The organism is Flagellimonas alvinocaridis (genome assembly GCF_004916895.1).
In the GTDB taxonomy this organism is placed as follows: domain Bacteria; phylum Bacteroidota; class Bacteroidia; order Flavobacteriales; family Flavobacteriaceae; genus Flagellimonas; species Flagellimonas alvinocaridis.
In genome coordinates, this window is record NZ_SNTZ01000001.1 from 575,622 (window position 1) to 633,292 (window position 57,671).

Here is a 57,671-nt window from a genome sequence, read left to right on the forward strand (position 1 = left end):
TACCGCCTTCTGGGTCATTGTTGGATTGTAGGAGCCTTGAAAGGCCCGTACCGTAGAAAATATTATCGCCAAGAATCAAAGCAACTTTATCGTTCCCAATAAACTCCTCTCCAATGATAAATGCCTCTGCAAGTCCGTTTGGGGCTTCCTGTACGGCATAAGAAAACGAGCAGCCATATTTATTGCCATCTCCCAACAGTTCCTGAAAAAGCGGAAGGTCCTTTGGGGTGGAAATGATCAGTATCTCCCTGATGCCAGAATACATTAGGGTAGACAAAGGATAATAAATCATGGGCTTATCGTAAATGGGCATCAGTTGCTTGCTCACCGAAAGGGTCAGAGGGAGCAATCTGCTCCCGGTTCCGCCTGCCAAAACAATTCCTTTCATGCCCATTTATTGCTGATATTGTTTGTCATAATAGGTTTTATAATCGCCTGAAGTTACATGATCTAGCCATTCCTGGTTGTTTAAATACCAATCTATGGTCAAAGCAAGGCCTTCTTCAAAGGTTACAGACGGCTTCCAGCCCAACTCTTTGTTGATCTTGGTGGCATCAATGGCATACCTTAGATCATGTCCTGGGCGATCTTTTACAAAGGTGATGAGTTTTTCAGAACTCCCTTGCGGTCGCTTAAGCTTTTCATCCATCAACCGGCAAAGTAATTTTACCAAATCAATGTTCTTCCACTCATTAAACCCTCCAATGTTGTAGGTTTCACCATTTTGCCCATCATGAAAAACCAAATCAATGGCCACTGCATGGTCTTTAACGTATAACCAATCCCGGGTGTAGTTTCCGTCGCCATAAACCGGCAGTGCCCTGTTGTCTATAATATTGTTGATGAAAAGTGGAATGAGCTTTTCAGGAAAATGGTTTGGGCCATAATTGTTGGAGCAGTTGGAAATCACAAAAGGCAATCCATAGGTTTCCCCATAGGCCCTTACAAAATGGTCGGAACTTGCTTTTGATGCAGAATATGGAGAATTGGGGCTATATGGTGTGTGCTCCGTAAAAAGTCCTGATTCTCCCAAAGCGCCATATACTTCATCTGTGCTGATATGATAAAACCTAAAATCAGGATTCTTTGTAGCCAAACCCAATGAAGCATTCAAAAGATTGACAGTACCCAGCACATTGGTTTTTACGAATGATAATGGCTCAGTGATGGAACGGTCCACGTGCGACTCTGCCGCCAGATGTATTACCCCATCAAACCTGTTTTCCTGAAAGAGTTGATTGATAAACCCTGCGTCTGAAATGTCTCCTTTTACAAAAGAATAGTTTTCGGAAGTTTCAATATCCCTTAGGTTTTCCAGATTGCCCGCATAAGTAAGGGCGTCAAGATTATGAATGTGGTATTCTTTATAGGTTTGAACAAACCTTCTAACCACATGAGAGCCAATGAACCCGGCTCCTCCCGTAATTAATATGTCCTTTTGGGCATACTTTTTCATCAAAGCAATTTACGAATGTTTATCTGTGGCCTTACTACATCTAAACCATTTGAATCTTAACCTAGAACACTGTTCTTGGGTCTTTTTGCGAAAGTACGATAATTCCTATCCAATTCAAGTCTGACTTTGCCACTCAAACCATTCTCTTTGAGGATTTTTTGTGCAAAAGAGTACCATGTCATCGGAACCTTATCGGTACAATGATAGGTTCCAAATGGCAAGTTCCCTTCAATCATTTGATTAAGGATGAACTTCCCCAATGTTTCGGTATTGGTAGGGCATCCTCTCTGATCATCCGTAATGTACAAATCAATCCCTTCATTAGCCCTTTGCACTATTGTACGATAGAAATTATGCCCGTACTTTTTACTGTACAGCCACGATGTTCTAATAATGTGATGATCGGATAAGATATCTCGAATATATTCTTCTCCCTTTAGTTTGGACAAGCCATAAACATTGATGGGATTGGGTTCATCCTTCACTGTGTAAGAACCTTCCTTTTCTCCGTCAAAAACATAGTCCGTTGAAATGTGGATCAATGTGGTTTTACCTTTGGCACAAGCCATAGCTAAATTTTTGGCGCCTTCAGTATTAACTTGATATGCGGCTTCCGGAGTCTTCTCAGCTTGCTCAACATTGGTATAGGCGGCACAATTAATGCAATAGTCGTATGTATTGCTTTCGAATAACTCAAACACTGCCATGCCATCGGTAATATCCAAATCAGTAGCTGTCTTGAACTCGAACTGAGCATTTTTAAGGTTAGGGGAAAACTCTTGTAGTGTCTGTCCCAATTGTCCTCCTGCTCCTGTTACAATTACCCTGACCATTTAAGTTATATAGATTCCAGTTGTTGCAGAAATTGGGGCGCTACCCCTAAATGGCTAATTCTTTTTGTACGTTCTTAGGAACTTGTTCAAGTTTATAATTCCCAAGACCGCCAACATTGCAACAAGCATAATAATGGGTAATTTAAATTTATAACTGTTCCAAATGCCTTTCATTTCTACTCCCCTGGTTGGAAAGTCGCTGATTACATTTATTATGGTAGACTTGTTCGCCCTTTCTTCATTGAGTTCTACTAGTTTCTCTTTGAGAACATCTTTCTCTTGTACCAAAGCCAATTCCCTGTTTTTGGACTCGCCTCCTTCCGCTAGACTAATGTTTGTTCCCTGCATAGGTTTATCCGCTTCTTTAACCAAAACAGTTCTGTAGAGGCTTTGTAAAGAATCAATTTCAACAAGTTGTTGTTTGTATATTTCTTCTTGCAGCTTTAAGTTTTCGTCATTTATCTTCTTTTGAAGCTTAAAGTAATCGTTGACAGAAATGGAATTTATAATTGCCGGTTGCATCTTTTTGGCCACTCTATTATCCGTACTTATTACTGATATCTGGTGGAACCTTGCATCTAACGAATTAAAGTTTTTAAGATAGTTCTCAAAATCGATGGTCTTAATGGTTGTACTGTCCAGTTCCTTAATAAATTCATCAAAAAGCTTGATTTTTTGGTTTTCATCTGAATAAGAGTCAGCGAAAATCTCTTTAATACTTGCTGCCTCCCGTTCTGTTATGTTCAATGCCGTGGCAAGAGCTGACGAATCTTGGGCCATGGCCAGATCATTATAAAAATCCAAGTTATTGTATAGTTGTTGAACACTGTTAAAATTAGGCTCAACCACCATTTTGGAAACATACTTTTCGGGAGTGATGGCGTCCAAAAAATATCCGGCAACACCTCCAATGACCAAAGTAGCTCCAAGAATAATAAAATGCTTCTGCAAGAACAGAAGAAACAATATCAACAAATGAAAAAGTCCCTTAAAAATGTTTCCTATAAAATTGAAGAATTTTTGGAATCCTCTTCCGATTACCTGAAACAACTGTCCCAAGTCTATTTCATCTGAAGTGTTCTGATTTGCTGGTTGGTCCGCCATGTTATGAATTGAATATTTGTTTTAAAATCCTGTCTGTTATCAAATAGGTGGGCTTTACCCCTGTTGTTCCCAAACCACCTGAAGCCAATGTGCTTCCTGTTTCCAGTGGGTTGTCCGAAGCATAATAGGCATATCTTACCTTCACATCTTTTTTTATACTCTTCCGAATCTTTGAGGCAGATTGCACCGCTTTCTGATAGTGCACTCCTTCCATTTCCAATCCTATTACGTTCCATGTGGATTCATAAAAGAATCGAAGGATATCCTTGTTTTGTAGCGATGTGCCCAGAACCGTTACCATGGCACCTTCCAAAACCTTTAGTCCATTCCCTTCAAAATCCGAAGCGCACAGTTCATTATGAAACGGATAATTGTCCGCTGTTCCTTCAAAAATATGTGCCGATGGAATCATTAAATCTCCCTTGCCCCCTTCCAAAATACCAGCTTTACCCATAATGGAAACCGAGTCTACGTTTAAGAAATACTTCTGATCTCCTTCCTCCAAAGGTTTCAAAAGTTCATCAATGGTTTCATAGGCCTGTTCGCCAAAGGCATAGTCCATAACAAATATAACGGGTTTTTGCTCTTCAGAAATACCCTCGGACAAATCATAGCAGCACTTATCTTTCCCGAACTTGGCCGTATCAAAAATTTGTACGTCTATATTGGCGCCAGACTCATCGTCCAAAAAAATCATCCCATTCTTCTCGGCAACGGTCTTTACTCTTTTATTCAGATTCTTGTTCTTGGCAGCACTCAAAGCTTCAAAAACTTCCAAAGAGTTTGCATTGGGAAATTCCTTTGCCAAGGTTTTTTTTGCAAAAAGTGAATTCATGACACTGTGCATATTGGCACTGATAATATGAATGGGACGTGACAATAAATTCTTCTCTTTTAGTGTACGCTTTATTTTATAGGCCCAACGTTCTCCGTGTATGTGATGGCCCAATCGCTCCCTAAGCAATGGACTAAACGTAATGGTCCTTTTGTTTCCTGTGGTCTCTTCCTCAATGGCCAGTTTGCCCAACCAATAGATAACGTTCAGGAACTGGTCTGGATTCTTTTGGGTGCATAATTTGTTGTGAATGGCGACAACCTCATCAAAAGTCCTTCCCAAAATATTGGCAGCATGGATCATTGCCACTTCTCTTTCATCATCTCCTTTTTCCTCGCTCAACACAAAATCGGTAAGCTTGTCCCAGTCCCTAATGGTAGCATTCCCTTCATCTACCAATACCCTTTTACTTATTTTACCAGACTCAATGAACAAAAAGGTAAGGTGCGTCAAAATATCATAGATGTCACTGCGACCTCGGGTAATTTCAATGTTCATCTGCTCATTGTCTATCCGAAAACAGTTTCTTCTACGCTTGGGGGGAACAATTGGTTTTAAGTGTGATTTTGAATATCCCTCTTCTGAGGTTAGGTTAATAAAGCGACACTCTTCAATCCCTTGGGGTAATCGCTCCAATACATAAATAAGTCCATTCAATTCGGCTTTTTCCTCTGCGATCGTACCATATATTTCAGGCCTAAGTAGTAAAAGAGCGCTTCGGAGGGCGTTGCCAGAAACACCCGAAGGTTTATAAAAACCCCTATTGAGCAAATGACGCATGGTAATGTACAAGCGTTCAATTGCGTTGGTTGACTCTTGAGCCCTAGTGGTTTGTTTTATTTCGGTTGCCATAATGCGTTCTGGCAAAAATACATGAATTCCTACGAAAGTTACATGATTACCAAAATCTATATTTTGAAGGGTTCCAACCCATTGGCCACTTTTCTATCGTTGGAGAGTCGCTGTACTTTGTTTTGGCCTCCCAATTTACCCAAGGTCTTCATGTACTCTTGAAAACCTCCTTGTTGAATTGGGCTAATTTTTAGTGGTTGAAGAATATTCCCGGCAATAAGGTCGTAGTAATAACTGTTTTGCACTTTCATGCTTTCTTCAATTATTGCGGAGAATTTTGTGCTGTCCGAAGGTTCCTTTTCAAACTCTATGAACCACTCATGATAGGGTAGTTCCCCCTTTTTTGGGTCTGTTTGTGGTGCCACGGTAAACTCATTGACCAAAGCATCGGTCTGTTCGACGGCCAAACGTAATGCTTCTTCAACCTCCTTTGCAATAACGTGCTCGCCAAAAGCCGAAATAAAGTGTTTTATACGTCCTGAAACAATAATCCTATATGGGTTTTTAGAAACAAACCGAACGGTATCCCCAAGATTGTACGCCCATAATCCTGCATTGGTAGAAATGACCATGGCATAGTCCACATCCAGCTCAACATCAGCTATGGTCAATCGCTTGGGGTTATCTGAGAAAAACTCATCGGCTTTAATAAATTCATAGAAAATCCCGGAATCCAAAAGCAATAACATGCCTTTTTCTTTTTGTGAGTCTTGGTACGCAAAAAAGCCCTCACTGGCCGGGAACAATTCAATACTGTCTACTTTTCTACCAATCAAGTTTTCAAATTTGGCTCTGTAAGGTTCATAGTTTACCCCGCCATAAATGAACAATTGAAATTCCTTGAACAAGTCCCCGACTTTTTTCCCCGCCTTTGCGTTCAACTTTTCAAAATACATCTGTACCCAAGATGGGATTCCAGCAATAACGCTCATGTTCTCCTTCTCCGTCTCCTCTACAATTTTATCTACCTTGGCTTCCCAATCTTCCATACAATTGGTTTCCCAACTGGGCAATCGGTTCTTCTGAAGATAATTGGGCACATAATGGGCAGAAATTCCCGAGAGCCTACCCAGTTTGATGCCATTCTTTTCCTCTAAAACAGGGCTTCCTTGGAGAAAAATCATTTTTCCGTCCACAAAATCTGCATTCCCCGTTTCGTGGATATAGCTTAAAATTGCATTTCGGGACGCTTCTACCTGATGTTTTATGGAAGCCTTGGTAATGGGGATGTATTTTGCTCCCGAAGTGGTTCCAGAGGTCTTCGCAAAATAAATGGGCTTTCCTGGCCATAAAATACTTTCTTGGCCTGCTAGAATTTCTTGGACATACCCCTTGAGTTCTTCATAATCCCTTACAGGAACTTTATCTACAAAGTCCTTGTGTGATTCTATACGTCTAAAATCATGATCTTTTCCAAATTGGGTCTGTGTGGCTTCGGAAATCAATTGTTTGAATACCCTTTTCTGGGTTTCAACAGGGTGTTTAACCCATTTGGCCGTTTTTCGGGCAACATTTTTAGCGAAGATTTTGGCGGCGAAGGCTTTTAAGGACATTTAATCAAAGTCGATATAGTTTAAGGGGTCTACCGGTTTTCCCTTTCTCCAAAGTTCAAAGTGCAAATGTGGCCCAGTAGTCAACTCTCCCGTATTTCCAATAGATGCTATTACCTCTCCAACTTTTACCAAATCGCCCTGCGATTTGCTCAATGACCCATTGTGTTTGTATACCGAGGTTAGGCCGTCTTGGTGTTCAATAATGATCACATAACCGGTTTCTGAAGTCCATTCCGCAAAGAGTACCGTACCATCCGCAATAGATTTAACAGGAGAATCCTTTGGCGCAACAACATCCACGGCATAGTGTTTTGTCTTAGGGTCAAATCTTTGGGATAGGGTTCCGCTCAATGGCGAAAAGAGTAACGTTCCAACGTTTTCTATATTCCTCTCAAAAAGATTGTATTTGTCTTCTAATTCTACTTCTTCCCTTAGCAATAAATCTTGTCGTATGGGTGTTAAATCCACGGTAGAGGGGTCAAGTTTGTACTGCTCAAAAAGGGAATCCCGATTGGCTTCGTTGTTTTCAATATCCCCGCGGAGCACCTTTCTAACATTGTCTAAATACCCATTGGTATAATTTAGCACGTTCACCAAAGAGTCTGTCTTATAAGTGAGTTCCGTGGCCTGGCGTTTCAATCTAGTAGAGGAATATCCGGGTATATACTCCCGAAGTGGAGTAAATGCTATAAGTAAAGTGGTAAAGCCTATCAGAACGATGATGAAAAGCATCCCAGTCACAAAAACGTTCAACCTACTGAGCTTGAACGAAATCTTTTCCTCGAAAGTACTCTCATTGAGAATCACTAAGCGATACTTGTGCAGCAGCTTTCGTTTGATCTCCTTTCTTTTCTTCTTGTCCTTTGCCATGATCAACAAAGATAATCTTAGATTTTAATATTGATGTTAAGCTTTTTAAAATACTGGGGCCGCAACTCTTTAACAATAGTGTCCTCTTTTGCTAATTTTCGTTAATACGATGGCGCTTACAGTTCTTTTTAGTAATTTTACCTTTCACTTTTAAAGGTTTTGACATTATGATTGCTCAAACTATTTTACTTGGTATGCTTGGTCCATGGCAAATTGTACTTATTGTAGTCGTGGTTCTTTTGCTTTTTGGAGGCAAAAAGATACCCGAATTAATGAGGGGCTTGGGCAGCGGCATCAAAGAATTCAAAGATGCATCCAAAGAGGAGGAAAAATTAGAAGGTGGTAACGAGACAAAGTAATCCCCTCCCATTCTCTATGTTTTTTGGCCGTGCAAACCCTCATGTTTACTGGGGGTTTTCGATAAAGAACCACATTTTTGTCGTGTACATGCCATAAATTCCATCTTTCACAACAAAAAGTTAGCCCAACTTTTTCCTTATCCTATTTTAGCGTTTGAAAACGACGTTAAGCTCTCTTTGCTTAGCCTCCAGTTAATCAAATAATTGATTAGCTGCGCAGACAGAGTGCAATGAAAAAACTGATTTTACCTTTTCTTTTTATAATTACCCTTGGGGTAAAATCCCAAGAGATATCTCTTTTGCAATTTGATGGGGATAGTGTCTCTACATTCGAAAATGGGGACGACTGGAGTTCCCCTGATAAAACCAACGGGATAAACCATTTGGAGAACCTTGACCGAAAGCAATTGGCCAGGTTTATCCGAAAAAAGGGCACTACGGCCAAACTCATAAAAAAAGGCGACGAGTACTTTGAAAAAATGTGGTATGCCGAAGCAGCTCGCTTATACGACATAGTACTTGAAAAGAGTGAGGAAGAACATACATATAAGCTACTTTCACGAGCAGGTGACTCCCATTATTACAGCGGAAATTTAGAAAAATCCTATACATGGTACAATGAATTATATGAACGGTATCCTGATGAAATTACCGAGGACCGTTTCTTTAAATATACCCATAGTTTAAAGGGATTGGGAAAATATAGAAGAGCTGCCAAACTCACTAAGTTGTTCCGACAAAAAAGGGAAGAGCCCCTGAACGAACTGGAAAAAACAGTTCCAAATACATGGAAAGGTGCCGCTTCAGTCGAAATCAAAAACCTGTCTATCAACTCAAAATATTCAGATTTTGCCCCAATGTTCCACAAAGACGCTGATGTGGTATTTGCTTCGGCAAGAGACACCTCGTTCCTTACTACAAGAAGGTATCGTTGGAACAACCAACCCTTTCTAGACCTTTATGTTGCTAAAGGAAATTCTGAAGGAACTGATTTTATGGGTCCGAAGAAATTTTCAAAGACCATCAATACAAAATATCACGAAGCGTCCATTGCTTTTTCTCCCGATCAAAAAACCGTGTACTACACCAGAAACAATTACGGAAAAAAACTAAAACGCGGGAAAAACGGCATAAATCATCTAAAAATTTATGTGTCCAAACTCATAAATGGCGAATGGACCGAGGGTCGAGAGGTTTCTTTCAACAGTGAAAATTATTCCACAGGACACCCTGCCATAAGTTCCGATGGAAAGAAAATCTACTTTGTTTCCGATCGTCCGGGAGGTTATGGGCAAACGGATATCTATGTTGCGGATATTTTGGAAAATAACACTTTCTCTCAGCCTACAAATCTCGGGAGGGGAATTAACACCCAAGGAAAGGAAATGTTTCCTTATGTGACGGAAGGAACCCTATATTTTTCATCTGACAGGGCCATGGGATTTGGTGGATTGGATATTTACAAGGCCGATTTTGTCGATAATTTATTTAGTCCTGCCTACAACCTTGGTCAACCTGTGAACAGCAATAGAGATGATTTTTCATATATCATTGATGCTACTGGTGAAAAAGGATATTTTGCTTCAAACCGAAAGGGAGGCAAGGGTGACGACGATATTTACTCATTCGCTTATGTGCTAAATAAAAATACCATTGTGGGCACGGTGAAGGATGCCTTAACCGGCAAAGCAATTTCCGAGGCTTCAGTGGCCTTATTGAACAATGAAGGCGGGCTTGTTGCCGAAACGATGACCAATGCGGATGGAAACTATAATTTTAAAGACCTGAACACAAATACCGAATACACGATCAAAACATCCAGAAAAGGATATTTTGAGGATACAACAAAAGCCGCGACCAAGAAAAATGAACGTATTGAAGTATCCCAATCCCTAAAACAACTTAAGGAGATCATTGATGAGGAAAAGAGTATTGTTGTGTTGGAGCCAGATGCCATTCATTTTAATTTTGATCAATATTCCATTCGGCCAAGAGCCGCCAAAGAACTTGACAAGCTTGTGGCCGTATTGAACGAGTACAAAAGCATGGTCATTAAAATTGAGGCGCACACCGATGCCATAGGTAGTAGTTCCTATAACAAATACCTCTCGGACAAACGAGCACAATCTACACGGGATTACATTATATCCCAAGGCATTGATCCTTCCAGAATTGAAAGTGCCATAGGCTACGGAGAAGAGCGGTTGCTGAACAACTGTTCCGATGGAGTGCCGTGCTCCAGGGAAAGACATCAACAAAACCGTCGTTCAGAATTCATTATAGTTCGTCAATAAAACATAGCGCCCCGATAATATCGGGGCTTTTTTATTTGGTAAATGCCGTACATCGACTATTTCTCTCGCCAAACAACACCTCCCTACAAAGTCATTCACCGATGAATGCAGGTGTTTTGTGGATTCCGAAGGGCTACACTCCACTTTAATCTTTCTTTTTAGGTATTTCATCCTTTAGTTTTTTAACGGTGTTTGGAAATCCAAATCTTTGCTAAGTCTTAAATCTTTAAATCTTACTTATGAAAAAACTATTACTCGTTAAAGAAATTTACTTGGAAGCTTTTCGAAACCTAGGACACTTCCTTATAGAAAAGTACTTTAGAATATTCGCATGGTTCAGTTTTGTGATGTTCTTTATTGTTCTATATGCGTTTGTATACAGAATAGCCACTGGCTTTGCTTTCGATTGAGAACTCTCTTGAAAAACATACAAAAAACAGGAAGGCCCGAACCAATGGTTCGGGCCTTCCTGTTTTAAAAAGTTATAGGTCTTCTACGGAGTTGGATTGAAGTTGACCGTTTTTAAAATAGCTTCCAGTTCAAACATATAATCCCGTTTTTCTGCCGAGGGGGCAAATGTAAAGCCTTCCAATACCATTTTTCTTTTGTTCTCTTCATCGTTGATGATATACGTTAAAAAAGGACCCGCCATTGGGTATCCGTTAATTTCCCATATCCCCCGTACCTCAACACCTTTTTTTCCTCCTATTTCCGCAGGAAATATATAGGGAGCGAACGCTTTTTCCGTCATCATGAATGTATTCTCATACGGTCCAGGAACATATTTTTCCCCTATGGAATCGCGCATCTTTACGATATCTTCCACAAAAGTGGAATCATTGGAAAAGCTGTTCCAAGGCATTTCATAAGCTATAACATTCATTGTACCTTTTGGGATTTGGATATCCATCCACACAAAGTTTTTTTCACGCTTTCCTACTTTATACAAAGAGGGCACTTCAAGGCTTATGCCAAATTCTTCTTGCAGCGCTTTATCCTTGCTCAGAGAGCGTTTAAATCGTCTTTGGGCCTCTTCTATTTCCAATTGTTTAAATGTAGAAACGGCCTTTGGAGCCAATGAATCCAAATTTTGCACTAATTCTTCATGGCTCCTTCCTGTTACCACCGCAATTTTTTGGGGAGTGGCATATACGTTTGATTTTATATGTGCCAAAGAGGTGGAATCTTGCTCCACAATAAGAATAGATCTGGAGTAGGTGGTTGCTCCTTTGAACACTCTTGGCGGTAACTGTGTTATGGTAAAGATTGGTTCTCTTTGGGGGACTCCCAAAACTTGGGCAGCAAAATGCTCCCTTATCTTATCCCCTACACCTCCCTGCCAAAGTTCGGTGTCCATAACGACCATCAATGAATTTATGCCACCCGTTGATGGTGGAAGAAATCGTTCTTTAGATCCTGTATCCTTACAAGACCATAGCACCAAAAGAAGTATGGTGCAGTATAGTGTTCCAAAGTTTTTCATATCAAGCTAAATTTACGAAGAACAATCGCACAATTTAAGTTTTGTGCCCGGTTTTAGGTTATTGCTACTAAGACCGTTCCATTCTCGTAAATTTTCAACAGAAACTCCAGGATATTTTCTTGATATGGTCCAAAGGGAATCCCCAGGTTGTACCGTATGTACCTTTGAGTTGCTCGCCACACTTCCGGAAGATTGCTTTGAAGTGTTTGTTTTAACTGTTGCCGTTTTGGTTGGGATATACGGTTTTCTTGGGAAAATTGTCAGCCGTTGACCCACACGCAGGTTATTGCTCCGTAACCCGTTCCATGACTTGATCTGGCTTACCCCTACACCATATCGCTCAGCAATCTTACCCAAATAATCCCCACTTTTTACCTTGTAACGAATTTGGTCGTTGGCCGTAATCATTTGGGGCAATGGTTTCTCTTGGGATTCCATTTCTTGTTTCACATAGGCATAAATCTGTTCTTCGTTGGCAACAAACTTTCCTATCTTGGATTTTGGTAAACGTAGTGCATAGTTTTTACCTTTAACCTTGGGTATGATATTAAGTTTGTACGCGGGGTTAAGCATTTCCAATTCTTCGGTGCTGATGTCCACCAGCTTTGAAATTTGATCAAAGGAAATCAAGTTCTTTACATGGATGGTATCCGTTTCAAAATAGGGCCTGTCCGCCTTTTTGTATTGCAGTCCATGCTCCTCCGCATACTCAAAAATATACATGGTCGCCAAAAATGCAGGTAGGTATCCCGCTGTTTCACGTGGAAGGAACGGACGTATGTTCCAATAGTTTTCATATCCTCCCGATCGGCGAATGGCTTTGTTCACATTCCCTGGGCCAGAGTTATACGCCGCAAGGGCCAAATCCCAATCATCAAAAATATCATAGAGCTTGGAAAGGTATTTACTCGCAGCCTTGGTTGCCATAATGGGATCATGGCGCTCATCCACATAACTGCTTACATCCAACCCATACATTTTTCCGGTTCCATACATAAACTGCCACAATCCTTTGGCGCCTACCCTAGATCTAGCCCTTGGGTTCAAGGCGGATTCTATAATGGCAAGGTATTTGATCTCCAAGGGGATGTCATGGTTGTCCAATTCCTGTTCGAACAAAGGAAAATAAAATTGGCTTGCCGTAATCATGCGTTGCATCAAATCCCTTCTACGCGTCAAAAAAGATTTGATCACACTTTCCAATGATGGATTGTACGAAATATTGAATGGCGTTTTTTCATTCATCAATGCCAAACGGGCCTTCAAGGTGTCCGTGGGCAGATCCACAACAACGATGGAATCGCTTCCCGGTCCATTTTCAACTTCCAAAAGCATATCGCTGAACAACTGTGCGCTTCCGTGAAGTTCTTTCAGCCATAGGCTGTCGTACCTGCGAGCTGCCTCCAAATCCTGCAATTGGATTTTTTCCTTGGAACCGACTTCCAACGCCACCAAATTCCCATCGAGTTTCTTTTCCGAAATCGAAATGTTCTGGAGTTCCCCTGTTTTCAACTTGGTAGTATCCAAGGTAGAGGATGGGATGGAATCAACTTGTTGAGCATACCCCAAGGGAGCCGCAAAAATCAGCGCTGCGCATACCGCTGTTTTCAAAATTTGGTTCATTTGGACAGGATTTGAGTTGTAGGGACCAACGAAAATGGCGTTTTTTTCTGAAATACTAAAGTTTTTCAGCCCAAAACACAATTATTTGGGATAAGTCCCATTAATCCATAACGTATGGACTAGTCCAATATTGCAGCGATTCCTGGTAGGGTTCGCCCTTCAAGGCTCTCCAACATGGCGCCTCCTCCTGTGGATACGTAGCTCACTTTGTCCTCAAAACCGAATTGTTTCACCGCTGCTACGGAATCTCCACCCCCAACTAGGGAAAAGGCCCCTTTTTGAGTGGCCTCGTCTATGAAGTTTCCAATAGCGATAGTTCCTTCGGCAAAAGTCTCCATTTCAAACACACCAACAGGTCCGTTCCAAAGTATGGTCTTTGAGTTTAAGATTACCTCCTTAAAGTTTTCCAAAGTCTTTGGCCCAGCATCCAGACCTTGCCATCCATCAGGGATTTTATCCACGTCCACAAACTGAGTGTTGGCGTTGTTGTCAAAGGCATCCGCAGCCAAAACATCCACAGGGATATGTACTTTGACCCCCTTGGCCTCTGCTTGTTTTAAAATATCCAAGGCCAAATCCATTTTGTCGTCCTCACAAATGGAATCGCCTACGCTACCTCCTTTTGCTTTGACAAACGTATAGGTCATACCACCGCCAATAATAAGGTTGTCCACCTTGTCCAATATATTTTCAATGATGGTGATCTTGGACGATACTTTTGCCCCACCCAAGATGGCAGTTACCGGTTTTTCACCGGTCTGCATCACTTTTTCGATAGCTTTGATTTCTTTGGCCAATAAATATCCGAAACATTTATTCCCAGGGAAGAATTGGGCCACAATGGTGGTAGAGGCGTGTGCTCGGTGGGCCGTTCCGAAGGCATCGTTTATATAAATGTCCCCGTGCTTGGCCAAGGCTTCAGCAAAAGAGGTATCGCCTGCTTCTTCCTCTGCATGGAACCGAAGGTTTTCCAACAAAAGAACCTCCCCGCTTTTTAGCTCGGCTACGGCATCATCCGCCACTTTGCCCACACAGTTCCCTGCAAACTTTACTTGTACACCAATAATTTCCGATACCGTTTCACAAATATGGGAAAGGGACATGTCCAGATTCACTTTTCCTTTTGGCCGTCCCAAATGGCTCATTAAAATGGCAGAACCCCCATCTTCCAAAACCTTAAGGATGGTAGGCTTTGCCGCCTCTATCCTACTGGTGTCCGTTACGTTAAAGTCGCCATCCAAAGGCACATTGAAATCAACCCTTATCAATGCTTTCTTTCCATCAAAATTGTAATCGTCTATCGTCTTCATGTAGTGTGTCTTTATGAGAAGTCCAAAAGTAAAGATTTCCTGCCTTTTGCCTTGGTCCGTATTGTTATTTTTTGGTTGCTAATCCAAAAAAACGTGAAAAGACCAAGCCCCTAAAAACCTTATCTTTGGAGCATGCTGTTTAAAAATGTCCTGGGTCTGGAGCACCTTAAAAACCATTTGGTGACCACTGCCGATTCTGGTAGGGTGGCCCACGCTCAACTATTTGTTGGCCCGGAAGGTTCTGGGGTACTTCCCATGGCATTGGCCTATGCCCAATATCTGCTCTGTAAAAACACTGGAGGTGAAAATGAAGGTGGCGATGCTGTTTGCAACACCAAATGTGCCTCTTTATCCCACCCTGACCTCCATTTTGCATTTCCCGTAGCCAGTTCGGACAAGGTGAAATCACATGCGGTAAGTGACCATTATCTGCAAGAATGGAGGCAATTTGTAAAAGAACAGCCCTATGGCAATCTTTTTGATTGGTACAGACATATTGGCATTGAGAAGAAGCAGGGGCAAATTGGTGTGGACGAAGCCCAGGATATGGTCAAAAAGCTTTCATTGAAATCGTATGAGGGAGGGTACAAAGTCTTAATGGTTTGGATGGCTGAAAAAATGAACATTTCCGCCGCCAACAAACTGCTTAAACTCATAGAAGAGCCCCCAGAAAAAACGGTTTTGCTCTTGTTGGCCGAAGAGGAAGAACAAATCATTAATACCATTAGATCCCGGTGTCAGATTTTGCATTTCCCTCCGTTGGCGGAACAAAATATTTTGGACGAGCTCACCAACCGTGGAGTAAGTCAGACCGAAGCACATGCCATAGCTCAAGAGGCCCATGGCAATTTCAACAAGGCTTTGGATCTGTTGAACAAAGATTCCGAGGACCTCGTTTTTGAGCGATGGTTTGTACAATGGGTGAGAAGCGCCTTTAAAGCAAGGGGTAATAAAGCTGCTATCCAGGAACTCATCTTGTGGAGCGATGAAGTGGCCAAAACAGGGAGGGAAGTACAAAAACAGTTCCTGAACTATTGCTTGTCTCTTATGCGCCAAGCCTTGTTGCTCAACTATAATGCCCATGAACTTGTGTATACCAAAATCCATATGGAGGACTTTGACCTGAAGCGCTTTGCGCCCTTTGTCCATGAAAACAATATTTTGGATATTGTGGAGGAACTGGAAAAGGCGATTTTTCACGTGGAACGTAATGGAAATTCCAAGTTGATCTTTACCGACCTATCCATAAAATTAACACGGCTGTTACACACCAAAGCCGCCTAAATTTACCTGACCATGGAAAATTTTACTGCATACACCACCGAAATTCTTTTACTCATTTTTCTGACCATTACCTTCTTACAAAGTGGTTTAGATAAGATTGTTGATTGGAGGGGAAACCTAAGTTGGCTTAGTGGCCATTTTGCCAAAACAGCTTTTAAGGGCATTGTTCCATTTCTATTGGGCACTGTTCTTTTTTTGGAGATGGTTTCCGGCATTTTGGCTGCAGTTGCCATTTTTCAGTTTCTTTTTGAAGGTGAAAGTTCAATTGCTTTTTACAGTGCTGTGGTATCTGCCATTACATTGTTGCTCTTACTTTTTGGACAGCGAATGGCCAAAGATTACGAAGGCGCAAAAACCATTGTGGTGTATTTGATTCCTACCGTGTTTTTGGTGTACTTGCTCCAATAATTTTTATGTAATCCAACCTTATTTAAATGAAGTTAAGAAAATTACTTTGCTTGATTGCCCTATTGATTTGTTCAATAATGATTGGACAAACCAATGCGGCACATAACCCTGTAGTACGTGTGCTTACTTTTAATATTCTGCATGGTGCCACAACCAAAGGAGATTTTAACCTAGATGTTCTGGCCAAAGTTATTCAAGATGCCAAACCCGATTTTGTTGCCCTTCAAGAAGTGGACTTTATGACCAATAGGGCCAAAAAATATGATTTGGTGACGGAACTGGGTTGGCGCACCAAATTGGTTCCTCTCTTTGGAAAGGCCATGTCATACGATGATGGGGAATATGGAGAAGGAATTTTGTCCAAACACACTTTTATAAATACCCGAAATGTAGCTTTGCCACATAGCCCACAAAACGAACCCAGAGCGGCTCTAGAAGTGATTACAATGCTTCCTTCTGGTGACACCATTGCATTTGTTGGCACACATTTGGACCATTTAAAAGATGCAACCGATCGCATTGCCCAGACTAAACATGTGAACACCACCTTTTCCCAAAACCGTTATCCCACCATTTTGGCCGGGGATTTAAACGATGTCCCGGGAAGCATTCCTATTTCCATACTTGAAGAAGTTTGGAACGCTAGTTATGACGAAAACAATATTGCGCCAACATATCCTTCTGACCATCCTGCCAAAAAAATCGATTATGTAATGTTCCTTCCCAAAGATAGGTGGAAGATTCTTGAAACAAAGGTCATACAGGATACCGTGGCGTCCGATCACTGTGCCTATTTAGTTACCCTGGAGTTACTTGATAAAAAATAAGGCCCAATAAATTGGGCCTTATGAAATTCTTTTGGACAAGTTCCTATTTTTCGTACTTATCATTTAAAATCTTCAAGATGGTTTCTGTAAGGTCCTTTGTGTCTTCTCCATAGAGCACCGCTCCACCGTCACCACCTCCTAAAATATAGGTATAGCCGTTGGCCTTTCCATAATCCTTGATTTCCTTTTTTACCTTCTTCACCAAAGTATCCATTTCTGCTTGGCTGGTCTGTTGAAGTTGTTGTTCCTCTTGTTGTAATTGCTGTCCAACAAACTGACCGCGTTGTTGCAATTGGCCATATTCTTCTTGGGCATTTTTTTGAGACATGCTTTGTGCCTTTGTCTGGAAAGCCTGTAATTCCATTTGGAAGGATTGGGAAATGCTGTCGCGTTTTTTTGTCATGGCATCAGCTTTCGTCTTGAATCTCGCTTCAACATCAATTTTTTCTTGATATCCGTCCATGAGCTTCACACTGTCTACATAACCAATCTTGTTTTGTTGGCATGCCATTGTTGTCAAAACCACGGCTAGCATTATAATTTTTTTCATGTTTCACTTTTTAATGATGCGCAAAAATAGAAAAGCTTTTGGAATGCTCGTCATTATCTTTTTGTGAAGTAAAGTCGTGACCTTCATCGCTATAAGAAATATCTATTCGTTCGAATAGAAATCATTGTTAATGACTATTGAATCAAGCCCCCATAAACAAGCCCTAAATCGCTTTTCGTTTCTTCTGAAGGCATTCGTCCAAACCAACCAGAATGGACGCAGGAATCGCGCCCTAAAGGCTTATTCTGCTCTTTTTAGTTCATAAATGATGGAGGAATGCTCTTTGGTGAACCACGCACTGAAGTTAGACCACAATCCCACAAAAAAAGCACTAATTAAATAGAATGGGTTTCCTTTGTATTTCTCCGAGAGCATGGAAACATAAAATGCATCGAACAGCATGGGCCTTGTTCGAACAACTTTCATATGGTGCTTTTCAAAAAGTTTGGATATGGCGGTTCTTGAAAAGTGCCATAAATGTCTTGGTACATCATAGCCCGCCCAAAAGTTTTTGTAATACTTGGCATCCATCGATTTAAAATTAGGAACAGCCACAAACAAAGATCCATCTTCTTTAAGTAGTGAAACTATTTGTTCTATTTGTTGGTCTAGATTGGGTAAATGCTCCAGCACATGCCATAAGGTAATTACATCAAACTGCATCCCATTTAACTCACCCAAATCCTTGTGCAGTTCTATTCCTTTGGAAGCAGCATTCGTCCGCGCCTTCTCATTGGGCTCTACCCCGGACACTGAAAAACCATTAGATTTGGCCGAAACCAAAAAATCTCCTGTTCCTGCCCCAATATCGAGCAAGTTTTTATGCTCAACATTTTGATTATCAGCTATTTGAGTCTTGTTTTTGAGGTTTCTTCTCTTTATGGTCTGATATAATCTGTCTGTAAAAGATGTTTTCGCATCTGTATGTGAAATATAGTTCTCGCTATCGTAGTAGAGTGCCAAGTCATTTGGTTGGGGGGTAGTGATTAGCATGTCCAAATCCTCATCTTTTAACAATTCAAAAGATTCTCCTGAAACAGAAAAATCCTTAGTCTTTAAAAATAACTTCATGCCTTTACAAGAAACTTTTATGTGTTTGAAAACATACCTAAATGGAGAGAACTAAAAAGGTATTTGTTCCACGTGGAACAAAACTTTTATCGTCCCAAAAATACCAGTAGAACACTTATGTCTGATGGAGATACCCCGCTAATTCTTGAAGCCTGAGATATGGTTACAGGTTGAATCGCCTGTAGTTTCTCGCGAGCTTCAAAGGACAATGACTTCAGCTTTGAATAATCAAAATTATCTGGAATTCTTACATTCTCCAATCGATGCAATTTATCCGCATTGCTTTTTTCCTTTTTAATATATCCCGAATATTTGACCTCGATTTCTGCTTGCTCAAGGACTTCAGAACTCAATTCATTTTCTGTCACAAAAGCCGAAACAGATTCCAACTGAAGCATGTGGTCCATAGTTACCTTTGGCCTGGAAAAAACCTTAAAAAGCTTATCAGACTGTTTTACGGTGGCAGAATCCAAAGATTCTAAAATGGGATTTATTTCATCAGGGTCAAAGCTTGTCTTTTTAAAAAATCCTATGAATTCCCTTGATTTTTCTTGCTTACTTTCCATTCTGCGTAAACGCTCTTCCTTGGCCAACCCAATGGAAAAACCTTTAGGGGTAAGCCTAAGATCGGCATTGTCTTGACGAAGCAGTGTCCTGTATTCTGCCCTGGAGGTAAACATTCTATAAGGTTCTTCTGTTCCCTTGGTAATTAGATCATCTACCAAAACCCCAATATATGCCTCATCTCTTTTTAATATGAAGGGCTCTTTTTCATTAATCTTTAAATGGGCATTTATCCCAGCAATCAAACCTTGGGAAGCAGCTTCCTCATATCCAGTGGTCCCATTAATCTGACCTGCAAAATACAAGTTCTCAACTAACTTAGTTTCTAGTGTATGCTTTAACTGTGTTGGCGGAAAATAATCATACTCTATAGCGTATCCTGGCCTAAAGAATTTAACCTTTTCAAATCCTTTTACAGATTTAAGCGCTTTGTACTGCACATCTTCTGGCAAAGAAGTAGAAAACCCATTGACGTAAATTTCAACTGTATCCCAACCTTCTGGCTCAACAAAAATTTGATGCGCGTCCTTCTCTGAAAACCTATTAATCTTATCCTCAATAGAGGGGCAATATCTAGGACCTAAACTTTTAATTCGTCCATTGAACATAGGTGAGCGATCAAAGCCTTCGCGCAACAATTCGTGCACAACAGCACTCGTATGAGTCATGTAACAATCCCGTTGTTCTTTAAGTACCGGAGTGTCTAAATAGGAGAATTTTTCTGGATTTACATCTCCAGGTTGAGGAATCATTTTTGAATAATCCAAAGATCGGCCATCTACTCTTGGGGGTGTTCCGGTCTTCATGCGACCACTATCAAATCCTAAACCAACCAGTTGCTCAGTAATACCCGTAGCCGCTTTTTCACCCGCTCTTCCCCCGCCAAACTGTTTCTCCCCAATGTGGATAAGTCCATTTAAGAAAGTGCCATTTGTCAGCACAACTGCCTTGGCCCTGATGTCTATTCCAAGCGACGTCCTAACACCGACCACCTTTCCATTTTCAATTACCAAACCAGAAACCATCTCTTGGTAAAAATCAGCATTGGGTGTGTTTTCCAAGGCAAGCCTCCACTCCTCTGCAAAACGCATACGGTCATTCTGTGCCCTTGGGCTCCACATAGCTGGACCCTTGGATTTATTCAGCATTTTAAACTGAATAGCGGACTTGTCGGTAATAACCCCGCTGTACCCGCCGAGCGCATCAATCTCCCGGACAATTTGCCCCTTAGCTATGCCGCCCATAGCAGGATTGCAGGACATTTGCCCTATAGTTTGAAGGTTCATGGTGACCAAAAGAGTCTTTGACCCCATGTTTGCAGCAGCAGCCGTTGCTTCTGCACCAGCATGACCCCCTCCAACTACTATAACATCATATTCACTCTCAAACATATCCTATTGTTCCACGTGGAACATTTTTATTTTTTCTTCTTCTTTCTTCCTCATCAGCGAGGCCTCTTTTTCGGACTTATCCCCGTATCCCATAAGGTGTAAAACGCCATGGCTCATTACCCTTAAAAGCTCTTCGCCAAAATCAACATTAAAAGTAACGGCATTCTCCATGACCCTATCCGTGGAAATAAAAACATCCCCTGAAATAGTAGTCCCATCTGAATAATCAAAAGTGATAATGTCCGTTAAGGTGTCGTGATTTAAATACTCTACATTTATCTTCAAAAGGTCTTCGTCTGAGCAAAAAATATAATCAACCTGGCCCACAACAAAATCTTCAGAATTGATTATTCTACTAACCCAATCGGAATGCTGCGCTATATTTTCTAATTGAAACTCAGACTTAAAATGAAACTCAATCATTTTTAAAATACACCTTTACCTTCTTATTGTAATTTTGTCGCAAAGGTAGTGCTTGCCTGTTTAATATTTCGGTGTCGTTTTGATAATCTTTAAGAAGGTCTGGTCTGGTAGTTATGGGGTTAGAGAAATCATTCTTGTTCACAGTGCTTTCACGCTCCTTCTTCTCCCCTTGAGTAAGTGTAGCATTTTCCAACTTCATTAGCTCGTGCTGAATCCTGTTGGATTTACTCCTAGTACGCTCGGTAATGCCATTCTCCAACAAATCGTTCTCAAAATCTTCCATCTGTTGGATAAGCTTTTTGGCTAGATTTTGGTCACCCTTATTCAACATATCGTTAAGTTGCTCCTCTAATTGTTGTCTTAAAAACTGTTGTTCTTTGTATATTTCATAAACCTCATCCAACCCTAGCTCATCATCCCCTAAACCCTGTCCTCCTTGCTTGTTTTCTTCTCCATCACCATTACTAGTGTTACCTTGATTCTTGTCTCCTGATGAATTTCCCTTTTCGGTTCCTTCTTGTCCTTGCCCTTCTTGTTGTGATGGCTTACTGCTGTTTCCATTACCCTGCATTTTGTCCTGTATGCTCTGTTGCCCCTGAATAATATCCGGTAATTGAAAATCTGAGCCTTGCCCACTCCCTTGACCAGGTTTCATATTTTGCTGCATGTTATCCAAGATATTGGCCAAAAAATCAGCCAAGGAATTAGTGGCATTGATTACGTACTGTTGATAAGAGGCTCCCTGATAAATTTGATTTTCAGCTATACTCTCCAATGACTTATCAATGTTATAATACACTTCCGTAATCTGCTCGTTCACAAATTCTGAAAGTTCAGTTCTCCGCAAAGAGAGTGCAAACAAACTATCATCCACATGCTCAAACAACCTTCTAAGTTCCTTTTGATCACGCACAGTTTTAGAGAACTGGGAAATATCTGCATCACTATTTTCTACCTTATCAAACAAATTTTCTTGCTTAAAAGAAAATGTCACCAAATTGTCCAGAATCTGCCTTAGCATCTCTGCGTCCTCAGAATCCGATGACCCTCCAGATGATGCAGCTTGCTGCATTGCATTACTCATCTCTTCCATTTTTTGGGCGGCAGATTTTTGTTTCTTTGATGCATTTTGTTGGCTCCCCCCTTGTTCATCAGTTTTTTTCATCTTCTCCAACTCTTCAAGAGCGTCCTCTTGGTCCTCTTTTACTTCTTCTTGCTCCTTCTTGGAAACCTCCAACGGCATGGGCTTTGCCAAATCATCATTGTCCTTCCTTAATTCATCCAATTGTTTTGACAACTCCTTAAACTCATCGTTAACCTTCTTTTGATCTTCCAGAGATTGATTGTCCTTACCTTTATCACTCAACTCTTCCTGCCTTTTGGCCAATTCCTCTAAATCGCTCGCGAGCTGGGACATTTTCTCAGTGACATAATATCGCTTTGTTAACTCTAGGATTTGCTCTAGGTTTCTTGCGTTCTTACTTTGATTTTTACCCAATTCTTCCAATCGCTTTTGCAGCTCTTCCTTTTCAATCTGTTCCGCAATTTTATTGAGTTCCTCTAAAAGTCTCTCATTCTTTCTGGCCTCAATTTCCTGCCTTTCCAGCCTTTCCTTAAGCATCTTTTGCCGCTCACTATCCTGGGCACTTTTATCGATACTCTTGTTCAGCTCACGACTAAACTTTTCCATTAACTGTTCTTGTCGTTGTTGCCTTTCCAAATAATCCTTAATCTGATTACGGTCTTCAAAGGTGAGACCCCTTTCCTCCTTTTGCGCATCATTCAATTTAGACAACTCTTCTTTTTGCTCCTTATACGATTTAATGGAGTGGTCCAACTTATTAATCGTGTTGCTTTGAAATTCTAACTCCTTGTTTTTCAGCTCTTTATCATTGAAAAGTGTAGCGTTGAACACCTGACTCCTACTAATCTTACCATCCCTAATACCGTCATTATCAACTACTTCAAAAAATAACTTGTAATTTACTCCAGCCTGCAACTGAAGCCCTGAAGGAAACGTGTAATAAAATTGGTGTACGCTAGATTTTGGAGATTCCAAAACAATTCTTTGTTCTGCTTGAACATCAGCAGCAGGAAAACAAACCAACTGTATCTTGGTAATCCCATAGTCATCCGCTGCTTGTCCACTATAAAAAGATTGGTTAGGGTTTAGCGTATCCAAAACTTGTTCTACCTGTATGGTGGGCTTTTCATCCCTGACAACGTCTATTCGGTAATTTAGTCGTTCAAAATCGGACACGAATGAATTTGATGTACTTAACTCATACTGATAATCTTTATATAATCTATGTTGATACGTAAAAAATTCTCCATCCTTTGAAAATAGATATGTGGAATCTGGAGCATGCATTTCAATACCATCAACATAATCACCAGTAATCCTCCATGACACTCTAGTGCCTTCTGGGACCAACGCATTACCAGTCCCTGTGACCTCTTCTGGTGTTCGCTTCAAATAATTAGGGAAATCAAAAACCATTGCAAAATCCGTCAAGGTAGGGGTCCTGCGACTAACTATATTATAGCTTCGGGAGTTCCATCCGTTTGCTGTCAAAAAAAAAGTAGATTCCATAACAGGTGCATCAAACGTATAGCTATAGAATTCACCTTCATCCCTTAGCATCATTTGTTCCCCATTCATAACCATAAAGATGTTCTCCGGCTTTACACTTCCCTCTGTAGTAACCTTAATCACCAATGGTTCCTTATCCAACACCGTCAACGATTCATTAAGCACTTTGAACTTAAACGGCGCAGGGCGCTCATAGACCAGATCATAGTTCATGACCCTCTCATTGGAATTGAAAAAAGATACTATGTTTCCAGACACCCAGATAAAGGCAAGAAGCCCTAGAGGAATGAAAATATACTTGGCATAGGTATAACTTTCCCTAAAATTAATGGCCTCCGCAAAAGGAACAGGTCTCAACCGCTTTGCACGCTGTTCAATACTTGCCAATAGCAAATCAGACTTACTAGGGTTCTCGGATAATTCCAATAGGTTCAACAATTTATCATCAACCTCATGAAAATGCCTTCCAATTAAGCGTGAAGCCTCTTTGTTATTCATTCCCTTTCTTAATCTAAAAAGAAAAAAAAGTGGTATGGCAATAAACTTATACAGCAGAAAGAATTCAACCAACAAGAAAATAACAAATAGCGTTAAGCGCCAACTCTGATTCATCCATAATAGCTGCTCCAAAAAAGTAATCGCTATCCAAAACAGCAAACCAAAGGTTAAAAAAAGAAAAATACCCTTAATAAGCTGTTTGATGTAAAACTTTTTGGAGAAACCATTAAGCTTATCCAATATGTATGAATAGCTACTCAAGACGAACAATTTTATTACCAAGATACCCGATACTAGCTAAACCAACTGAAAATTTTTGTTAAAGCTTATCATATCAGGCAGTTTAAATCCATATAAAGGCATGCTAATATCCCTTTTCAAATCTTAATATGCTATGTATCTTTGTGCCTTAAGCTGTATACTATGAGCGAAAAAGTGAGGGTAAGATTTGCCCCTAGCCCAACCGGGCCATTACATATTGGAGGTCTTCGTACTGCTCTATTCAATTATTTATTTGCCAAAAAACATGGCGGAGACTTTCTCCTGCGAATAGAAGATACCGACCAAAATAGGTATGTAGATGGTGCCGAAGCTTATATAGTGGAGGCTCTTAATTGGTGTGGCATCCCCTTTGACGAAGGCCCGGACAAAGAAGGAGCATGTGGTCCCTACAGACAAAGCGAGCGCAAAGACATTTATAAGTCGTATGCACTACAGTTAGTTGAAAGTGGAAATGCTTACTATGCTTTTGACACGCAAGAAAATCTCGATTTCCATAGAAAAGACCACGAAGCAAAAGGAAAGACTTTTATTTACAATTGGCATAATCGCACAAAATTGTCAAACTCCCTGTCGCTATCACAAGAACAGGTAAAAGCAAAATTAAATTCTGGCGAAGATTACGTTATCCGTTTTAAATCTCCTCAGGACAAAGAACTTATTCTAAAGGACATTATTCGTGGTGAAATAAGAATAGACACCAATGTTTTAGATGACAAGATACTTTTTAAAAGTGATGGCATGCCTACCTATCATTTAGCGAATATTGTGGATGATCATTTAATGAAAATCTCCCATGTTATCCGCGGTGAAGAATGGTTGCCTTCATTAGCCCTCCATACGCTATTATATGATGCTTTTGACTGGAAAGCGCCACAATTTGCACATTTACCCCTTATTATGAAACCCGTTGGAAAAGGCAAACTGAGCAAGCGGGATGGTGAAAAAGGAGGATTCCCTGTTTTTCCTCTCACATGGAACGAATCGGAAGGTTACCGCGAAGCCGGTTTCTTTCCAGAGGCCGTGGTGAATTTTTTGGCCCTTTTAGGGTGGAACCCAGGAACAGAACAAGAGATATTTACCCTCCAAGAGCTTATAAAAACCTTTAGTCTAGAACGGGTAAACAAATCTGGGGCCCGCTTTGACCCAGAAAAAAACAGTTGGTATAATCAGCAGTGGCTACAACGCAAAAGTGATGAAGAGCTGGCAGATTTGTTTCTACGAGAACTTTCAAAAAGATCAGAGACCTTAGAAATGTCCAAATCATACGTGCAAAAAGTAGTTGGTCTGATCAAAGAACGGGCAAGTTTTGTTTCTGAGTTTTGGGATTTGGGAAGTTACTTTTTTGAAGCCCCCTCTGAATACAATGAAAAGGCAACAAAAAAACAATGGAAGGAAGATACGCCTCAAATCATGGGCAATGTTGTTTCAGTCTTGGAAACTATCAATGACTTTTCTTCGGCCACCATTGAAGAAACAGTCAAGGCCTGGATTACAGACCAAGAACTTTCCTTTGGAAAGGTAATGCCCCCTCTGCGATTGGTTATTGTTGGGGATATGAAAGGTCCTCACCTATTTGACATTATGGAACTTATTGGCAAGGAAGACAGTATAGAGCGAATTAAAAAGGCCATTTCTGTATTATCCCAGTAAAGATTCTGTAACAAAACTTGTTAGTTGCCTACTGATATGTTAGAGAGTTTTGTAAATTCCATTTCTAACATAAAATCCGATCAACATGGGCAATTACTTATTATTACCAATTGTATTTCTTGGGCTTATTGTTCTATTTAAGTTCTTCTTTATTGTAAAGCAACAGACCGCAGTTGTCATAGAGCGGTTTGGTAGATTCCAAAGTATTCGCAATTCCGGACTACAAATGAAAATTCCGTTAGTGGATCGTATTGCAGGAAGGCTTAGCTTAAAAATTCAACAGCTGGATGTTATCGTTGAGACTAAAACTTTGGATGACGTGTTCGTAAAACTCAAGGTCTCGGTTCAGTATGTAGTCATCAAGGACAAGGTATATGATGCCTTTTACAAATTGGAATACCCCCATGACCAGATAACCTCCTATGTTTTTGATGTGGTCCGTGCCGAAGTTCCCAAAATGAAATTGGACGATGTCTTTGTGAAAAAAGATGATATTGCCATTGCAGTTAAATCTGAACTACAGGACGCCATGTTGGAATACGGTTATGATATCATCAAGACCCTAGTGACCGATATTGACCCCGATGCCCAGGTAAAAGCTGCCATGAACCGCATCAATGCATCGGAGAGAGAAAAAATTGCCGCTCAATTTGAAGGAGATGCCGCCCGAATCCTTATTGTTGAAAAAGCAAAGGCCGAAGCAGAAAGCAAGCGACTCCAAGGACAAGGTATTGCTGATCAACGTCGTGAAATTGCAAGAGGTCTTGAAGAATCCGTTGAAGTTCTTAACAAGGTTGGCATTAACTCCCAAGAAGCTTCTGCTTTGATTGTGGTTACACAACACTATGACACACTACAGGCCATTGGTGAGGAAACCAACACCAATCTTATTCTGTTGCCCAACTCTCCACAAGCTGGGAGTGACATGCTCAACAATATGGTAGCCTCCTTTACGGCGAGCAACCAAATTGGTGAAGCCATGAAAAAACAAAACAAGAAGAAGGAAGAATAAACTCTTCTTACCTTGCTAAAAAAGGGAGCAAAATTGCTCCCTTTTTATTTTTAGATAAATTTCTACCTCTTTTACAAAACAATTGAATAGGCGCTCTTTCCTGAAAGATCTCCATTCTTCAAAGGCATTTGTATTGCCCTGTTTCAAAAGCGACAGAAATCGCTTCTAAAGAGGCTTGGTTTGATAGATAAACCAAATGGTATTTTGCTGAGGAATAAGAAAAAACAATACTAGTCCTTTTGCTCCAATTTGGCCCAAGTATCCCTCAAGGTTACCGTTCTGTTAAAAACAAGATGGCCCTCTACAGAATCCTTATCAACATTAAAATATCCCAATCGCTGAAACTGAAATTGGTCTCCGGGTTTTGCCTCTTTTAAACTTGGTTCTACATATCCGGTAATCTTTTGCAAAGAATCCGGGTTTATAAAATCCATAAAGTCTTTATTCTTGTGTCCATCCGGAGTAGCATCATTAAATAGACGATCATACAGACGAACTTCTGCCGTTACGGCATGCGGAATGGAAACCCAATGCAAAGTTCCCTTAACTTTTCGCAAACTTTCATCAGTACCAGAACCACTCCTACTTTTGGGATCAAATGTACATTGAACCTCAATGACATTGCCATCTTCATCTTTGGTACAGCTTTCAGCTTTTATGATATATCCGTTCTTCAATCTTACTTCTCCACCCAACTTTAACCTAAAAAATTTACGGTTGGCTTCTTCCTTAAAATCTTCCTGTTCTATGTAAAGTTCCCTTGAAAAAGGCACCTTTCTGTTCCCTGCCGACTCATCCTCAGGATTATTCTCGGCATCCAACCACTCCTCTTTGCCCTTTTCATAATTGGTAATCACCAATTTCAATGGATTGAGAACAGCCATGACACGGGGAGCAATCTTATTCAAATGTTCCCGAACATGAAATTCCAATAAGGAAACATCAACCACGTTTTCACGTTTGGCAATACCAATGGTGTCTGCAAAGTTTCGAATAGATTCTGGGGTATACCCTCTCCTACGCAATCCTGAAATGGTAGGCATTCTGGGATCATCCCATCCATTTACAACACCACTTTCCACAAGTTGAAGTAATTTACGTTTGCTCACGACCGTATGGCTTAGGTTTCTTCGTGCAAACTCTCGCTGTTTAGGGCGTAGTTTTTTAGAATCTACCAATTGGTCCAAAAACCAGTCGTAAAGCTCCCTGTGTGGCAAAAACTCTAGTGTACAAAGGGAATGCGATACTTGTTCAATGTAATCGCTCTCCCCATGGGTCCAGTCGTACATGGGATAAATACACCAATCGGTATTGGTTCTGTGGTGTGGTTTGTGAAGAATGCGGTACATAACTGGGTCCCGCATCAACATATTGGTTGAGGCCATATTTATCTTTGCCCGAAGTACGTGTGCTCCTTCGGCAAATTCGCCATTCTTCATGCCTTCAAAAAGTTCTAAATTCTCCTCAACCGAACGGTTACGAAAAGGGCTTTCCGTGCCAGCCTCGGTGGGTGTCCCTTTCTGACTTGCTATCGCTTCCGAAGATTGACTGTCTACATAGGCCTTTCCTTGTTTGATAAGCTCCACTGCCCAGTTATACAATTGCTGAAAATAGTCAGATGCGTAGCATTCCGTATCCCACTCATAGCCCAACCAAGAAACATCGTCCTTAATAGCGTCCACATACTCCTTTTCTTCCTTGGCAGGATTGGTGTCATCAAAACGAAGATTCACTGGGGCGTTATATCGTTGCCCCAATCCAAAATTTAGACAAATGGAGCTTGCGTGCCCAATGTGCAAATACCCATTAGGTTCAGGAGGAAACCGAAAACGTAGGCTTTCCCGACTATACCCATTCCTTAGGTCTTCCTCAACAATATGCTCAATAAAATTCAGCGATCTAACTTCTTCGGCCATATACAAAATTTGAAGCGCAAAGGTAGTAAAAACGTGTCTTGGTAGCTAAAAATCACGGTTTAGTGTATACAAAGTATGCTGTTTCACAACACTTTTGAAGCTACCTACAACAATATCTTTCCGTTGGCCGAAAATAAAATCATATTTGTTATTAGAATACTATGCGAAAATAGGGCGTTGTGAAACGCTCAAAAGAACGAAAACATTAAGGGGCACAAACTAACGGGCATTTATTGCCCTCAACCTCTTAAAACTAACGGTGATGAAAAAAAGTAGTTCAACGTATGGCATTCTAGTACTGGTCATTGCAATTTTGCTGGCCGTACCTTCTATGCAAGCACAGGTATTAAACAAGCCTACAGCCGCTGACAATCCAAACCTTGCAGGTAATTCAGCATGGACAGCAGCATGCGCTTCGTCCGGATTCAATGAGTATTTTGTGAACTTTACTTGGAATATTCCTTTGGTAAACTCCAACAACGAGTTCGTACTGGAGCTTTCAGATGCCAATGGGAATTTTGGGTCTCCTACGGAATTGGCCCGTGTTGCCGACAAAAATACCGTATTCGATTTTGAATTTCAGTTTGCCGTCCCCAACACCATACGTGGAGAAAACTACAAATTTAGGGTCCGAAGCACCAGTCCGGCTAAGACCAGCCCTGCATCTGATGCTTATCCCATGTACTATATCGACTATAACTCTCCCTTACTCATTAGCGAAAATGGTAGTGGGAGTATTCCTTCTGGAGGGGCCATACAAATTTGTGATGGCGGAAATGTAACCTTAAAACCACACAATATCCCTAACGCCGATACTTATATATATAATTGGTACAGAAGCGGAACCCTGCTTCCCCAGAAGACAGCTAGCATCACCGTTTCTACTCCTGGAATGTACTACGTAGAGCTGGACTATGGTTCCGTTTGCTCTGGTTCTGCCAACACACTCTCCAATACCATTGAAATTAATAACGGCTCCAGTCTGGGCATCGCCATAAATGGTGCCAATAATGTTGAGTTATGTCCTGGAGATCCCTACACGCTTCAAGCAAGTATCACGGGAATGGGGCTTACCTATACTTGGTACAAAGATGGAAGCATTATCAGCGGCCCCACTTTGGAGGGTGACTCCCTTGCTTTAAACACCAACTTGGATGGTTTTGACGGCAGTTATGAGGTTGAAATTGAAGGTGCAAGCGCATGTAAGGAGCGTTCGGCGGCAACTACCATAACAAGCGCAGGGACTTTTGAGGTGACCCTAATAAACGAGGAAAATATTGTGTTGCTGCCTTCACAATCCAAAAACTTATCGGTAACCACCAGCGCGGCATCCCCAAGCTACCAATGGTACAAAGACGGCGCTCCAATCACTGATGCCACCAGTAACTCACTAACCATTGATCAAGTGGGTGAGTATCATGTAGCTGTTACCGAAAATGGCGGTGCGTGCTCCGTTACACCAATTAATTCTGCCGTAACAACGGTCGTATCACCAGATTCCTTTGAATTTGAGATTGCTTATGTTGGCTCATATTCCTCATGTGAAAGCCTTGATGCTACATTGAGTTTATCCGCTATTAATGCGGTTGGTGATGGTGGGGCTAAAACCAATGTTACTTCCGACCTTCAATCCTCATTCTCATACGAATGGAGACTAAATGGTGCTGCAGTAAGTGGTGAAACCTCCAAAACGATTACTTTATCCGACCATGAAAAGAATGGAACTTATACCTTATTTGGTTCTTTGGATGGCTTTAATGCCACATCCAACAGTTTAAATGTAAAACTAGCAGTAAACCAAGCCTTGGAAATTTCTGCCAATGGCACTGTACTATGCGAAGGCTCTGATCCGATTGTCCTTAGCAGCACACAGAATCTTGATGGTGAAACCTTTGAATGGCACAAGGACGGTAACGTTGTGGACACATCATCCATCACCTATACCGCCACAGAAATAGGTGTCTATAAATTAATCATTACCACCAATGATTGCCCTGTGGTTTCAAACGAAATTACTGTCCGCGCATTTAATGAATCACTACTAGTTTTAGATAAGCCACAAGACCTTATCATCATAATGGGCGAGACCGTTACAATGACCGCCTCAGGAGCCGATTCTTACGAGTGGTTCGATTATAACAACAATCTAATATCAACCCAAGACTCATATGGTTTCCAAGAAGAGGGACAATACCTTTTGGTGGCCCACTTTGGCAACTGTACCGTTAGCCGGGTTGTAACCGTCATCTTTAGGGACATGTTCGCCATTCCGAATGTTATCACCGCCAATGGCGATGGTATCAACGACTTGTGGATACTGCCCAACACATATTCCAGAGACCAAGAGGTTCTTGTAACCATATACAATGAGAGAGGTAAGGAGGTATTTAGCCAGACCAATTACGAAAACAATTGGCCACAGTCCACCTCAACGTTCAACAAATCCAGCATGATCTTTTATTACAAGATCACGAAAGGAGGGAAAAGCCTGAAACAGGGCACCATAACTGTTATCAAATAAACAGCATGCGCACCAAAAAACCTTTACTACTACTACTTTATATCTTGCTACTTGCTTCAACCGGATTACACGGACAGGAAGAGGACCCTTTTGTTCCCTATAATATTCCTTCCCAAAACTTGTTGAAATTCAACAGGTTCATGATCAATCCAACGTTTTCCACGGTGCGAGAAGATAAGTCATACATCAACTTATTTCATAGAAACCAGTCGGTATCTTTTGACGACAACAACCAAGTTTACTTCTTGAGCTACAGTGGTAGGGTAAGCGATAGAAGTGGGGTAGGACTAAGTCTCTTTACCAACAGGGAAGGGGTTTTTAACAATTTTGGTGTACACGCAAATTACGCATATGGTGTTCGATTGAGCCCAAAAAGCAACTTTACTTTTGGGGCCAACTTTTCGTACTACCAAAGTGCCTTAAACCAAGACAGGATCAACGCCATTGAGGATGATCCATTTTTGAACACTTTGGAGAGTAGTTCCTTGATCAGTTTTCAACCTGGTTTCAATCTTTCCATAGGTAGTTTTGATATTGGTGGTTTTGCTGAAAATTTATTCGATTACAACCTTAAGAACAGTGAATCTGTCACTGAATTCAATGAGAAAACCTATTCCGGGCACCTGCAATATACCCATCAGTTTAAAAATGGAGCGGGACTTTTGGAACATGGTAGATTAATGCCTTTGGCACGTGTTAGGAAAGTAGGGGAAGAAAATATAGTACTTGGCGGAAATTTAATTCTTGACCTTCCAAAGCTGGGTTGGGTACAAGCTGGTTATGATGATTTTTATGGTGCATCTGCCGGTCTTGGCTTTAACCTTACCAAGAACATTTCTCTAGGATATACCGTAGAAAAAGGACTTAGCAACAATTTTGAAAACTTTGGGGTAAGCCATGAAATTTCATTGGCCTATTCCTTTACGCCCAACTTGACCGAGGACCGGGTAATGTTGGAAAAAGAAAACGATGCTTTGGTCGAAAACGAAAATGTTCCGCAAGATAGTCTGAGCATTACGGAAAAAGACCTTGAAATTGCCCAGTTGAAAGACAAGCTTGCAGAAAACGATGCCATATTGGATGAGTTGTTGTACCGTCAAGACTCCATTGAAAGCACCCGAAAAAAGGATTTGGAAAAGCGGTTTGAAACCGTCATGAAAATGGTTCGTCGCGAAACCAACGGTCAAAATCCTGCGTTGGAAGAAAAAGCAAAACAAGTGTATTTTGCCGATATGGACAGCGCCGACCTTGTTGCGCAAACCAAGTCGCAACCATTATCCAACCATGGTCTTTCCAATACTTCCTCGGCCAAAAAAATCATCAGATTAAATGATGCAAAAGCGAAAAACAATGTAGCCAACACGTCTACAGTGAAAAAGGACAAGATTTATGGCACCAATGTTAAGACCAACAAAAGTGTTCGTTTTAAGTCAAATAATATCCCAAATGTTCAAAGTGGGCACTATTTGATTGCCAACGTTTTCAAAAACCCTGAAAACGTAGATGCCTTTGTTGCCCAACTGCGTGAACAAGGTATCGACGCCGGATATTTTGAAAACCCGAAAAACGGTCTCAACTACGTATACCTTGACGGGTACAAGAACAAAAACGATGCCCTAAAAGCTTATCATTCCAAGCTTAACGGAGCATACCAAGGAGATGCTTGGGTCATGAACGTCAATGACGGCACCGCAACCATTCATGGCTTTGTGAACAATGCCAAAGAAAATGCCCCGGGTTCATCCAAATACGGTAACAACAACTTACACAAAAATGTAAGCAAGGGTAGTGGAGCAACCACCCAGGTTACCTACAAAACTATCAAAGCGGACGGATTACCATCTGGCTTCTACATCATTGCCAGTGTTTTTGACAATTCATCCAGTGCCAATCGTTTTGTAAAAGAATTGAACGCAAGAGGCCTAAATGCCAGTTATTTCATAAATCCAGAGGACAACTACCGTTATGTATACCTCAAAAAACATGAAACCTGGAACAACGCCTTGACCTCATACTATTCCAAACTAAACGCCTCGTATGATGACCAAATGTGGATCATGCGTGTAAAACCCAACTACAATAGCTAACCATGGCCAAACCTTTACATAAAATATTGCTGTTCTTAGGGATGGCACTCATCTCTTGGGTGGGTACCTCCCAGGTTAAGAACACCTTTGACGTTCGTTATGCAAACGAACTCAGGGGTGATTTGACCTTTATCGCCAACAATATTGTGAACCGGGATTCAAGTACCTCAGACCCTGAAGACCCATACAACGCAACTGGTTCAAGCTCATCTTATAATGATGATTTGAACATGCAATACATAGATATAGATGGTGACCCTTCCACCTTTAGCTCAAGTAGTGCCACACTATCTATTCCAGACCCCTCATGTTCTTTAATCCGATATGCAGGTTTATATTGGTCGGCGGTGTACCGGGACAATAATAGAAGCACAGATTTTAACCAAGTAAAGTTTAGGGTTCCAGGAGGGGCGTACCAAGACTTGACTGCCGATGAAATCCTGTTTGATGGTGAAGGGGATGCAGATTTTGGAAACTATGCACCGTACGCTTGCTATAAAGACGTAACTTCTATAGTTACTGCATTGGCCACCCCAAGTGGGGAGTACTTTGTTGGTAATGTGCGAGCCAGTTCTGGAGATAGTGTGCAAGGTGGTGTTTCTGGAGGTTGGACTTTGGTTATCGTATATGAAAATCCAACCCTGCCCGGTAAATACATCACAACCTTTGATGGTTATGCCGGTATAAAATCAGGACAAACTGTTGATGTTCCTTTCAGTGGATTTACTACTCTTCCCGCTCCATTTCCGGTTCGTGCTAAATTGGGTGTGGCCACTTTGGAAGGTGACAACCGAATCTCAGGGGATAGATTGGCCATACGTGCAGACAGCAATGCTGGTTTCACCACACTAGGAAACACAGTAAACCCAACCACCAACTTTTTTAACAGTAACATAACCATTGAGGACAACATAATTACTACCCGAAACCCAAATAGTATAAACACATTGGGTTGGGATGTTGATCTATTTACCATACCAAACCCTAGCCGTACGGTTATACCAAATAGTGAAACCGGGGCCACATTACGGGCATCGTCAACACAAGATAAGTACGATATCTTTTTTACCTCCTTGGACGTTGAAATCATTGAGCCCAACATGGCGCTCACCAAAACCGTAGAGGATATTGCCGGAAACGATATCACCGGATTAGGGGTTAATCTAGGGCAGTATTTAGACTATGTTCTTAGTTTTGAGAATGTTGGAAATGACGACGCCGTTAACTATACAATAAGAGACATACTCCCTCTTAATGTTACCTTGGATGAGAGCACCATTTCCATGCCTGCCGGAGTTACTTATTCCTATGACCCCGGTACAAGGACGATTACTTTTAACATTCCTGATAATTTAGTGCAAGAAGGAGATCCTCCAGCAACAATCCGTATGCGGGTACAAGTGGCAGAAAATTGTTTCGACTTTATTGACGCCTGTACGGACATCATCCAGAACTTGGCCTATTCCACTTATAGTGGTGCCATAAACAGTGCACAGATTACAGACGACCCCAGTGTTTCCGAATTTGACGGTTGTGGTTTCCCAACACCTGGGGCCACAAACTTTTTGTTGGACGACTTAAGCGCCTGTAATTTTAGTAGGACCGTTCAACTCTGTGGGGACGATGTGCTTTTGGATGCAGGAGACAATTTTGATAACTATATCTGGTACCGTGATGAAAATGGCAACAACCAAATTGATATAGGAACCGATACTGTTATTACCGATGCTGATGCGGATAGCGACCCAAGTACCATGGTGGTTACAGAAGTGGGAACCTATTTGGTTGATAAACAAGTTGCTGACCCCTGTAAAGATTTCATGGAAATCATTGTAGTTGAATTGTTTGGTTCAGTGCAAAGCAACCCTATCACCGCAATGATCAATGATACATCAAACACCATTGATGGGGAGATTCAAATTTGTCCCAATGATGGTAGCGAATTGCCGGAAATCTTCCTTTGTGGTCTTAACGACACCGAGTTGCTCCAAGTGAATATCCCCGATGCCGTAAGTATAGAGTGGCAACAACTTGATGAGTCAAGCTGCCCTGCAGCAATTGACGGCTGTGCCAACACCAATGCGGGTTGTGGATGGACCAATGTTGGTTTGGGCAACGATTATGTGGCTTCAGACTCTGGGCAATACCGATTGATCATCAATTATCTAAATGGATGTTTCAGCAGGTTCCATTTCAACATTTACAAGAACCCGCTCAACCCACAATACACCTCAAGAGACATTATTTGTGATACAGATGGAAACATCACGGTTACAAACATGCCCCTAAACTATGAGTACCAACTTTTAGATCAAACCACAGGAAATGTAATTGTTCCTTACGGACCAAGCCCTAGCTTTGATATCGACACTAATGGCGCCTATAGTGTTGAAATGAGACAACAGGGAGTAACCGATGGATGTGTTTTTGTCCTAGAAAATATTGGTGTCCTTCGAAGAAATTTCCAAGTAGACATTACTACTCAAGACACCAATTGTAACGGTTTGGGTGAAATAGCCATATCTGTGCTCAATGTAGAGCCACAATACAGTTACGAAATAGCACAAGGAGGTACTGTTGTGGATACTTTTGGACCTTCAACAGACAACAACTATACTTTTGAAAATTTAAATGCCGGAGTATACGATGTAACCGTAACTACAGATGATAACTGTACTTATACAGAACAAGTCACCATTGTTGATTCTTCAGATCTAGATTTAAACGCAAGGATTTCTCAACACATTACCTGTAGAGAAGGTAATATACTAATGGAGTCCACAGGAGGGAAAACACCACATTTATATGCTATTTGGTCTTATGTGGATGAATTGGGCAACCCCGTAATTTCATACCCCACTGTAGCAGACATACCGCCTTCTGAATTTCAAACCAGTCAAATTTTTGATATCTATGACCCAGGTGATTATACCTTCGTGGTGGTAGATAGGTTTGATTGTTATGATATCTCCAATACCGTCACTATCGAGTTTAGACCAGCAGCTGATTTTGATCCAACGGTGATTACTGATGTGCTTTGTTATGGGGAATCAACAGGGGCAATTACTTTTAATCTAATCAACAGCAATGGGTATCAACTAACTTACTATTTATTCGATGCAACTGGTTTTGATGAGAACGCCTACGACTACAATAATGCCTTGGCCACTAACACTACCGGCTATTTTCCAAATTTAGCTAACGGTGACTATGCCGTGGTAATAAACCAACGTAAAGGAAGTGCATCATGTGATTATTTTGAGTATGCTTCCATTACAGCCCCAACAGATAGCTTGGATGGGGATGCAGCATTGATTCAAGATTATACTTGTTTACAAAATGGAATTATTGAGGCCCAAAATGTAACCGGGGGTACAGCACCCTACGAATACAGTATTGATGGGGTAAACTTTGTAAGTGGTGCTGGTGCAGAAACCTTCACAGGGCTTACCGATGGAACTTACACCATCACCATAAGGGACGATAACGGCTGTACAGTTACCACCGACCCTATTACTTTAGATGCCCTTGATCCTCCAACGGATCTTACATTTTCGGCTACCAATCCAACATGTCCTGCCTTTGTTTCCGATGTTACCTTAACCACTACGGGAGGCACACCAAACTTGACCTATGAAATCATTGCCCCTGCAGCAAGTGTAATCAACAATGGAAACAATGCCACTTTTACCGGATTGGCCCCGGACACGTATATGTTCCGTGTAACCGACAGCAATGGATGTTTCTATGATGAAAGCTACACCATAAACCCTGTTACTGAAATAACGGTTACTGGGCAATTGGTGAGCAATATTAGCTGTTTGGGAGACACAGATGGAGAGCTACGATATATTGTGGCAAACTTTAATACAGATTACGATTATTCGGTAACTGGCCCTGCAACTTTCAATGGAAGCGCCCAAACCAATGGAACCATTTCCTTGAACAACTTGGCGGCAGGTACCTACACCATTACCGTAACCGATAACTTTACCAATTGTACCGATACCGCCAGTGTTACCATAAATGCTCCGGCTTCGGCATTGACCGCCTCACATTCAGTGGTACAGCCTAGCTGTGTTTCCACAGGCTCTGTTACCATTATAGCATCTGGAGGATGGGGTGGCAATAGTTATGAAATTACTGCCGGGCCTGCTGGTTATGTATTGCCTGCAGCACAATCCAACGGTTTGTTCTCCAATTTAACCATTGGTGGGACCTATACCTATACCGTAACCGATTCCAATGGTTGTGTTTATACAGACACTTTTGATATTATTGAAGCAGTTGCCCCCGTACTGGCCATTGTGCCCAATGATATTTGTTATGATGATGCCGTTGGTTTAACCCTAACCGCAAACGTAACTTCTGGTGGGGACGGAAACTACGAATACAGCCTTAATGGTGGTCCATTTCAGGTAAGCAATGTATTCTCTGGCCTTGGCCCAGGAAGTTATACCATCCAAGTCCGTGATGGAAACACCTGTACAGATTCAGAATCGATCACCATTGATCCAGAACTGAGTGTAATCGCTTCTTCGCCCAACGTAACCGCTTGTGGTACAGATTCAGACATAAATATTACCGCAACAGGTGGAGATGGGAACTATGTTTACGCTGTTGTACCTGATGGAACAACTCCAAATGCCGGAGATTTTTCAGGAACCAATCCTGTAACCAGAGGAACAGGTAATTATGACGTATATGTTCGTGATAACAATGGCGCAGCAGGATACTGCGAGGCTTCTTTCGACATCACCATTTCACAAGATCCGCCTTTGGCATTGGTGGTTTCTGATACTGGAATCCTTTGTAGTGGTGAAGCCCAGGCTACCATAACCATAACTGCTTCAGGTGGTGAGGCGCCCTATCAATACAGCATCAACAACGGTGCTACCTATCAGACTTCCAATACGTTTGTAAACCAAGCCGCTGGAAGTTATAACATCCGCGTTAGGGATGCAAACGGTTGTTTGGTCAATGAAATATATACTATTACCGAGCCCCTTACGCTTTCTGCTTCCGCCGCCGTTACCCAATTGGCCGAGTGTAACCCAGGCTTGGGTGCAGAGGTGCGCATTACCAATGCTATTGGAGGAACTGCTCCATATGAATACAGCTTTAATGGAGGAACTTCGTATGGCCCAAGTTCAATAGGGTATTTGTTGCCTGGTACGCATACCGTTTACATCAGGGATGCCAATCTTTGTACCTACCCAATGACGGTGACCATTGATCCTGAACCAACCCCTCCGGGTGTTACCGCATCAATAGATTATGAATGTGATGGAGAGGGTATCGTTACCCTAACCCCGGACAGTGCCGCTTTTGATTATACATATGAAATAGATGGAAATCCAAACACTCCTTCTACTTCAAATGTATTTAACAATGTTGGGGTTGGACCACACACCATAACTGTAAACTATACTAGCAACACAGCTCCTTCACCAAGTGTGTTGTTATTGGAAACCTTTGGGTCTGGACCAAATACAAGTATTCCTGAAGTAGACCCGGCTTATTGCTATGAACCCCAGAATGGTTCCATTAACTCTTGCGGTTGGGGTATAGACACCCATATCCAAGATGGAGAATATTCGGTTACGCAAACCATCGTGAACCCATATGGTTCATGGAGAAGTCCCAACGATCACTCTGCTTTGGCCAATGGTAGATTTTTAGCCATGAATGTGGGTGGTGCTGTTGGCCCTAATGGTATCATCTATGCAAAAAGAAACATTGAGGTGGTTCCCAACCGGGACATAACCATCTCGCTATGGGCGTTCAACTTATTAAGGGTTGGAACTGGAGGTGCTGATCCGGATATCGATATTCAATTGGTAGATGGAGTGGGCACCGTTATTGCCAGTACCACCACTGGGAATGTACCTAAAAACAACGATGCCAACGACTGGCAAAACTATACCGTTACCCTTAACCCTGGCGCCAATTCCAATTTGGACATTGTCATCAGAACCAACTCTGCTGTTACAGGGGGTAATGACATCGCCATAGATGATATTGAAGCATTCCAAACTCCAGAGGTTTGTGGTGGTTCGTTGACTGTTGATGTCAATATTGAGGATGGCCATGCCTTTGATAGTGCTATTACCGCCTTTACCGAAATTTCCTGTAATGGTGCGGCCGACGGTTCTATTACGTTTGAAACTGAAAATTTTGACCCAGCAACTGGATTTACCTATCAAGTAAATGGTGGTGTGGTTTCTGCTGCCCAATTTGCAAGTCCAATCACCGTAAACGGATTGGCCGCAGGTAATCACACGATTACCATTGTTGATTTAAGGGACCCTGCTTGCTCCGTGACCCTTAATCAAACTTTAACAGAGCCTAATGCTTTGGATGCTTCTGCCTCTGTGACCAGCATAATGACCTGTTCCAACGGAGGAGCTACGATTACGGCTTCTGCAACCGGTGGAACACCAGTATACCAATACCAATTGGAAGATACTGGTGGCGGTGTACTTGTAGGATATCAATCCTCCAATATATTCCCTGGACTTGTGGCTGGAGACTATATTGTTCGTGTACGGGACACCAATCTTTGTGAAGATGCTGTTGATGCTGCCATTACTGTTGTGCCTCCTGCAAATATTGTTTTTGATGTAACTCCCACCGCCTGTTACAGTGGAGACAACAACGGTACCATTCTAGTAGATGTAACTGGTGGTAATGGAGATTATCAATTTAGTTTAAATGGCGGTCCATGGATAACCCCCAGCCCTTCCAATTCCACTAACCATACCTTCTCAGGTTTGGCTGCAGGAAACTATACTATCAATGTAAGGGATGGCTTTGGTTGTGTAGGTACCCTTCAAAATGTAACCATTGTAGATGCGCTTATTGCCACAGTGGATGTTGAAGACATTACCACTTGTGCCGATGGCAGTATTTCTGTTACGGCTTCTGGTGGTTCGCCCACTTTGGAGTATGCTTTTGTACCCACCACCACAGATCCAACCGGATTCTTCTCTACAACCAACACATATACTGTAACTGCTGGAAACGAAGGCACTTACGATGTGTACGTAAGGGACAACTCTGCCACAGCTCCATTCTGTGAGTTTATGGAAACAGTAACTGTGAACCCGGCCACACCGTTGACTATGACGGCTACACCAACAGATCCTGAATGTCATGATGGTGTTGGATCTATTTTGGTGAACATTACTTCCGGGATTGCTCCGTATACTATTCAAATCATTGATTTGGACAACGGTGGTGCATCTGATCAGACCAACACCAATGTAGTGGCCTCTTCAAGAACTTATTATAACCTAATGCCCGGCGACTACACCATCAATGTAACCGATGCAACAGGTTGTACCATTACCGATACGCAGACCATCAATAATCCTGATGAGTTGACTGGCATTGTATCTGGGGTTACACCTGGAACATGTACCGGTGATATAAATGATTTCGGCTTTGAATTCTCTGGATATCCCACCACTTTAGGAACCATTCAATTTAGTGACGATGGTGGTGCCACATGGATAGGGGACAACTCAGCACCAGGTACTTCAGACCAATTTACCGGATACGTTTCTGGTCAAACCGTTTATCCTTCCATGAGAACTGTGGATGGTTCAAACAATACCATTTGTCAGACGGACCTTCCGCCATTCATCATACCTTATCCGTTAGATGACTTGGATATTACCATTTTGCCTATTGTCGTAAACTGTAATGAGCTTCAAGTTACCGTGCGGGGACAGAACGGTACGGCACCATACGAATACACCTATTCAGATGACCCTGCAAACTTTAATCCTGCTACTGCCACTTGGACAGCACCTTTGCCTTTGGGAACAACCCATACCTTTACAGGGTTGGTGCCCGGTAGAACGTACACCTTCTACGTTAGGGACAATGCAACCTGTGTTCGTCAAAGTAGCGTAAATGTGAATGACATTATCACCGTTCCTTTGGAAATTACCTCAAGCATTACGCCAAGCTGTGATGGGGCAAACAACGGAAGTATCACCTATACCGTAACTGATAACCAAGCTCCTTTTGAAACCCAGTTTAGATGGACCTTGTACGATATGAGTTCTGGTTCTGCGGTATTTGTAACAGATAGTGGGGGAATAGTACCTTTCTCTTCTCCACAACAAGATGTTACCATTACCAATTTAGCGCCCGGCAACTACTTTATAGAAGTTGTAGAGGTAGACAGCTTTAATAATGATAGCTGTGTAGGTGCTACTGAAAATGAACTGTTGATGGAACTTGATCCGTTAAACGGAACACCCAATGTGCTACAAGATATTACTTGTAATTCCCCTGGGCTTATTGAGGTTCAGAACCCCTTGGGCGGTGGTGGCATATACACCTATACTGTTACAGGTCCTGCTCCTTTCACAACCATTACAGCAACTGCGGACAACCCCATTGAAATACCAGCAAATTCACCAGCAGGCAGTTATTCCATACTAATGCAAGATCAATATGGTTGTTCCGTTCCTCTGGGATCGGTTAACCTAGATTTGGCCCCAAATCCTACCATAGACTCATTGGTTGTTGACAACTGTACCGTTCCTGCTACGGTTACCGTGAACGCCACAAGTGCGGCACTCCCCATATTGTATTCGTTGGATGGCGGCACCACTTATCTGAACAATGGTGGTGTATTCAATAATGTAGCTGTTGGCACCTATAATGTCGCTATCATTGACGCCAATGGATGTGTTGATACAGATACGGTCACGGTTCATCCCCTACTCCAAGTAGATGTAGCCTTGACCAAATTATTGGATTGTTCACCAAGCCCTGATGCCGAAATTACCATTAATGTACTTCAAGGCTCTGGTAGCTATGATTATGAGATTTCCGATGGTTCGGGAATTGTGGTAAGCAGAACAAACTTGTCCACCAATCCGTTGGTGTTCAGCACTACAACTGTTGAGGATTATATTATTACTGTTTTTGATAACAATACAGCTTCACCTGAATGTTCAAGGGTTTTCAATGTATCGGTTCCTCCTGCCATTATGCCTTCATTCAACATTACCTCTTTCACAGATGTAACTTGTAATGGTGATGCCGATGGTACCATCTCAGTAAGTGCTATAGACAGCGGTACAGGACCTTATACATTTGAAATTATTTCAGGGCCTGGAAGCGCAGCTTCCTTCCCATTGGCGCCTACTTCAAACAACGCCACCACGGCTACCTTTACTGGACTCGAAGGTAGTGCTGCCGGTATTACTTATACCATTGAAGTAACAGCAGCCAACGGTTGTACAACAACATTAACCCAGGTTATTTCCCAACCAGACCCAGTTGCAAACGTAAACACCAATGTGGTTGAATTTCTCTGTACTGCCGGAAATAATATGAACAATGCCACCATAACAGTGGATACAGCGTCCATTACTGGAGGAAGTGGCAATTATGTCATTTATGAATTCATAAATGACAATGGTACGCCAGCTACTGGTGATGATGTTGTGGTACAATCTGGTCCAAACAACGTTTACATCGAAACCAATACAGCTGGAGGAAGCTACATCATCAATGTCTATGATGATAATGGATGTATGGGAACCGCTACGGAGACCATTGCCCCATTTGATGAATTGCAACCCGCAACTGTTGCTGTTGATGCTGTTGCCACTTGCGTTACAGGTGAAGACATTACCATTACTGCATTTGGTTCCTTGACAAACTCAAACACGCATCCTGCAAACTATGAGTTCAGAATATTGCCAGCAGGCGTATTCCAAGCATCAGGAATCTTTACTGGATTGTCCGTGGGCACCCACAACTTTGAAGTAAGGAATACCGTAACAGGTTGTATTGTTGGCGTTTCCCATACTGTGGCTGACCCAGAGGTGTTGGATCTTATTGTAGTTGGAACCACAGATATTACCTGCTTTGGTGATACGGATGGCGAAGTGCAGCTCAATCTAGTGGATGCATCAAGCATTACCTATGCAAGTGCAACCAGCTACACCCTGTACTACGACATAAACAATACACCCGCCAACTTGGCCGATGATGTGGTTACCACTGGTTCAGATACCGATGGAAGCTTCACCATTTCCGGTCTTGCTGCTGGAACATACTACATAGAGGTAACGGACACCAATCCGCCAGGATCTGCTTGTGTCTATAGTGAATCATTCAATATTGCGGGCCCTGCCGCCGCTATCGCGGGAGCAACCCAAGTTACGCCAATCACCTGTGCTGGAAACGACGGTATCATTGAAATCATCAATGTGACCGGAGGTTGGGGTGGATACCAATATTATGTAGGCACTTCTGCTCCTTCAGGACCTGGCGATTATGTCCCTGGAGCGACCTTTAGCACGCTTGGTGTTGGAACCTATGAAGCATGGGTAATCGATGCCGGTGGCTGTGCGCAACTGATTCAGGACAATATTGTGCTTGTAGATCCAACTCCAATTACAGCCGCATTGCAAATCAACCAAGATAATTGTACCGTCTTCCAAGGAGAGATTGAGGTGGTGGGAACTGCTGGCGGCCAAGGAAGCAACTATACCTATCAATTAATCCGTAACGGATCTAATGTTGGCTCTCCGCAGACTAGTGCCATATTCTCTGGTTTGGGTGCCGGCACTTATGAGGTATTGATTGCCGATCAATGGTCTTGTACCGAAATTGTAGGCCCAGTAGAGCTATTGGATGTAATGACGGCAACGGCTACTGTTGATAAGCCTATTGATTGTACTGTAGATCCCGGAGGCCATGTAACTATAAATGTAAATGGAGGTTCTTCCAACTTGACCTTTGCGGTAGAATTCCCTGATGGATCTACGCCTCTACCAACAAATGCCACAGGAATATTTACTGGACTTACCATGCCTGGTACGTATACCTTCACGGTAACCGATAACGATACAGGAACTCCTTGTACCGTCACCGTTACGCAAGAACTTGATGACAAGGTTGATCCCATTATTGATAATGTGATCATGGACCCTGTGGACTGTAATGGTGGTTCAACGGGTAGCTTAACAGTTGTTTTAGATCCAGCTTCTGTAGTAGATCCAGTATACACTTTTGAGCTGTACGAAATGTCCAACTTGGGAACACCCTATCGTTTTGCACAGACCAGCACCGTTTTTGACAACCTTCCTGCTGGAGACTATAGGGTAAGGGTAATATCATCAAGGGCCTGTGAGGATTTCTTTGATCAAACCGTTACCGAACCAAGTATTTTGTCTGCTTCGGCCACTGCAACAGCATTTGCTTGTAATGCAAACAACACGGTTAATACCTCTACGGTTACTGTAACCCCAGTGGGTGGAACAGCGCCTTATTTGTACAGTTTGGATAACATCAACTTCCAGACATTAAACGAGTTCCAAATTGTGGATACTGGTGTTGATCAGAATATCACCATTTATGTTGAAGATGCCAATGGATGTCTTACGACTACAGCTGTTCCTATTACGGCTATAAATGCATTCACTGCTACTGTTACGGAGAACATTGATATAACTTGTAACAACCCTGAAGAAGTTTTGATTACGGTTTCAGACAACGGAAACCCAGCCAACACCTACACTTTTGAGTTGTTGCCCGTTGGTAATACCCTTGGGTCGTTGACAGGAACTCCAACCAGTACTTCAGCAACCTTTGAGTTGACTGCTCCTGGAAGCTATGTGTTTAGGGTAACAGATACTACAACAGGCTGTTATGTGGACACAGCGCCATATAACATTGCACCGTATGACACTATTGATGTGGTAGCATCCGTTGTATCCCATGCGCTGTGCTATGGTGGCACCGGAACTCTGGAAATTGATGTAACAGGATACGCTGGCGCCTACAATTATGAAGTGTTCCGTTCAAATGGTACAACTACTGGAATTACTGGAAGTGGCAATACCTCCGTTAATCCTTTTGAAATTCCCGATCCATCAAATCTATTGATTGGAGGCAGCTATTTTATAAGGGTTACTGAAACTGGAGCTCCTTTCTGTATTGAAAATTCCAACACAGTACAAATCAATACCCCAAGTGCAGCCTTGGATGCAACACCTCTTATGGTGGCCAATGTTACTTGTACCAACGATCAGGGACAGATTCAGGTGGCCCCAATAGGGGGAACGGCGCCATATAACATTGTGTTGACCAACACCAATACTGGTCAAGTATACACGCAGAACAATGTGGCAAGCTACTTGTTTACAGGTTTATCGGCAGGTGACTTTGATGTGGCCATAACCGATGCCAATGGTTGTCCGTTGATGAGGAATATATCTCTGGTAAGACCTGCAGATATTACAGCAGATATTAGTGCTTCAACAACCATGTTGGATTGCTATGGTGATGACAACGCATCCATTACCGCAATCAATGTTCTGGGTGGTCAAGGCGTATATCAATACCAATTGAACATCTATGATGCCGCGGGGGCCAATATTGTCTTTACTTCTGATTCACAAAGTAATCCAACTTTCAATGGTTTAGGTGCTGGTATATACAGTATAACTGTTTCAGATGATTGGAGTTGTGATGTGGAAACCGTTACTGTAGAAATCCAAGAACCAGATGAGGTGGAAACCAACTTGGTACAAACAGCAGAAATGACCTGTACTTTGAACGGTGGTATGAGACTTTCTGCCTCTGGCGGAAATGGTACATACCAATATTTTGACACCACCACTTCTACATGGCAAAACTTCAACAATGGTAATTTCCATGACTTTACCAATATGTTGCCCAATGCCTATCAGTTCATGGTAAGGGACGGTAATGGCTGTACGGCCATGGTTTCCAACCAAGTAACTATTGACGAAGTACCGGACCTTGTTCTTAATATTGACGATTCTGCTGCCATGATAAACTGTACTGGCGAGGCCAGTGCCACTATCATTGCCAGGGCAACGGGCGGTCTGGGCAATTATAACTATGAATTGTTCAGCGATGCTGCATTGACCAACTTGGTGGCAGGACCACAAACCAGTGGTACATTCAACGGCCTTATAGCTGGTGACTACTATGTAAGGGTAACAAGTCAAGATTGTGTTGAGGTATCACCTGTTATCCCAATTACCGAACCATTGCCATTGCAAGTGGACCGTGAGGAATCAACAGATGTTACCTGTGCAGGTATGGACGATGGTACCATTACGGTTGAAGTATCTGGAGGAACTGGACAGATTCTCTATGCTATTTCGCCCAACTTGGATCAGTTTGATACAGAAAACACCTTCACTGATTTGGCTCCAGGCACCTACGATGTCATTGCGCAGGATGTAAACGGATGCTTTATAACCTTCCAGTTTGATATTGAGCAGCCAGAGCCTATCCAAGCAGAGGCAATCAACATTATGCATGAGGTGTGTTTCAATAGTGCAGATGGTTCCTTCGAGCTACAAATAACTGGAGGTACCGCACCTTATGAAACTGCTTTAAATTCCAATGCTGATGCAGATTTTGTACAAAACCAAACCTTGTTCCAAAATCTAGCGGCCGGAACCCATGTGGTATTCGTTAGAGATGCACAAGGATGTGAGACCAATGTGTTTGTGGAAATTGAACCTGGAGTAAATCTGGCTGCTACGGTTACACCAATGTACGAGTGTACCGGAAACGTCCCAGATAACTCTTTGGAAATCATATTTGAAGACCCAACCGTTTCTGCCGATGTATTGTATGCTTTGGATTCCACAGATCCGGCCGATATGCAATTGAGTGCGGACTTCACCAACATGACTCCTGGCGATCACTACATCACCATAGCCCATGCCAACGGATGTATGACCACATATGATTTCACCATAGAGGGTTATGAGCCATTGACATTGGTTTTGGAAAATAACAACATCAACCAAATTACGGCAATAGCTACCGGTGGAGTTGAAGAATATACCTTCTACTTTGGTGATATTGATAATGGTACGGACAATACGTTCTATATCAACAGAACTGATACCTATACCGTTACGGTAATTGACCAGAACGGATGTCAGGCTACAGCCGAGATATTTATGGAGTTCATTGATATTGAAATGCCAAACTTCTTTACCCCAGATGGAGATGGACTTAATGATACTTGGATTCCGGACAATATTGAAGGCTTCCCAGACGTACTAATAACCATTTATGATCGTTATGGTAGAGTAGTGGAGAAGATGACCCGAGATACCAATGGTTGGGATGGAGAATACGATGGCAAGCCGTTACCAACAGGAGATTATTGGTACGTGATTCGTTTGAATGGTGAATTGGATGATCGGGAGTTTGTTGGACACTTTACCCTATATCGATAATAACAATTAACCTACTCAACCCCATGTTGAAAAAAATATATCCCTCTGTCTTTCTTTTCCTCTTGGCCTTTGTGGCCAGAGGGCAAGAATTGACTATCCCACAGCTTTCACAATATATTGCTGACAACCCCTTTATCATGTCCCCAACCTATGCTGGGATCGGGGACCATATAAAGGTTCGCTTGAACGGGTTGACCCAGTGGGTGGGTATAGAGGACGCTCCGGATACCCAGACCTTGGCCGCAGATGCCCGGATAGGCAACCGTTCGGGGTTGGGAATGCTCTTGTACAATGATAGCAATGGCGAGACAAAACAAAGGGGGGCCAGGGTTTCTTTTGCCCACCACCTTACTTTAGATCGTTATGATGATATTTTTCTCTCTTTTGGTATTTCATACAACTTTAACCAGTTTAGGATAGATGTGGAGAACTTTACCGCTAACAACGGACAGCTTCCCACAGACGATAAAGCGACTACCAACCATAATTTTGACCTTGGGGTGCTTTACCGATACGATAAGTTTTATTTCAGTCTTAACGCATCCAATATTCTAAACAAAAACTTGGAACAGTTCAATCCTGTTTTTGAACCCAATACTTTGAGAAATTATTATGCCTATACGGGTTATAGCATCTCTAAAAACAAGAATAGCAAATTGGAATTGGAGCCCTCTGTTTTCTTTCAATGGTTTGAAAGTGATGGCCGTTCGGTAACCGACTTAAACGCCAAATTCCGTTTTCATGACTTTGAAGACTACTACTATGTTGGTCTTACCTATCGTTTTTTGAACGACCAGCTTGGTGAACCGCTATACATTGCACCCATTGCCGGATTCAAAAAAAGTAATTTCTATTTTGGATATTCATATCAAGTAATTACCAACGAAATTTTGGGATATAGTACAGGAACACACGTACTTACCGTAGGTATGGATCTCTTCCAAGGCATAAGCAATTGTAGATGTATGTATTGATTTAGCCCGTTTTGATTTATTTTTGCCCATTAATCCAATAGAAGCGTGGGAAAAATTAGGGTAAACAATATCAGGATCCATTCCAATCACGGATGTTTAAAAGAAGAAATGCTTATTGGCAGTGATTATCGCGTAGATTTGGAAATCACCGCAGACCTATCGCTGCCTGCAAAATCGGACAAACTCAGTGAAACCGTGGATTATGTACACTTGAACAATATAGTAAAGGAAGAAATGGGCATACGCTCTAACCTTTTGGAACATGTTGCCAAGCGTATTATAGACCGTATTTTCCAGGAAATAGCCAACGTAACCAACATAATTGTTGAAGTTTCAAAAATTAATCCCCCCATTGGTGGAGATGTTGAAAGTGTAACCGCTGTTCTTGAGTCAGAAAGACCTAAATAAGGATTTGGGCAAGCTAAAAAAAGTAGTACATTTGCACTCCTGAATGGCATCGTGGCCGAGTGGCTAGGCACAGCTCTGCAAAAGCTTGTACAGCGGTTCGAATCCGCTCGATGCCTCAAAAAACCCAGCAATATCTGCTGGGTTTTTTTATTCGCTTATGCGCTCGATCCCTTCTTTAATGTTAAACTCTTCTTTGGGAAGAAATCCTTTGATAATCAAAACTATTCCACAGGCAACCAAAATAAGTCCCAATCCTTTTTTGATTAAAACAACACGTTCTTTGGTGAGGTACTTTTTCAATTGTTTCGCCAAAATAATTTTCAAAAGATCTGTGGTAAAATAAACCGCTATCACCGTACCGAAGAAAACCAAAATCCTATTGGGATTATTGTCCAAACTGGGCCCCACAACAATAATCAGTCCCAACCAAAATGCCAATACCCCAATGTTGATGAAGTTAAGCAAGAACCCTTTGACCAAAAGACTAAGGTAATTTCCTTTTGTAGCTTTAAAGCTTGCTTTTTTACCAGCTTTTTTTAAAAAAAGTACTATTCCATATACCAGCAAAATCATTCCTCCAAAGACAAAAAGACCGGGCTGGTTGCTAAGGTTCTCCAACAATTGAAAACTACTGAAATAGGCAATGATCAAAAAAACAATATCGGCAATGATCACCCCTACATCAAAGCTTACTCCTGCCCTAAACCCTTTGGTGGCACTGGTTTCAAGCAGCACAAAGAATACTGGGCCAATCATAAAGCTCAATAAGAAACCCAGAGGTATCGCTGCTTGAATATCGTCAATCATATTTTTTTATTCCACCCTTTTGATTTTACCTCCAAAAACGGTGGATTCATCCATTTTTGTTGGGTCGCCATACACCAAGACCTCCCCTCCTGCTTTTACATTGGCCTTGACATAATCTGTGGCGTAGATTTCTGCATTTCCACCGGCATTTACACTAATCGTGGTAAATTTGGTCTTGAAGGATTTTCCATTATAATCTCCACCTGTATTGATAATTACATCTTGATTATTTGAAAAACCGGACACCAATATTTTTCCTCCCGATACGGCTTTTATCAACAGTTGGTCTACTTGGCAACCTATTTCGAGTTCGCCCCCTTCTTGTGCTTTCAGCTCCAGAACATCCTGTTTATAGGTTTCATCCGAATACATTCGGGCATCCTCATTCACATCTATCACTTTTAACACCTCTGTATGATACAAATCTACGTAGGTTCTATATCCACTGAAAATTTTATCGATTTCCATTCGGATTTTCAAAACACCATTGTTGTTTACTATGGCCACTTTGTGGGTATTTGCACCAGTAATCACAGCTTTATTTTCGCTTGACTTTATCAGGTGTATGGAAAGTCCATCAAAACCCTTCACTTCTGTAAACCCATCGAGGTTACGGATAATCTCTTTATCCTGTGCATTCAGTACCTGTAAGGAAATAAAAAATAGAACAATCGTAAACGGTTTCATCTATTAAAAATTTGGTTCTCAAAAGGATAACAAATTTTATTCCAAAATAGTATTACTCATTTTTGCCAATCAACGAAAAGTCCAAATGTCTTTTCATTAAATCGGTATCCTTAACCATTACCAAAACCTCATCACCTAATTGGTACATTCGTTTGGTTCGTTCACCAATAATGGCATACTGGCGTTCATCAAAAATATAATAATCATCTTTGATATCCCTGATCCTGACCATTCCCTCACATTTGTTTTCCACAATTTCAACATAAATGCCCCATTCGGTTACTCCAGAGATTACCCCAACAAATTCTTGGTCCTTATGGTCTTCCATAAACTTAATCTGCATATACTTGACCGAGTCTCTTTCGGCATTGGCCGCCAAAAGTTCCATATCGGATGAATGCTTGCATTTCTCTTCGTATGTGACTGTTTTTGCAGACTTGGCCCCATCTAAATAGGATTGTAACAATCTATGGACCATCACATCAGGATATCGTCTAATGGGCGATGTAAAATGTGTGTAGTAGTCAAATCCCAGGCCATAATGCCCAATATTCTCTGTAGTGTAAATGGCCTTGCTCATACTTCTAATGGCAAGGGTATCTACCAAATTCTGCTCCTTCTTGCCTTTTACATCTTCCAACAACTGGTTTAGAGACTTATTCACGCTCTTTTTGTCCTTGAGGTTAATACTATGTCCAAATCTGGAAATAACCCCGTTCAGGGCCATTAATTTCTCCTGATCTGGCTCATCATGTACTCTATAGACAAATGTTTTTTTCTGTTTCCCTATAAACTCGGCCACTTTTCTGTTGGCCAAGAGCATAAACTCTTCAATAAGTTTATTGGCATCCTTTGCTTCTTTAAAATAAACGCTTTCCGGTTCATTTTTTTCATTGAGGTTAAATCGCACTTCAATTTTATCAAATGATATTGCCCCATCATCCATCCGTCCGGCACGCATGATTTTCGCCAATCTATCAAAAGTTAAAATGGCCTCCACTATTTCTTCTGAAACCGAATACTCTTTTCCACGAATTGAAATATCTTCCGGAATTTGTGCCTGCTTGGTCTCAATAACATGTTGTGCCTCTTCATAGGCAAAGCGCTCGTTGGAATTAATGGCTGTTCTACCAAACCATTGGTCCACCAACCGGGCCTTATCATCCATTTCGAAAATGGCAGAGAAGGTATACTTTTCTTCATTGGGCCGAAGCGAACATGCATTATTGGATAATACTTCGGGCAACATGGGAACCACCCGATCCACCAAATATACCGATGTGGCTCTATTATAGGCCTCTTCCTCTAGAATGGTATCAGGTAGTACATAATGCGATACATCAGCTATATGGATTCCAATCTCATAGTTTCCGTTCTCCAATTTCTGGAACGATAGGGCATCATCAAAATCTTTGGCATCTTTTGGATCTATGGTAAAGGTGAGCACCTCTCGCATATCCCTACGCTTTGCTATTTCTGATTCTTTGATAGTGGTATCCAACGTATTGGCAAACTGTTCCACTTCATAAGGGAATTCATAGGGAAGACCGTATTCCGCTAAAATGGCATGGATTTCGGTATTGTGATCTCCTGGTTTTCCAAGAACTTCAATGATTTCACCGTAAGGGGATTCCGTATCATTGGGCCAATCTCCCAAACTCACCAAGACCTTGTCCCCATCATTGGCCTTTTTCATCTTTTCCTGGGGAATAAAGATATCCGTGTACATCCTAGAATCGGTAGGTCGTACGAACGCAAAGGTTTTCTGTTTGTCCAAAATACCCACATAGGAAGTTTTTTTACGCTCCAATACTTTGGATATTTCCCCTTCCTGCTTTTTGCCTTTTCTTCTAGGTTTTAAAAACACTTCCACAGTATCACCATGAAATGCTTTGTTCAACCGATTGTACGGAACAAAAATATCATCCTCCAAATCATCAACCATAACATAGGCATTACCACTGGAGGTCAAATCCACTTTTCCTATAAAATATGTATGTACTGATGGTTTCTTTTTAAACTTGCCTCGTTCTTCTTCTACAATTCGATCACTTGCTTTGAGTTGTCCCAACCGTTTAATGAGTTCATTGCGGTCTTGGGTATCTGAAATTCCAAGTTTAGATGCTATTTGCTTGTAATTGAAGCTTTTGGACGGTTCCTTTTCCAGTACGGTAAAAATGCCTTTCGTAATCTCATTCTTTCGTTGACTTCTGGCCCTCTTCTTTTTCTTTGACATTTACGTCTCTATTTTTTTGAAAAGTACAAATTATAATCCTTGAGCCCTCAACATAGGTTAAGTAATCCTCAAAGCAAACATGTTTTATCAACAATTATCATAAATACTTTTTTTCTTTTCTTTTAAATTTTAATAAAATGGTGATTATGATAGTTTGTTGAAATGTGGAATAAAATTTTGTTGAAAAAGTTGCTTTGAACAGTTGAATGTATTTATTGACAATTTTTCAAAGTTTAAGTTTTTTAAAAATCAATCGGTTAGATTTTTTATGAACGTTTTTTAATAACCGTTTTCAACATAAAATTATTGAAAAGTTAATGTGTTTTTAATGTTAATTACTGCAGAAAAATGTTTTCAAAGGGTTGATTAATTTTTAATTGAAAACTGAAGTAACGTAAACAAATTATTCTATTGCATGTATTTTCCATAAAATCAAAATTTAATTGCGGTGAGTTTTCTTAAAATGATCAACAAATAAGGTAATATCATAACAAGCTGTTAAACAGTAACATGAAAGGATTCATTCTTTTTTATCAACACACCCACCAAAAAAGAATTGTACCTTTGTAATCCACTATCTTAATATATGAACCATGAAAATTGCCATAGGGAACGATCACGCAGGAACCGACTATAAATTGGCCATAATAGGCTTGTTAAAATCCAAAGGTATAGATGTTGTTAATTATGGTACCGATGGTACCGACAGTGTGGACTATCCGGATTTTGTGCATCCGGTTGCTACAGATGTCGAAGAAGGAAAGGTAGACATGGGCATTGTTATCTGTGGAAGTGGCAATGGGGCATCCATGACCATAAACAAACATCAAAAAGTAAGGGGAGCTCTTTGTTGGAACAAGGAAATCACTGCTCTTGCGCGGGAACACAACAATGCAAATATTTTAAGTCTACCTGCCCGGTTTATTGCATTACCGCAAGCCTTGGAAATGGTGGAAACCTTTTTGAACACAGAATTTCAAGGAGGCCGTCATGAACGCAGGATAGAAAAAATACCTTGCAGCTAAAAATTAGAATATGGGGCACCATCACCAGCATGGCCACTCACATTCCCACACAGATTTAAAAGGAAGAAACCTACTTATTTCCATTTTTTTAAATGTGGCCATTACCGTTTCCCAGGTAATAGGTGGCTTTATTTCCGGTAGTTTGGCATTGTTGTCCGATGCACTCCACAATTTTAGTGATGTTCTTTCCTTGATCATAAGCTATATAGCTGCTCGTTTAGGTAAAAGAAAAGCATCCAATTTTAAAACATTCGGGTATAAACGTGCCGAAATCATGGCTGCTTTTGTAAATGCCGCAACATTAGTGGTTGTGGCCATTTTTTTGATGAAGGAAGCTGTGGAACGGTTGTACAAACCCCAAGTGATTGAATCGGATTTAGTGATATGGCTCTCATTGATTGGTATTGCCGCCAACGGCTTCAGTGTGCTTTTGTTGAAAAAGGATGCTGAAGAGAACATGAACATGAAGTCGGCTTACCTGCATCTATTGACGGATATGATGGCCTCCGTTGCAGTTTTGATAGGGGGTATTTTAATGAAGTATTTCCAGATCTATTGGATAGACGCCGCACTAACTATGCTCATTGGGCTATACTTGATCTATATGGGGTATGATTTGTTGAAGGAATCTTCCAAAGTATTGATGTTGTTCACACCAAAATCTGTGGTCATTCAAGATATTGTGGACTCCATTTGCACCATAGAACCCGTTAAAAATGTGCATCATGTCCATATTTGGCAATTGAACGAAGATGAAGTACACATGGAAGCCCATATCGATTTTAAGGAAGATATTAAACTATCGGAATTTGATTTGATATTGGAAAAAATAGAGGAGCATGTTTATCACAAACACGGCATCAATCATGTCAATATTCAACCCGAGTTCAATAAGTGTGATTCCAAAAACATAATTGTTCAAGACTAATGGAAATTGTGACCAAGACTTTTATAGAACTATCCAATTCTGAGCTGTACCAGATCATGCGTTTACGAAGTGAAGTATTTGTAGTGGAACAAGATTGTGTATATCAAGATTTGGACAACAAGGACCAAAAAGCGCTTCACGTTTTTGGAACCAAGGAAAATGAAGTGGTGGCGTACACCCGTATTTTTAAACCGGGGGATTATTTTACAAACTCCAGTATCGGAAGGGTAGTGGTAGCCACAGATCAACGCAAATATGGATACGGCAAACAGATTATGAAGGCTTCTTTGGAAGTAATCAAAGAACGATTTCCAAACACAACTGTTGAAATATCGGCCCAGACCTATCTTTTAAAGTTCTATACCGAATTGGGTTTTGAACGCACTGGAGAAGAATACTTGGAGGACGGGATTCCCCATGTGAAAATGATAAAAGCCTAAATTATATCAACCTTTTGGCTACCCCAATTGCACTTAAAAACTCCAACCTTAAAATAAGATTTATGGGTTTTTCCGCTTTGTTTGATGTGGAAAAAAATAGATATCCGTCTTTTTTGGGATGAAGCCTTTCCAAAACCAACTTCCCATGAGTGTCTTTATTGTTGTGGGCAACCCTTGTCAAATATTCCTCGGTTAAACCCAAACCAAAAAGATGTCCAATTAATTTTTCACGGTTTACAAAAGTGATGTTGCACGAAGTAAACATCTTTTCCTCATCAGAATAAATACTCGTAACTAAGGCGTAAAAATGCGTTTTTTTGGAAACATCGAACAGCCAGCCCTGCTTCTGATGGCCTTTTTTCTGATAAAAAAGCTCAAAAGCAAAAGTGGGCAAGCTTTCATTTACATAGTCCAGTTGGGCTTTCTCATCTACATAGAACAGATTTTTTGAGGTTTTGTGCTCAAGGATGAGATCGATGCCATGTCTTTGTTGTTTTAGATTGGAAACCCGCCTAAAGGTATATTGATTTAGGTGCTTTTCGTAATAGAAATCCAGTAAGGGGGTCAGTTGTTTTTCTTTGAATAGATCGGAATGGAAATTACTTTTCAAGTTGGGATATTTTGCGGAACAGGGCAGAACCTATTTGTTCCACAATACCTACCACAAGGGCGTTACCCATAAAAAATGCCCGCTTGGCATCTGGGATTCCATCCAATAAGGTGTGATTGTCGGGAAACATGTTCAACCGTTCCAGTTCAATAGGGGAGAGTCTTCGCAGTCCCTTGGAGGTTTGGACCACGTGCTTAAACCGAGAGGGAGATTTCCCCCCTTCTCCGGTAATAATAGTTCTGGAAGGTTGATCGAGCGCATCGGGAAAGACCATGCTTCCCTCGCTATAATTGTATTCAAAACCTGTACTGGTCTTGCGTATTTCTTTTTTGGCACCTTTTAAATAGGCCCACTTGGGTAGATCATCTACATCGATATACAAACTTGGGTCTGCGGAACCGTTCTCCAAAATATGGGATAGTAGGGTTCTTTTTCCATCAAAGGATGGGGATGTTTTTTGAGTGAAAACCGAGCCATCGATACATAGTCCGGTATTTAAAAAAGGAGATAGTTTTTGATTCTTGTTGAAATCGTTCGATACGGAAACCAAATCTTCATCCAAGTCAAAAGAGACAAGGGGCTTGTTGATATGTTCAATCGGAAAAGCATTGGAAATCACCCCATCTTTGAACAACCAATCCTTTGGATTGGCCTTTTTAAGTGAGGTGTAAATAGGGGTTGATTTATGATAGGCCAGAAAAAAAACGCGCCTTCGGCGCTGTGGCATTCCATAATCGGCAGCATTGATCACACGCCATTCCACCGCATACCCTAAATCACAGAGACTGCGAAGCATTACGGCAAAATCACGACCTCTTTGTGCGGAAGGAGATTTCAACAAGCGGTCTACGTTCTCCAGAAAAAGGTATTTGGGCTTGTTCCTTTTTTCGGATAGAATGCGATGAATGGACCACCACAACACCCCTTTTTTACCGATAAGGCCTTTAGAATTTTTTAAAGATGTGGCTACCGAATAATCCTGGCACGGAAATCCGCCCACCAAAATATCATGATCAGGAATTTCTAGGGTGGGGACGTCCTCAATATTGGTGTTGGAATGGTTTTCAGGACCAAAACGGGCCTCATAAACTTTGGATGCATGCTGCGTTTTGGTTGAAGGTTCCCATTGGTTGCTCCACACTACTTTGTAGTGTCCGGTTTCTTCCAAGCCCAACCGAAAACCACCTACCCCGGCAAAAAGTTCACACACCTTGAGTTGTTGCATGCCCAAAAATAGGATTTATTCTATTTTTTTAAGGTCTGCATCGTACAAACCCACCAAAATACTGTTGCCTTTTCTGTCCACTTTTACAGCGCCATATTCCGCGGTTTCATACTTTTCGGCTTCTCCTTCTTGAAAAAAATACGATTCCGCCCCAATATTGATGTCCCATCTATTTTGGGAAGTGTATTCAATAAGATATTCGTTTTGGCCAAGCGGAGTTCTTTCTTTTTGGAACCTTTTTTTCTGGGCCACACCATTGGCATCCAAGCCTACTACGCAAAACCCACGTTTGGGAATACTGTCGCTATTGATGTCTTCTGAAAGCGTGTACCGCAATCGCATATAATCTCCCTGCATCAAAGAGCGTGGATCCACGGGAGCCAGCTCTAGAAGAATCAGTTCACCATGTTCCAAT

38 protein-coding genes and 1 tRNA gene (2 of these 39 cut by a window edge) are annotated in these 57,671 nt (G+C 41.5%); 17 read left to right on the top strand and 22 right to left on the bottom strand.

Annotated features, from left to right (window positions below; genetic code table 11):
- The 7 genes in view from rfbA to EZV76_RS02655 are tightly spaced (at most 56 nt apart) and all read right to left on the bottom strand, a layout consistent with a single transcriptional unit that may run on beyond the window.
- A protein-coding gene (gene rfbA / locus EZV76_RS02625) for a glucose-1-phosphate thymidylyltransferase RfbA (RefSeq protein WP_136565541.1) crosses the window boundary here: on the bottom strand, nucleotides 1-388 show its beginning. The gene continues 482 nt to the left of window position 1, outside the view; the window shows 388 of its 870 coding nt (coding positions 1-388); it begins with the start codon at nucleotides 386-388; its stop codon lies off the left edge, out of view.
- Nucleotides 389-394: 6 nt separating this feature from the next.
- Entirely contained in the window at nucleotides 395-1,456 is a 1,062-nt protein-coding gene (rfbB, locus tag EZV76_RS02630) for a dTDP-glucose 4,6-dehydratase (protein WP_136565022.1), read from the bottom strand.
- Between the two features lie 56 nt (nucleotides 1,457-1,512).
- Nucleotides 1,513-2,289, bottom strand: a complete 777-nt coding sequence (gene rfbD / locus EZV76_RS02635; RefSeq protein ID WP_136565023.1) for a dTDP-4-dehydrorhamnose reductase — start codon at nucleotides 2,287-2,289, stop codon at nucleotides 1,513-1,515.
- Between the two features lie 54 nt (nucleotides 2,290-2,343).
- The gene (locus EZV76_RS02640) at nucleotides 2,344-3,393 is read right to left on the bottom strand and encodes a hypothetical protein (RefSeq protein ID WP_136565024.1); all 1,050 of its coding nucleotides are present in this window, start codon (nucleotides 3,391-3,393) and stop codon (nucleotides 2,344-2,346) included.
- A 1-nt stretch (nucleotide 3,394) separates the two neighbouring features.
- A complete protein-coding gene (locus tag EZV76_RS02645) occupies nucleotides 3,395-5,080 on the bottom strand; it encodes a DUF6909 family protein (protein WP_136565025.1) in 1,686 nt (561 codons plus the stop codon).
- A 56-nt stretch (nucleotides 5,081-5,136) separates the two neighbouring features.
- A complete protein-coding gene (locus tag EZV76_RS02650) occupies nucleotides 5,137-6,633 on the bottom strand; it encodes a GH3 auxin-responsive promoter family protein (RefSeq protein WP_136565026.1) in 1,497 nt (498 codons plus the stop codon).
- Nucleotides 6,634-7,503 carry a M23 family metallopeptidase gene (locus EZV76_RS02655; RefSeq protein ID WP_136565027.1) on the bottom strand — a complete coding sequence of 290 codons (870 nt, stop codon included), beginning with the start codon at nucleotides 7,501-7,503 and terminating at the stop codon, nucleotides 6,634-6,636.
- A 167-nt stretch (nucleotides 7,504-7,670) separates the two neighbouring features.
- Between EZV76_RS02655 and tatA the strand changes: the two genes are divergently transcribed.
- The 3 genes from tatA to EZV76_RS17180 all read left to right on the top strand — a co-directional run bounded on the left by tatA (nucleotide 7,671) and on the right by EZV76_RS17180 (nucleotide 10,566).
- Nucleotides 7,671-7,862 (top strand): twin-arginine translocase TatA/TatE family subunit, encoded by a 192-nt coding sequence (gene tatA, locus EZV76_RS02660; RefSeq protein WP_136565028.1) that lies wholly within the window; start codon nucleotides 7,671-7,673, stop codon nucleotides 7,860-7,862.
- 230 nt (nucleotides 7,863-8,092) lie between these two features.
- Complete coding sequence (locus tag EZV76_RS02665; protein ID WP_136565029.1) at nucleotides 8,093-10,156, top strand: OmpA family protein; 2,064 nt, start codon at nucleotides 8,093-8,095, stop codon at nucleotides 10,154-10,156.
- A gap of 239 nt (nucleotides 10,157-10,395) precedes the next feature.
- Nucleotides 10,396-10,566 carry a DUF6747 family protein gene (locus EZV76_RS17180; protein WP_201741816.1) on the top strand — a complete coding sequence of 57 codons (171 nt, stop codon included), beginning with the start codon at nucleotides 10,396-10,398 and terminating at the stop codon, nucleotides 10,564-10,566.
- Nucleotides 10,567-10,649: 83 nt separating this feature from the next.
- Here EZV76_RS17180 and EZV76_RS02670 read toward each other — a convergent pair whose 3' ends face one another.
- From EZV76_RS02670 to EZV76_RS02680, 3 genes are all read right to left on the bottom strand, one after another.
- Nucleotides 10,650-11,639 (bottom strand): DUF4837 family protein, encoded by a 990-nt coding sequence (locus EZV76_RS02670; RefSeq protein ID WP_136565030.1) that lies wholly within the window; start codon nucleotides 11,637-11,639, stop codon nucleotides 10,650-10,652.
- 12 nt (nucleotides 11,640-11,651) lie between these two features.
- The gene (locus tag EZV76_RS02675; RefSeq protein ID WP_136565031.1) at nucleotides 11,652-13,262 is read right to left on the bottom strand and encodes a lytic transglycosylase domain-containing protein; all 1,611 of its coding nucleotides are present in this window, start codon (nucleotides 13,260-13,262) and stop codon (nucleotides 11,652-11,654) included.
- A 119-nt stretch (nucleotides 13,263-13,381) separates the two neighbouring features.
- Nucleotides 13,382-14,572 (bottom strand): phosphoglycerate kinase, encoded by a 1,191-nt coding sequence (locus tag EZV76_RS02680; RefSeq protein WP_136565032.1) that lies wholly within the window; start codon nucleotides 14,570-14,572, stop codon nucleotides 13,382-13,384.
- 132 nt (nucleotides 14,573-14,704) lie between these two features.
- Here EZV76_RS02680 and EZV76_RS02685 point away from each other — a divergent pair, with 132 nt between their 5' ends.
- From EZV76_RS02685 to EZV76_RS02695, 3 genes are read left to right on the top strand one after another with little or no spacing between them, the layout of a single operon-like run.
- A complete protein-coding gene (locus tag EZV76_RS02685) occupies nucleotides 14,705-15,856 on the top strand; it encodes a DNA polymerase III subunit (RefSeq protein ID WP_136565033.1) in 1,152 nt (383 codons plus the stop codon).
- Between the two features lie 12 nt (nucleotides 15,857-15,868).
- Nucleotides 15,869-16,264, top strand: a complete 396-nt coding sequence (locus EZV76_RS02690; protein WP_136565034.1) for a DoxX family protein — start codon at nucleotides 15,869-15,871, stop codon at nucleotides 16,262-16,264.
- A gap of 26 nt (nucleotides 16,265-16,290) precedes the next feature.
- Nucleotides 16,291-17,091: an endonuclease/exonuclease/phosphatase family protein gene (locus tag EZV76_RS02695; RefSeq protein ID WP_236640842.1), complete on the top strand. Its 801-nt coding sequence runs from the start codon at nucleotides 16,291-16,293 to the stop codon at nucleotides 17,089-17,091.
- A gap of 43 nt (nucleotides 17,092-17,134) precedes the next feature.
- Here EZV76_RS02695 and EZV76_RS02700 read toward each other — a convergent pair whose 3' ends face one another.
- The 5 genes from EZV76_RS02700 to EZV76_RS02720 all read right to left on the bottom strand — a co-directional run bounded on the left by EZV76_RS02700 (nucleotide 17,135) and on the right by EZV76_RS02720 (nucleotide 24,181).
- A complete protein-coding gene (locus EZV76_RS02700) occupies nucleotides 17,135-17,641 on the bottom strand; it encodes an OmpH/Skp family outer membrane protein (RefSeq protein WP_136565035.1) in 507 nt (168 codons plus the stop codon).
- A 240-nt stretch (nucleotides 17,642-17,881) separates the two neighbouring features.
- Nucleotides 17,882-18,712, bottom strand: coding sequence for a class I SAM-dependent methyltransferase (locus EZV76_RS02705; RefSeq protein WP_136565036.1), 831 nt, complete (start codon nucleotides 18,710-18,712; stop codon nucleotides 17,882-17,884).
- Between the two features lie 86 nt (nucleotides 18,713-18,798).
- Entirely contained in the window at nucleotides 18,799-20,667 is a 1,869-nt protein-coding gene (mnmG, locus tag EZV76_RS02710) for a tRNA uridine-5-carboxymethylaminomethyl(34) synthesis enzyme MnmG (protein ID WP_136565037.1), read from the bottom strand.
- Between the two features lie 3 nt (nucleotides 20,668-20,670).
- Nucleotides 20,671-21,090, bottom strand: coding sequence for an rRNA maturation RNase YbeY (ybeY, locus tag EZV76_RS02715; RefSeq protein WP_136565038.1), 420 nt, complete (start codon nucleotides 21,088-21,090; stop codon nucleotides 20,671-20,673).
- Complete coding sequence (locus EZV76_RS02720) at nucleotides 21,083-24,181, bottom strand: coiled-coil domain-containing protein (protein ID WP_236640843.1); 3,099 nt, start codon at nucleotides 24,179-24,181, stop codon at nucleotides 21,083-21,085. The genes ybeY and EZV76_RS02720 overlap by 8 nt, the downstream gene beginning before the upstream one ends.
- A gap of 423 nt (nucleotides 24,182-24,604) precedes the next feature.
- Between EZV76_RS02720 and gltX the strand changes: the two genes are divergently transcribed.
- Together gltX and EZV76_RS02730 are read left to right on the top strand one after the other, a co-directional pair.
- A complete protein-coding gene (gltX, locus tag EZV76_RS02725) occupies nucleotides 24,605-26,113 on the top strand; it encodes a glutamate--tRNA ligase (protein WP_136565040.1) in 1,509 nt (502 codons plus the stop codon).
- 85 nt (nucleotides 26,114-26,198) lie between these two features.
- Nucleotides 26,199-27,125 (top strand): SPFH domain-containing protein, encoded by a 927-nt coding sequence (locus EZV76_RS02730; RefSeq protein ID WP_136565041.1) that lies wholly within the window; start codon nucleotides 26,199-26,201, stop codon nucleotides 27,123-27,125.
- A gap of 230 nt (nucleotides 27,126-27,355) precedes the next feature.
- Here the strand turns inward: EZV76_RS02730 and EZV76_RS02735 are convergent, their stop codons facing one another.
- Nucleotides 27,356-29,041 (bottom strand): glutamine--tRNA ligase/YqeY domain fusion protein, encoded by a 1,686-nt coding sequence (locus EZV76_RS02735; RefSeq protein WP_136565042.1) that lies wholly within the window; start codon nucleotides 29,039-29,041, stop codon nucleotides 27,356-27,358.
- A gap of 262 nt (nucleotides 29,042-29,303) precedes the next feature.
- On the opposite strand from EZV76_RS02735, the gene EZV76_RS02740 reads away from it, so the two are divergent.
- The 6 genes from EZV76_RS02740 (at nucleotide 29,304) to EZV76_RS02765 (ending at nucleotide 49,414) form a co-directional block, all read left to right on the top strand.
- Nucleotides 29,304-31,562 carry a T9SS type B sorting domain-containing protein gene (locus tag EZV76_RS02740; protein ID WP_136565043.1) on the top strand — a complete coding sequence of 753 codons (2,259 nt, stop codon included), beginning with the start codon at nucleotides 29,304-29,306 and terminating at the stop codon, nucleotides 31,560-31,562.
- A 5-nt stretch (nucleotides 31,563-31,567) separates the two neighbouring features.
- Nucleotides 31,568-33,649: a PorP/SprF family type IX secretion system membrane protein gene (locus EZV76_RS02745; protein ID WP_136565044.1), complete on the top strand. Its 2,082-nt coding sequence runs from the start codon at nucleotides 31,568-31,570 to the stop codon at nucleotides 33,647-33,649.
- 2 nt (nucleotides 33,650-33,651) lie between these two features.
- Entirely contained in the window at nucleotides 33,652-47,916 is a 14,265-nt protein-coding gene (locus EZV76_RS02750) for a T9SS type B sorting domain-containing protein (RefSeq protein WP_136565045.1), read from the top strand.
- 23 nt (nucleotides 47,917-47,939) lie between these two features.
- Nucleotides 47,940-48,890: a PorP/SprF family type IX secretion system membrane protein gene (locus EZV76_RS02755; RefSeq protein WP_136565046.1), complete on the top strand. Its 951-nt coding sequence runs from the start codon at nucleotides 47,940-47,942 to the stop codon at nucleotides 48,888-48,890.
- Nucleotides 48,891-48,935: 45 nt separating this feature from the next.
- On the top strand, nucleotides 48,936-49,298 hold the full coding sequence (folB, locus tag EZV76_RS02760) for a dihydroneopterin aldolase (protein ID WP_136565047.1): 363 nt from the start codon (nucleotides 48,936-48,938) through the stop codon (nucleotides 49,296-49,298).
- Nucleotides 49,299-49,343: 45 nt separating this feature from the next.
- Nucleotides 49,344-49,414, top strand: a tRNA-Cys gene (locus EZV76_RS02765).
- 31 nt (nucleotides 49,415-49,445) lie between these two features.
- On the opposite strand, the gene EZV76_RS02770 is transcribed toward EZV76_RS02765, so the two are convergent.
- From EZV76_RS02770 to rnr, 3 genes are read right to left on the bottom strand one after another with little or no spacing between them, the layout of a single operon-like run.
- Nucleotides 49,446-50,105 carry a LysE family translocator gene (locus tag EZV76_RS02770; protein WP_136565048.1) on the bottom strand — a complete coding sequence of 220 codons (660 nt, stop codon included), beginning with the start codon at nucleotides 50,103-50,105 and terminating at the stop codon, nucleotides 49,446-49,448.
- Between the two features lie 6 nt (nucleotides 50,106-50,111).
- The gene (locus EZV76_RS02775) at nucleotides 50,112-50,792 is read right to left on the bottom strand and encodes a head GIN domain-containing protein (protein ID WP_136565049.1); all 681 of its coding nucleotides are present in this window, start codon (nucleotides 50,790-50,792) and stop codon (nucleotides 50,112-50,114) included.
- 52 nt (nucleotides 50,793-50,844) lie between these two features.
- Nucleotides 50,845-53,028 (bottom strand): ribonuclease R, encoded by a 2,184-nt coding sequence (rnr, locus tag EZV76_RS02780; protein ID WP_136565051.1) that lies wholly within the window; start codon nucleotides 53,026-53,028, stop codon nucleotides 50,845-50,847.
- Between the two features lie 593 nt (nucleotides 53,029-53,621).
- Here rnr and EZV76_RS02785 point away from each other — a divergent pair.
- Genes EZV76_RS02785 through EZV76_RS02795 form a run of 3 tightly spaced genes read left to right on the top strand, consistent with a single transcriptional unit; the run spans nucleotide 53,622 to nucleotide 55,421 of the window.
- Nucleotides 53,622-54,053 carry an RpiB/LacA/LacB family sugar-phosphate isomerase gene (locus tag EZV76_RS02785; protein WP_136565052.1) on the top strand — a complete coding sequence of 144 codons (432 nt, stop codon included), beginning with the start codon at nucleotides 53,622-53,624 and terminating at the stop codon, nucleotides 54,051-54,053.
- A gap of 10 nt (nucleotides 54,054-54,063) precedes the next feature.
- Nucleotides 54,064-54,981 (top strand): cation diffusion facilitator family transporter, encoded by a 918-nt coding sequence (locus tag EZV76_RS02790; protein WP_136565053.1) that lies wholly within the window; start codon nucleotides 54,064-54,066, stop codon nucleotides 54,979-54,981.
- On the top strand, nucleotides 54,981-55,421 hold the full coding sequence (locus EZV76_RS02795; RefSeq protein ID WP_136565054.1) for a GNAT family N-acetyltransferase: 441 nt from the start codon (nucleotides 54,981-54,983) through the stop codon (nucleotides 55,419-55,421). Before EZV76_RS02790 ends, EZV76_RS02795 begins: the two co-directional genes overlap by 1 nt.
- 1 nt (nucleotide 55,422) lies before the next feature.
- Here EZV76_RS02795 and EZV76_RS02800 read toward each other — a convergent pair whose 3' ends face one another.
- The 3 genes in view from EZV76_RS02800 to EZV76_RS02810 are tightly spaced (at most 15 nt apart) and all read right to left on the bottom strand, a layout consistent with a single transcriptional unit that may run on beyond the window.
- Nucleotides 55,423-56,031, bottom strand: a complete 609-nt coding sequence (locus EZV76_RS02800; RefSeq protein ID WP_136565055.1) for a hypothetical protein — start codon at nucleotides 56,029-56,031, stop codon at nucleotides 55,423-55,425.
- Complete coding sequence (gene dcm / locus EZV76_RS02805; protein WP_136565056.1) at nucleotides 56,021-57,256, bottom strand: DNA (cytosine-5-)-methyltransferase; 1,236 nt, start codon at nucleotides 57,254-57,256, stop codon at nucleotides 56,021-56,023. Before dcm ends, EZV76_RS02800 begins: the two co-directional genes overlap by 11 nt.
- A gap of 15 nt (nucleotides 57,257-57,271) precedes the next feature.
- Nucleotides 57,272-57,671: the 3' portion of a GDYXXLXY domain-containing protein gene (locus EZV76_RS02810; protein WP_136565057.1), read on the bottom strand. It continues 89 nt past the right edge of the window; the window shows 400 of its 489 coding nt (coding positions 90-489); its start codon lies off the right edge, out of view; the stop codon is at nucleotides 57,272-57,274.

What these genes read in the sequence shown, in the direction of transcription:
- rfbB (WP_136565022.1), bottom strand. Translation starts at nt 1,456, where the DNA reads ATGAAAAAGTATGCCCAAAAGGACATATTAATTACGGGAGGAGCCGGG.
- rfbD (WP_136565023.1), bottom strand. Translation starts at nt 2,289, where the DNA reads ATGGTCAGGGTAATTGTAACAGGAGCAGGAGGACAATTGGGACAGACA.
- EZV76_RS02640 (WP_136565024.1), bottom strand. Translation starts at nt 3,393, where the DNA reads ATGGCGGACCAACCAGCAAATCAGAACACTTCAGATGAAATAGACTTG.
- EZV76_RS02645 (WP_136565025.1), bottom strand. Translation starts at nt 5,080, where the DNA reads ATGGCAACCGAAATAAAACAAACCACTAGGGCTCAAGAGTCAACCAAC.
- EZV76_RS02650 (WP_136565026.1), bottom strand. Translation starts at nt 6,633, where the DNA reads ATGTCCTTAAAAGCCTTCGCCGCCAAAATCTTCGCTAAAAATGTTGCC.
- EZV76_RS02655 (WP_136565027.1), bottom strand. Translation starts at nt 7,503, where the DNA reads ATGGCAAAGGACAAGAAGAAAAGAAAGGAGATCAAACGAAAGCTGCTG.
- tatA (WP_136565028.1), top strand. Translation starts at nt 7,671, where the DNA reads ATGATTGCTCAAACTATTTTACTTGGTATGCTTGGTCCATGGCAAATT.
- EZV76_RS02665 (WP_136565029.1), top strand. Translation starts at nt 8,093, where the DNA reads ATGAAAAAACTGATTTTACCTTTTCTTTTTATAATTACCCTTGGGGTA.
- EZV76_RS17180 (WP_201741816.1), top strand. Translation starts at nt 10,396, where the DNA reads ATGAAAAAACTATTACTCGTTAAAGAAATTTACTTGGAAGCTTTTCGA.
- EZV76_RS02670 (WP_136565030.1), bottom strand. Translation starts at nt 11,639, where the DNA reads ATGAAAAACTTTGGAACACTATACTGCACCATACTTCTTTTGGTGCTA.
- EZV76_RS02675 (WP_136565031.1), bottom strand. Translation starts at nt 13,262, where the DNA reads ATGAACCAAATTTTGAAAACAGCGGTATGCGCAGCGCTGATTTTTGCG.
- EZV76_RS02680 (WP_136565032.1), bottom strand. Translation starts at nt 14,572, where the DNA reads ATGAAGACGATAGACGATTACAATTTTGATGGAAAGAAAGCATTGATA.
- EZV76_RS02685 (WP_136565033.1), top strand. Translation starts at nt 14,705, where the DNA reads ATGCTGTTTAAAAATGTCCTGGGTCTGGAGCACCTTAAAAACCATTTG.
- EZV76_RS02690 (WP_136565034.1), top strand. Translation starts at nt 15,869, where the DNA reads ATGGAAAATTTTACTGCATACACCACCGAAATTCTTTTACTCATTTTT.
- EZV76_RS02695 (WP_236640842.1), top strand. Translation starts at nt 16,291, where the DNA reads ATGAAGTTAAGAAAATTACTTTGCTTGATTGCCCTATTGATTTGTTCA.
- EZV76_RS02700 (WP_136565035.1), bottom strand. Translation starts at nt 17,641, where the DNA reads ATGAAAAAAATTATAATGCTAGCCGTGGTTTTGACAACAATGGCATGC.
- EZV76_RS02705 (WP_136565036.1), bottom strand. Translation starts at nt 18,712, where the DNA reads ATGAAGTTATTTTTAAAGACTAAGGATTTTTCTGTTTCAGGAGAATCT.
- mnmG (WP_136565037.1), bottom strand. Translation starts at nt 20,667, where the DNA reads ATGTTTGAGAGTGAATATGATGTTATAGTAGTTGGAGGGGGTCATGCT.
- ybeY (WP_136565038.1), bottom strand. Translation starts at nt 21,090, where the DNA reads ATGATTGAGTTTCATTTTAAGTCTGAGTTTCAATTAGAAAATATAGCG.
- EZV76_RS02720 (WP_236640843.1), bottom strand. Translation starts at nt 24,181, where the DNA reads ATGAATAACAAAGAGGCTTCACGCTTAATTGGAAGGCATTTTCATGAG.
- gltX (WP_136565040.1), top strand. Translation starts at nt 24,605, where the DNA reads ATGAGCGAAAAAGTGAGGGTAAGATTTGCCCCTAGCCCAACCGGGCCA.
- EZV76_RS02730 (WP_136565041.1), top strand. Translation starts at nt 26,199, where the DNA reads ATGGGCAATTACTTATTATTACCAATTGTATTTCTTGGGCTTATTGTT.
- EZV76_RS02735 (WP_136565042.1), bottom strand. Translation starts at nt 29,041, where the DNA reads ATGGCCGAAGAAGTTAGATCGCTGAATTTTATTGAGCATATTGTTGAG.
- EZV76_RS02740 (WP_136565043.1), top strand. Translation starts at nt 29,304, where the DNA reads ATGAAAAAAAGTAGTTCAACGTATGGCATTCTAGTACTGGTCATTGCA.
- EZV76_RS02745 (WP_136565044.1), top strand. Translation starts at nt 31,568, where the DNA reads ATGCGCACCAAAAAACCTTTACTACTACTACTTTATATCTTGCTACTT.
- EZV76_RS02750 (WP_136565045.1), top strand. Translation starts at nt 33,652, where the DNA reads ATGGCCAAACCTTTACATAAAATATTGCTGTTCTTAGGGATGGCACTC.
- EZV76_RS02755 (WP_136565046.1), top strand. Translation starts at nt 47,940, where the DNA reads ATGTTGAAAAAAATATATCCCTCTGTCTTTCTTTTCCTCTTGGCCTTT.
- EZV76_RS02770 (WP_136565048.1), bottom strand. Translation starts at nt 50,105, where the DNA reads ATGATTGACGATATTCAAGCAGCGATACCTCTGGGTTTCTTATTGAGC.
- EZV76_RS02775 (WP_136565049.1), bottom strand. Translation starts at nt 50,792, where the DNA reads ATGAAACCGTTTACGATTGTTCTATTTTTTATTTCCTTACAGGTACTG.
- rnr (WP_136565051.1), bottom strand. Translation starts at nt 53,028, where the DNA reads ATGTCAAAGAAAAAGAAGAGGGCCAGAAGTCAACGAAAGAATGAGATT.
- EZV76_RS02785 (WP_136565052.1), top strand. Translation starts at nt 53,622, where the DNA reads ATGAAAATTGCCATAGGGAACGATCACGCAGGAACCGACTATAAATTG.
- EZV76_RS02790 (WP_136565053.1), top strand. Translation starts at nt 54,064, where the DNA reads ATGGGGCACCATCACCAGCATGGCCACTCACATTCCCACACAGATTTA.
- EZV76_RS02795 (WP_136565054.1), top strand. Translation starts at nt 54,981, where the DNA reads ATGGAAATTGTGACCAAGACTTTTATAGAACTATCCAATTCTGAGCTG.
- dcm (WP_136565056.1), bottom strand. Translation starts at nt 57,256, where the DNA reads ATGCAACAACTCAAGGTGTGTGAACTTTTTGCCGGGGTAGGTGGTTTT.